This is a genomic window from Coleofasciculus sp. G2-EDA-02 (assembly GCF_040226375.1).
Classification (GTDB): domain Bacteria; phylum Cyanobacteriota; class Cyanobacteriia; order Cyanobacteriales; family Coleofasciculaceae; genus Coleofasciculus.
Genome location: NZ_JAVKEW010000234.1, coordinates 1 through 57671 on the forward strand (window position 1 = coordinate 1; position 57671 = coordinate 57671).

Consider the following 57671-nt stretch of genomic DNA (forward strand, 5'->3'; position numbering starts at 1 on the left):
ATCCAGGGTTTTTCTCTGGAACTCTAAGAAGACGAGCAAAACGAAGGGACGCGGCTTTAGTTCGTCCCGTAGTATCCTCTTAGAATCCCCCGCGTCCCTTCACTTCGTTCGAGGGCAAGTTTAACCGGGGGAGAAGTCAAATCGATACTCTGTACAATATCCGTTGCCTTAATACTACTCGGATAAGCTCTAATTTACAGCATATTTGGTGGTTGATGAAATACAGTACATCCAAGCAAGATCCCCGACTTCTCTAAGAAGGGGATCTCGGATATCCCAGCTATAGTTTCTTCTCCCCCGGCTTCCCCGAAAAAGGGCGGGTTTAGTCCAGTTAGGGGTGGTTGGCAAAATGTTATCTGTCAAACCCGCCCCTACAACCGGGCTTCCCTATCCCTGTTTATTGCCTAACTTCTTAGGCTAACGCCAAATTTTTCCAACAAGGCGTCTCGAACTTTCTGGTGGGCTGATTCCACTTCTTTGTCCGTCAGCGTGCGATCGCCTGCTCGATAGATCAGCCGGAAAGCCAGACTCCGCTGTCCTTCTGGCACTCGTTCCCCGCGATATTCATCGAATAATTGCACCGATTCCAATAATGTCCCGGCGGCTTTTTGGGTGGTGCGTTGAATGTCAGCGACTGAGACGGTATCGGGGACAAAGAAGGCAATATCTCGATCTGCTGCTGGAAATGTGGAGTAGAGGGAAAATCTCGGTGTCAAGTTTTCATCTTGGGCAAGAGCATTTAACATAACATTCAGATCCAACTCAAACCCATAAACTTGATCAGGTAAGCTCAATTGAGCTCTAAGCTGGGGATGCAGTTGCCCGAATCTGCCCAAGCGATCGCCTTGTATCCATAAGGAAGCTGTGCGCCCTGGATGCAGGCGCGAATCCTGGCGATCGGGTTGATATTCCACGGTTAAACCTAAACGCTCAAAGACGCTTTCGACAATCCCCTTTGCCTCATACCAACTCATCGGTGCATCTTGTCCACCTCTGGTCCATTTCCCCTGACTGGGATCGCCGCCCAAAATTCCCGCCACGCGATCGGTTTCGGCAAATCCATCTTCGTCGCGCCAGAAGACTCGCCCGATTTCAAACCCATTTAATACTCCATTCCCTTGTTCGATGTTGTACTGGGCTACTTCTATCAATCCCGATAGTAAGTTAGTCCGCAGGGCGGAATATTCGACAAATAGGGGATTCGAGAGGCAAATTTGCTCCTCTTTTTCTTCCGGTTTCACCAGGGAATATTGCAGCAATTCCGTTAATCCAGCCGCGCGGAAGGCTTCCCGAACCTTGCGGGTTAAAACCTGGTCAATCGATAGATAACCGGGTTCAGTTTTTGGGGGTAAATCCTCACAAAACTGATCATAGCCGTAGAGACGGGCAATTTCTTCAATCAGGTCAATTTCCCGTTCTAAGTCTCGGTAGCGATAGGGGGGAACCGTGACTGTCCATTTCACCGCTTCGTCGGATTCCACCGGCTGAAGTTGACATCCCAACGCCGTGAGAATGCGTTCAACGTCATCGGGCTGAATGTCACCAATATCATCACCCAAATCCACCGGACCTAATACCTGATTTACACGTTCTAGGCGTAATTCAATCGAGCGCACCCAACTCTCTGGATCAGGGCGGGTATCGGCTACTTCTTGCACAATCGGCTTACCCTGGGCGAGTTCCTGAATTAACGCGATCGCTCGTTTAGCTGCGATACCCAATTCTGCTTGATTGACACCCCTTTCGTAACGGGTGGATGCCTCAGTGCGTAAGCCTTGAGAGCGAGCTGAGCGACGAATGGCAACGGGTTCAAAGAGGGCGGCTTCTAGAACCAGATTCTCTGTGCCATCATGGACTTCGGTTTCCTCACCACCCATCACTCCCCCTAGCGCCACGGGGCGATCATTGGCGGTAATTAAAAGCGTTTGGGATTGAAGGGTGCGGGATTGAGAATCTAGAGTGGTTAAAGATGCGTCTTTATGAGCGAAGCGAACGCCGATGGTTAAGGATTTGCCGCCTGCTACTTGTTGTAAGCGATCGCGATCAAAAGCGTGGAGAGGCTGACCCCATTCCAACAGGATATAGTTGGTAATATCCACAACATTATTAATCGGTCGCACGCCTGCGGCTTGTAAACGCTGTTTTAACCACGTCGGCGACGGTTGAATTTTCACCCCTTCAATAACCGTACCGATGTAAGCGGGACAGGCTTTAGGGTCAGCAATTTTCAACGTCAACCCACCGGTTCCTTGAGGAATTGTCAGCTCTGGCGTTGTTGGCAGGTTCAAGGAAGCCCCTGTCAGGGCGGCAACTTCCCGGGCAACCCCAACCATACTCAAAGCATCAGCCCGATTCGCCGTTGCCGTCAAATCCAGGATCACATCCGTAAGTCCGAGGAGGGGACGAGCATCACTCCCCACAGGTAAAGTCTGTGCCTCAAAGATGTGAATTCCTTCCGACTCTTTTTCTAAGCCAACTTCTGCCAAGGAACAAATCATGCCCTCGGAACGTACCCCCCGCAGTTTTGAGGAGCGAATTTTCAAATCAACCGTTGGCAGGTAAGTGCCTACCGTTGCTACAGGGACATAAGCCTCTGCCCGAACATTAGCCGCGCCACAGACAATGGTGACAGGACCATTGGCGTCTCCAATATCGACTTGAGTAACACTGAGCTTATCGGCATTGGGGTGGGGCTGCACATCCAGAACCTTCCCCACAACTACGCCATCGGCTAACTGTCGCTGATCCTCAATATCCTCAACCTCAAATCCAGCATTGGTGAGAATTTCCGCAATTTCTTGGGGAGCTAGGGTCACATCCACCAGTTCCCGCAGCCAATTTAAAGAGATACGCATTAATTTCTTGCTTTTACCGACCTCAGCTTATCTGCAGTTCCGTTACTGTTGATCTCACTATACCCGATTTGTTATTCGTCATTTGTCATACTAGCTTTCATCGAGAAGCAAGCTACGTCTTATGTCCTTTGTTGAAGGTGACTTGCACTCTAATCGGGGCGGGCGCGAGTGATATCAGGGTGACAACCTTCCCGTTAATGGTAAAACCCGCCCCTACATGCTCCCTCTGCTTCCCCTGCTCCCCCTGCTCCCTCTGCTCCCTCTGCTCCCCCTGCTCCCTCTGCTCCCCCTGCTCCCTCTGCTCCCTCTGCTTGCTAAACTTTACCGATTCTTCACAAACACAGGAGAATCTTTATCAAGACTTTACCCAAAAACGACTCAAATCAATGCGTTATTGCGGTATCTATGTCTAAACGGTAGGGAAAATTAAGATATCCTGTAGATAGACAAGATTGCTTGCCAAGGCTTACCAAAGCGAGGTTGCATTCGGCGGTGCGTTTCCCACTAATGTCCACTATAGATCTTATAGATAAGCCGGGTGCTTCGATCACAATTGAGAAAGCTTTCGTCCTAACCCGGACAAACGCCCTATTGGTGATGCTGAATGAGCTACTGCCTAAATCCTGACTGTCCTCAGCCCAAAAATCCGCTGCACGCCACTACCTGTCAGGCGTGTGGTCATTCTATTATGTTGCGAAATCGCTATCGTGTGCTAAAGGCCCTCGGTCAAGGCGGATTTGGCGCTACGTTTTTAGCCAGAGATGAGTCTCTTCCTGGCAATCCCAGTTGCGTCATTAAACAACTTCGTCCCGCAACCACTACATCGCAGGTTCTGGAAATGGCTCAGAAGCTATTTGAGCGAGAAGCCAGAACCCTGGGTAAGATTGGCAATCATCCTCAAGTTCCCCGACTGTTGGATTATTTTCAAGACAATCACCAGTTTTATTTGGTACAGGAGTATATTAGTGGACTCACGTTGCAGCAGGAAATTAAACAGTGGGGTCCACTCTCAGAAGTTGGGGCTAAGCAATTTTTGAGTGAAATTCTCCCCCTGATTAAATATATCCACAGCCAAGAGGTGATCCACCGGGATATCAAACCGGCTAATTTAATTCGACGAGAGCAAGACCGGAAACTAGTCTTGATTGACTTTGGCGCGGTTAAAGATGAAGTCAACCAAGCCGCCGTTGCTAATACTTCTGATCAAACCGCCTTGACAAATTTTGCTATTGGTACTCCCGGTTTTGCACCGCCGGAACAAATGGCACTGCGACCTGTTTATGCTAGTGACATTTATGCCCTCGGCGTGACTAGTGTGTATTTGCTCACCGGGAAATCACCAAAAGATTTAGATTACAACCCCTCAACCGGTGAAATGGTCTGGCGCAAATATGTGCAAGTCAGTGATCATTTTGCTAATGTTTTGAAAAAAATGCTGGAGGCTTCTGTTCGCCATCGTTATCAAACAGCAGAAGAGATTCTCAGAGCCCTAGATTTAGAACCTTATTTTGATAGTTTGGCTCAAGGCTTGGCAACGCCAACCTCTGGGCTATCGAATCCAAATGACAATACCCCTGAATCTAAAGAGGTAGACTCGCCCAGTTCTCCTTCATCTCCTTCATCGGCAACCCAGAAGTTAGCGGCGGCGATTCGCAAGCGTCGTGAACGACGGGAACGCAGCCGTCCGGGTTCTCCCCACACCATTGGTAATGGCAATCCCCACAGTAACTTTGTATCTGGGTCAGTGACAGCCATTTATAAGGGGGATATCCCATCGAGCCAAAGTTTTGCCGCCAGTAAACCCAAAAAGCTTGATGCTAATGGTGTTTTAACGGCATATATGAAAGGTCGGAGAGATTTTGCTGCTCATGATTTAAGTGGGTTAGATTTGCAAAAATCTGATTTATCGGGCGGAATTTTTTACCAGTCAAAGTTAACTCGGATTAATTTACAAGGCGCTGATTTATCCAGTGCTGATTTTGGTCAGGCAAGTTTAAATCGAGCGAATTTGCGAGATGCCAATTTAGGACGGGCTTATTTGAGCAATTCGGATTTAGAGGGGGCAGATTTACGCGGGGCAGATTTAAGTTTTGCTTATCTGAATCATGCCAATCTTAAGGGGGCGAATCTCTGTGGTGCGAATCTTGCCAATGCCAAAATTACGGAGGAACAGTTAGCCTTAGCTAAAACTAATTGGGCAACAATTATGCCGAATGGCAAGCGAGGTCTTTGGTCTTGACACTTATCCCCCTTTCTTTTTTCAGGTTTGTGGTGCCAATCCCCTCGTTATCGCATCGGTTCTAGAGCGCTTAACCGACTGTGGAAAAGTCCCCGAAGCCTTGCGTTTAGCTCATTTAATTGGTGCTGCTGTGGTTAAGGGCGAAAGTAGCAGTTCCGCTTAGAATTTATTGGGTAAGTTTTGAGTGTTGAGTTTTAAGTGTAGAGACGTGCCATGTCTTCCCCCGCTCGCCATACTTCCACGCCTTACGCCTCTACAAGCTCCCCACGCTTCCCCTGCTTCCCCCCATCCCCATACTCCTTGTCTGGAAAAAAGTAGTGACAATCCTCTGGGGATCTGATAACAAATATTGGTGGCGGTTATAGGTAAAACTGGGCGATGTGAGACATCCTTGTGGAGAATGCTCACAACTCCCATAATCAAAACCTTCCTCCCCTGTTTCTGATATCCCCTACCTATCTTCTGATTAGGGTGGGGAGTTAGGACTGTTCTTTTCAAGTGTTGCTGACTTAACAGGTAGTATCTTGGTGGATAATCGTTATTTTATTTATGAAGTCGTCGGTTTGCGTCAGAGTACAGCCACCGACACCCTCAGCTATCCGATTCGTCGGAGTAGTTCTGTCTTTATCAGAGTTCCGTACAGCCGCATGAACCAAACGATGCGGCGAATTTCTCAATTAGGGGGCAAGATTGTTAGCATACAAACCCTAACTCCTGACACAGAGCCAGAGAGTTCCTTCGCTTGGTGGGTAGAAATTGTCACCGCAGAACCTGCGGTCACTTACTACTTTGGACCATTTGATAGCCCTGAAGAATCCGCGTCTTATGAAGCAGGTTACATTCAGGATCTAGAACTTGAGGGCGCTCAAGGGATCGCCGTGACGATTAAATGGTGCAAGCCCGAAAATTTAACAATTTTTTAAGCTTTCTGGGTTAGATCCCGTCAATTTTCACCAGAATCACGGTGATATTGTCCCGTCCGCCTTTTTCTTTGGCGGCGGTAATTAGGTTAGCCGCGATATCTTCGCCATCCCCATTGGACTGGAGATGGGACGCGATCGCAGTGTCAGAGAGTTCCTCAGTCAGCCCGTCGGTACAAAGGAGCAGCAAATCTCCTGAGTGAATCTCCATAGACTCTACATCAACGGACTGTAAGTCCTTGCGACCTAGACACTGAGACAAAACATGACGCCAGGGATGCATTCGCGCCTGTTCTGGAGTCAGATCCCCAGCTTTCATGGCGCGTGCTACCCAGGTATGGTCGTCAGTCATTTGCTCGAGTTTTAATTGTCGCCATCGATAGAGGCGAGAATCACCCACATGAGCCAGCCAAGGCTGACCTTTACGGAACATGACGACGACAGCCGTCGTGCCCATGTCTGCCCGTTCGGGATGCTTTTTTTGATCCTCTAAGATTGCCTGATTGGCGTCGTAGAGGGCTTGTTCCAGTAATGATTCCGAAGGGACTGAATCTAGCCATTGCTGCTCTAAACGAGCCTGAATGACCTCAGTAGCCAGTTGGCTGGCTTCTTGTCCCCCGGCATGACCGCCCATGCCGTCGGCGACAATGAAAAAGCGTCCCTTCGGATCGATGTAGTAATAGTCCTGGTTTACGGTACGAATTAAGCCCGGATCAGTGAGACCCGTGAAGCAACATTTCATAAAGTTTGTGCTGGCGTCAAGAACCTTATGGGATTTATAACATGCGATCGAATCGGTCGAGCCTTCGGAGTAAACGAATTAGGGCAGTTGCGATCGCGGCGGCGACTAACGCCACAACTAATGCCAGCCCGGCTTGACCATTAACAAATAAGATCGTAGCTGACAATGTGAATGCACTGAGTAGTAACGCATAGTTTGTTCCTATCTGAATGCTACTCATGCGGCGCAAGATCCGATCAGATTCAATAGAACGAACCCGTAGGCGTATATCTCCTCGTTCTAATTTTTCAATCGTATCCTCAATACGCCGAGGTAATCCCAACGCCGTACTACTCACTTGAGCCGCTTGGCGTCCCAGTTCATTTAAGAAGCTATTGCCCTCAGGGCTATTACCGTTAGTCATGATTTGCACAGCAAAAGGTTTTGCCACTTCCATAAAGTTAAATTCTGGGTCTAAGCCCTTGCCCACCCCTTCCAAGGTGGAGAAGGCTCGCATCACAAACGTGAAGGTTGCCGGAAAGCGAAAGGGTTGACCGTAGGCAATTTCATAGAGATCATCGCTAATTTCACTCACCGACTGTTGTTCAAAGGGCTTATCCATGAAGTGATCCAGCATATACTGAATCGAACGCCGCACTGGACCGATATCATCAACGGGAGACAGGGCACCCAAGGCGACTAGAGACTCGACCACTCGAGTAGCATCTTTTTGGGCAACGCCAAAAAGCGTCTGCATCAACTCTTCCCGGACATTTGCCTTAATCCGCCCCATCATGCCGAAATCATAGAAGATCAGTGATCCTTCCGGACTAACCGCAATATTACCGGGATGGGGATCGGCATGAAAGAAACCGTCATTGAGCAACTGCTGAAGATAAGCTCTTGCCCCAAGTTGAGCCAGAAGTTTTCGATCCAATCCAGCGGCTTCTAATGCCTCGTAGTGACTAATCTTAATTCCTGGAGCATACTCTAGGGTTAAGACTCGATTTGAGGTATACCGCCAATAGACACGAGGAACTTTTACCCAATTATAGGTGCGGAAATTGCGGCGGAAGGTATCGGCATTGCGACCTTCACTAAGATAATCAATCTCTTCCCAGAGAATACGACAGCATTCTTCATAAATGCCCATCCAGTCTCGACCTCGACCCCAATCGGGGTGATTTTGGAAGTAACGGGCAATCCCCTTGAGAATTTGTAGGTCTATCGTAAACAGTTTCTGCAAGCCCGGTCGTTGTACCTTGACCACGACCTCTTCTCCACTCTGGAGTTGAGCTTTGTGGACTTGTCCTAAACTGGCTGCTGCTAGAGGAATCGGATCAAAATTGCCAAAGAGTTCATTTACAGATTTCCCTAAATCTTTCTTGACAATTGCCTCAACTTGATCGTAGTTAAAAGCGGGGACGCGATCCTGTAGTTTAGACAATTCCTCTACATATTCACCAGGGAATAAGTCAGACCGGGTTGAGAATAGCTGTCCCACCTTGATGAAGGTCGGACCTAACTCTAAAAATGTATCTCTAATCCAGATTGCCTGTGTCTTACGACGAGCCGCCTGTTTTGCCTCGGTTATGCCCCCTGGATAGCTCCAAGGTTTGCCGTTGAGCCACAACTGGAAGAGTAGGGTTAAAACAAATGCCCAAATATCAATGAATCGCCGTTGTCGGGAATAGTTTTCCCGATTCCAACGATATGCCTTGTCTTGGTTTATCCCTCTTAGGGAACGTTGGCTAGACACCTGGCGTTCCTTATATTGCTTGAGGTTGACAGAGTTATCAGAAACAGCAGACACCTAGATTCCTGAATGATGGTCTCCTCTTAATCTTAATAAAAATTCAAAATCTTTGAAAGCTAAGAATACGCTAAGCGAACAGATGTTACCTGTGAACCAACGGCTGAAGGCAGCAGGGAACAGGTTACAGCCAACAGAAGACATCACAGATTGCTATGGGATTAACAGACTGACGCTAAGCGTGCAGCATGACTCTAAATACTAACCAGCTAAAATATCCTGGAACTCCTGTGATCCTCAGTTTCCCGGCTTACATGGAGATGGTCAATTTGCTTGCTCAACCTGAAAACACCTCCAGCATCTGTCAAATTAGGTCACTGATTTATTGCGGTAGAGCTGTAATTCAGTCCGCAAGCGAGCAATTTCAGCTCGCAACTCGTCAATAGTCGCTTGTAGATCAACGGATTGAGAGCCAGTCGATACGGTAGTATTTGAATACTGATCGCCCATGGCGATTTCCATTTCCTGTTGCGCCCTTTCCATGACTTGCTCAGTAAACTGTTGCAAATGCTCGCGCTGTTCAGCATCAAATTTGCCAAGTTCGCTCAGAGCATTGGTTAAGGCATCTTCTACGCGATCGCCCAGAGTTTGAGCTAGCGATCGTCCGACAAAAAAAGCATGAATGACTCGATTGCTCATGGGGAAGATGTTTTGGGTATCCGTAACAAATTATAACGTGATTATCAACAGTGACACAGAAGCCGCAGAGCAGGGGAAGTAGAGACGTAAGGCGTGGAACTATGGCAAGCAGGGGTGCGGGGGTTAGAAGCTGCCACTAAATATCTGGACACTTCTGTACATTTCTTCCTGATTGGGTAAGAATAGTCAGGTACTCTATATCAGTAACGATATGGAAGCACCAGAAGTGACACTTAGTATAGGAGATGCAGCAAAAGAGTTAGGCATCTCAATCAAGACACTAAGGAGGTGGGCAGACTCCGGAAAAATCCGTTCAGAGCGCTCACCTTCAGGACAAAGGCGGTTTTTCTTGGCTGACGTTAAACGGATTGTACCAAGAGAGCTTAACCAGTTAGATGACCGAATCACAATCAATTATGCCCGTGTTTCAAGTCATGACCAAAAGGAAGATTTAGCTAGACAGGCTCAAGTTTTAGAGGCGTTTAGTGCTGCTAATGGTTGGCAATACGAAACCATCCAAGACCTTGGTAGTGGACTTAACTACAACAAAAAAGGACTTCAGAAATTGATTAAACGCATTATGAGAGGCGATGTTGGGCGATTAGTTTTGACTCACAAAGACCGATTATTGCGGTTTGGCTCGGAGCTTGTTTTTGCCATGTGTGAAGAGTTTGAAACTGAGGTTGTAATCGTTAATAAATCCTCTAAAGAGTTGAGTTTTGAGCAAGAGCTAGTAACTGACATGATTGAGCTTATCACTGTTTTTGAAGCCCGTCTTTATGGTTCGCGTTCTAGAAAAAACAAAAAGCTGCTCGACGGTATGACGCAAGTCGTAAAGGATGTCCAGTAATGCTTATCTGTCCTTGGTATTATGAGGTGAGCAAATGCGCTCCCCCCGTCAAAGATGAAATGCCTTTATCTGAGCGGGTTTTCCGGTGCGATAACTGCGGACTGGAAATTGACCGAGATTTTAACGCCTCCATTAATTTGGAGCAAGCCGCCAGTTAGGTGGGGGAGAGCCTGTGGACTGGTTGAGTGCCGACACCGAAGCGAGTGAAGCAGGAAGTAAGTGCCAAAGATGTCCATTTATGGGTAGCTTTGGGTAGATCTTATGTAACGGAGACAAGAGAGGATTTTCCCAGTCACCTTTCCCCAATTCACCAATTACTAATCACCAATCACCCATTCATCAGAAACAGGCCAATCGCTACGGGGAGGAAAGGTTTGTTGGGTATGCAAAATCGTTGCTCCGGGTTCACCCGGTTGGTTGAGTCGTACAGCATAGCCGAATCCAATCCCTGCTGACGCCGCGATCGCTCCTGTCATGAACAAAGCTTGTAACGGTATTGAGGCTTTCGTTTTGGGAGTTTTGAGTTTTGAGTTTTGAGTTTTAACCTTTGGCTTCATTCGAGGAGATGGTTTTGACTTTGGCTGGTTTTTGACGGGCTGAGTGATTATCGGTTCAGGGACAGCAACAGACTCCTGAAGGGGAAGCTGCTTTAGCCAAGTGTCTATGGTTTGGGGACGGTTGTTAGGGATGAGTTCTAGACCGTACCTTAGTGTTTGTTTAATGGTGGGACTCCATTTAGACAAGTGGGTTTTTGAGGGTGAGGAAAATAGGCAATCGTCTCCCTTTTCTAGCAACGCCTGTCGCACAGGTGCGGGTAAGGGGGGATATCCTGTGAGTAAGCAGTAGAATGTTGCGGTTAAAGCATAGATATCCGTTTGCTGCGTTGCTTTATTTGTCAAGGTACTCTCTTCTGGAGGCGCATAGCCAGCACAGAGGAGACTAGCGTAGGTTTGTTGGACGCCTGGAGTGAACTCATAGAGCATCCCCACCTCACATAACACAACGCGATCGCTATCCTGACACCGAATAATGTTTTTTGGTTGGATATCTCGGTGGAGTAATTCGACTTGGTGTAGAACCTTTACCGCGTCGCTGATTTGACGGATATAGTTAATCGCCTCCGCCTCTGACAAGGAACCAGCTTGCACAACGTCTGCCAATGTCTGCCCGGGGATATATTCCATAACCAGGTAGGGATATCCCGTTTCCTCAAAATAGTCAATGACGCGCACCAGATGAGGATGCTGGCAGTAATTCAATCGTTTGGCGATGTCTAAAAATTGCTGCTTGAATTGATTAACGTTGGCATGATGGCGCAGTGCTTCACCTAAGGTTTTAATCACAACCAATTGACCTGACTCTGTATCGGTTGCTTTGTAGGTGAGATTGAAAACACCGGCGCCGAGTTGGGTATTGAGGACGTATTTTCCTTGGTTTAAGCTCTGTTCTGCCGTCAAGTTCATAAAAATTCACTCCCCACAAGCACAAATAATGCTATTGCCTAGATGGAGTATATCTAATAGAAGTGTAGAAGGGTAATACTCCCTGACAAATGACCAATGACCAAGGACGAATGACCAATGACATCCTAGTTGAAATGTTGCTCGATAAATACTTTGGCATCTGCCTGATTTTGAATCACACCATCTAAGGTAGCAGCTAATAACGCATTCAACATTTCTTTATAGTGGGGTCCGGGCTTATACCCCAAACCTTTGAGATCATTCCCATTAAGAGGAGCTTGCACGGTTGCCAAGTTGGTGAAATAGTGCCACAACTTGCGCCGAATTGCTCTAGAACTGTGTACAGCAATCAAAACCAATAGGGGTAATTTATACTGACGTAGCAGCCAAACCACTTCACTGGGACGCTGACATTGGGGTAGAGACGCCACCACATCGGTTTGGGCTGGTTCTAGATGCTCAAGTCGCTCAATACTATCAATAGGCAGTTGTAAATTTTTTGCCACCTTGCTGCGTTCTTGAGGTTCTAGATGAGCAATTAACACCTCAAGACGCATCTGCCAATGTTTTAAGGTTTGATCAGGGTCAAAGCGTCGTAACCAACGGTCAATCAGACGGACACGCCACCATAACGACGGGTCAAGCTTGAGGTTGGGATGAAGACAGCGCAATGCTCCGAGTGAGCCGATGAGTTGTAATGCCCGTTGCCAATAGGGAGCTTCTAGGATGTACTTTAATTCGGCTTTCAAGCGGGTTTCTAGGGCAGGCGCTCTGGTATTCGCACCAAGCGATCGCTCATAAACGCCACTGTCTAGGGCATACTGGATATAGTCTTGGGTTTGGGATTCCAGTTCAAAGCCTAAGCGCACCGCAAACCGCACCGCTCGATAAATGCGAGTCGGATCTTCAATAAAACTATTGGCATGCAAGACTCGAATCAGACGCGATCGCAAATCCAAAGTGCCACCAAAAAAATCCAGTAGGGGCAACGCTTCACCCCGCCTTCCCGTAAGTCGGGCTGCCATGGCGTTAATAGTAAAATCTCGCCGATAGAGATCCTGGCGAATCGAACTGGCTTCCACTTCCGGATTCGCCGCCGGATAGGGATAAAACTCAGTCCGGGCAGTGGCAATATCAATCCACAGGGAATCCAGCACCGGGTCATTATGCCACAGCAGCGCTGCTGTTTGAAACGCCCCATGAACTTCTAAGCGAGCATTCGGATACCGTTCGCGAAAGGCTTTGGCTAAGGTTACTCCCGCGCCCACATCAGCCGCCCGATGAAAGCCATCAACCACCAAATCCACATCTTCTAGGAGCAGCGGTTGGCTCTCATCTGCCAGCAAAATATCCCGAACTGCTCCCCCCACCAAATAAAGATGCCAACCCCGTTCCTGGGCTTCCTGGGCGGCTTGAGTGAGCAATTCCCAAAGGGCAGGAGCAAGGCGTTCTCGCACATTCAGGAGGCGGGATGAGGGATAGGTCATCTGGATTGGGCAAGTCTCTCCCCAGCGCTCTTGATCTTGGCGAATATGTCGCAGGACATCGGTACGAGTCACAATACCGACTAACTGCCCATCCTCTAAAACAGGTAAGCGTCCAATATCGTAGGTTACCATCAGCGACTCAATTTCTGGCAGCAAGGTTTGGGGGGTAATCGTTTTTAGGTTTCGGGTCATGTACCCTTTAACTGGGGCATGACCTAAACCATGATGCAGTGCCAGATCAATATCTCGCCGTGAAATAATCCCGATTAACTGATCCTGTTCATCGACAACCGAAAGCCCAGAATGCCCATAACGCAGCAAAATCCGCTGTGCTTCGCCAACGGTGGTGTCGGGGCGAATGGTTCGCACCGGGGATGACATTAATTCTAGGGCGCTTAGGGGTTGAGGAATTTGCTCCTTGAATTGATCAACCAGTTGGGGCAAAACTTCTGGGGGATTTTCATGGCGTAGGGTTACGGCGGCGGCTTGAGAATGCCCACCTCCACCCAGAGGTTGCAAGAGCGCATTCAAATTAGTGCCAGGAATTCGCGATCGCCCGATAATTGTTAGACGGGATGATTTTGAGTGTTGAGTGTTGGATTCAGAATGCCTCCCTGCTCCCTCTGCTCCCTCTACTCCCTCTGCTCCCTCTGCTCCCCCTGCTCCCCCTGCTCCCCCTGCTCCCCCTGCTCCCCCTGCTCCCCCTGCTCCCTCTGCTCCCCCTGCTCCCCCTGCTCCCCCATACATAGCCGCCAGCAGTAGGGCGTCACTTTCAGTCAGGTCAACTAATCGGGAGGCTAAACTGGATAATCCTGGTACATAGTCTGGGGTTTTCAGGAACACCCAGGAAAGGGTATAACCTTGGTGATTTTGGGATTGTAACTGCTCTAGGGCTGTAGTGAGCAGTTGTTGCAACTGGGGCGAAAGTCCTGGATCAACATAGTCGGCAATCTGACGTATATTTGCTCCTTGTGTCATTAACCAAGCCAGAGCCATGGCATCCCGTGGGGTGGTTTGGTCAAAGGTTAAGGAACCTGTATCTACATGGATACCAAGTGCCATCACTGTGGCTTCGGCTGTGGTTAATTGGATTGGGGTTTGTTGTAATTTCTCGACGATGAGCGTTGTGGTGGCACCGACGGGTTCAACCTGTCGGAATGTGACAGGAATATCACTAGGAGTGTTACCGTGATGGTCGTAAAGTTCAATGGCACTAAGATGGGGTAAGTCTAACCATTGAGCAGCTTTACCCAAGCGATCGCGCTTTTGGGTATCCACTACGATCAGGGAGTGAATTTGGTCTACTTTAACCGAACGCCGTTCAATTAAAGCATACTCATCCCGATGCAGCGCCAAAAAATCCCGAACCGCCGGGTGAGCGCCCCCCGTTAAGACGAGTTTCGCTCCGGGTTTCAGGCGCGTCAGCCCTACTGCTGCTCCGAGGGCGTCAAAGTCGCTAATCGTGTGACACAAGATTAAGTCCATGATTGGTCATTTGTCATTCGTCATTCGTGATTCGTCATTTGTCTCCTTGTGCCATCTACCTTTTTGTTGATTTTCAGTTTTTTCAAAAAAGCGGGTCAATTTTTGGTAGCTTACTAATCAGAAGGGTTTAACGTCAAAAGGCACAACAGGAAATGTCTATCTTATTTCAAATATCACTGGCAGCTTTGGTTATTTTGTCATTCGTCATGGTTGTGGGCGTCCCCGTCGCCTACGCTACCCCCCAAAACTGGGAGCAATCAAAAAATTTGATTTGGCTAGGTTCAGGGCTTTGGCTCGCTCTGGTCATTGTGGTTGGCATCCTGAACTATTTTGTGGTAGCCTGACTTTCTCCCCGTCTGAATTCGATGATTCAGGCGGGGCTTATTCACCAACCGATTCAGATGCTCATGACGCGAGAGGGCAAAGATAGCCATGGCAGTTTTTGAGGGAAATTTTACATCAGCCAGCTCCCTGCGCTTGGCTATTGTTATCGGTCGATTTAATGACCTAGTGACAGAGAAGCTATTAGCCGGGTGTCAAGATTGCCTGAAACGCCACGGTGTCGATCCCAATCCTCATGGCTCCCAAGTCGATTATATTTGGGTGCCGGGTAGTTTTGAAGTCCCTCTCATGGCTCGTCAAGCCGCCCTTAGCCATCGCTATGATGCGGTAATTTGCTTGGGCGCAGTTATTCGCGGTCAAACCCCTCATTTTGATTATGTGGCGGCTGAAGTTTCCAAGGGTATTGCCGCCGCTAGCTTTCAAACTGGCATACCCGTAGTCTTTGGTATTCTAACGGCTGATACGATGCAGCAAGCCTTAGAAAGGGCAGGAATTAAGAGTAATAAGGGTTGGGAATATGCCATGAGTGCCTTAGAAATGGCGAGTTTAATGCAACAGTTTAAGGGGCAAAATGGATCAACGCCTTATAATGCTTATGATTCGGCAGTAACACCTCCGTCGTTGCCTGTTTCATCAGGGCGCTCTCTTCCTTCAGAGTCAGCTTCAGAATACAGTAAGCAACCCCGGTCTAAAGACGCGGAGCTTTAGCAAGCAAGTTGAAGCTGTGCTTACCAGCCTAAGTCTTAACTGACTACGTTATCGGCAAGTGTTTAAGAGATGGTGCGTAGATGCTCCCGCTAGTCTGCTGCTCTAGAACCGAAAAGTTAAACAGTTTTAAGGTCACTGAAACAATGCTTTTTGGATAGTTACCGACCGATAACATTGGCGAAGCTAACTTTACCCGAAAGGAGATTGAGGCAACCATACCTCATTGGAGGGGCAACCATACCCCTCCACCCCGAAAGGGGAATTCAATATTAGAGGCGGTTAAAACCGCTACCGCGCCTTCATCGCCGGTCTGAAGCTTGCCCGATAAGCGAAGCGAAGGGACACGGGATTTCCCACAACGGAGGCGTTCTGATGAGTCAGGGAATTCATGAGCCAGCCAGAATCATGCAGATATATGCCATGGCATGTCTCGGACTAGGAAAGCAATGGCAAATCACAAATAACTTGACAAATCTGGATTATTCTGAGAAAATGTAAAAAGCAAAATAAGTGCGGGTATAGCTCAGTGGTAGAGCGTCACCTTGCCAAGGTGAATGTCGCGCGTTCGAATCGCGTTACCCGCTTAAGGACAAAGCGAAGCTGCAAAGGCTTCGCTTATTGTATATATTGTGTTGTATGTAGTTTATCGATGCCAAGTCAAAAACTGGTTAAGGGAAAGGAAAGCGCTAATATTAGAGCATGGGCGTCTCCAAGAAAATCTCTTTCGGGAATTTATGGGGATAAGTTTAAGCTATAGTGATTCACTATGCAACTTTATAAAGATTGCCGGGGAAACCCCATCTCAAAAGTGGGTGGGGATGAGAGGCAAGGCAGGCGACGGGGTTCAATACCCCTGAGCCTGCCAGCAATCTATCGGGATGACAGTTAGCCTCTGTGCTTCTGAGTCTCAATGTATCGCTTCACGGCTTCCTCCCAGACGTGCCCCACACTGCCATAGTAAGTGCCGTCTGACCATATCCCAGAACCCCAAAACTTACGACTGTCAAGCTAATCTAAACGTTCAAGCTGTTATCGCCAATCAGTAATCAGTAATTCATGAAACGTACCGTTTCTATCCCCGTCAATTTACCCCGTGAGAGGTTTTTGCCCCTCATGGGGTTTTGTGCTGAAATTTTCAATCAGCACGTTGACTGGGCACTGAAGGAACAGACGTACAACAAGAACAAGGCTCACAAAGCTTTGTACGCTGATCTGAGATTGCGATATCCCGATGTACCATCAGCACTACTACAAACGATTCGGGATAACGCGATGGAGGCGGTTAAAGCAACCAAATTCAAGCGGCATCCCCAGAAGAAGCCAACATCGGGGTTGAGGTACGACAAACGCACCATGACATTGAGAGGGTATCAGTTAACCCTTTCGTGTATTGGTAAGCGTGAAAAGCTCATCCTGAATGTGCCGGAACACTTCAAGGAAATATTTGAAACCTGGGAATTCTGCGCGGCTACACTGACTTACTCGAAACACAGCAAGCAGTTTTGGGTGAGATTGGTGTTTGAGGCTGAAACACCGCAGATAGTAGCTCAGGGTAAAGTCTTGGGAATTGACCGAGGGTTGTATCACATGGTTGTGACATCCGATGGTCAATTCTTTTCAAGTAGTCAGGTTCGTGCAACACAGCGACGGTACTTACACAACCGAAAAACGTTGCAGCAAAAAGGCACTCGCTCTGCTAAACGTCGCCTTAGAGCGATGAGTGGACGCGAGAAGCGGTTCATGCTTTCCGTGAATCACTGTGTCACGAAGAAACTGGCAAACCTTCCAGATGTGGCAGTTTTCGTGTTAGAAGACTTGTCTGGAATCCGCAAAAATAGGCGCGGAAAGAAGATGAACTTGTGGCTTGGTAGTTGGTCGTTCTACCAGCAAGATTTGTTTTTGGCGTACAAAGCAGAGGCATTAGGGAAGCGTGTAGCATTCGCAGAGACGAGATACACCTCTCAAAAGTGCAACGTCTGCAAGCACATCAGAAAAACGAATCGCACGAAGTCTCGTTTCAGATGTCGCAACTGTGGCAACCGTGACCATTCCGATTGGAATGCCGCGAAGAATCACAAAGACGACTACATTCTTTCCACTACCCTACTATGGACGGTGGAACAGGCAGCAGTCAATCTGCCGTATGCTTCAGGGCTTAAGCTCTAGAGGCAAGCCGCATCCCAAAAGTGGGTGCGGTCGTTGACTGTGTAATCAGGAACACTCAATCATAATATTGGTTTTGAATAGCGCTTGTGCCACCTCAGAAAGCTCAAAAGATTGATTTAAGTCAGGAATATCCCTGCCCTTGTCGGCGGCGGGGAGGGTTAGTACCGATTATCCTGACGGAAGCCTTTGGCTGTAATCGCTGCCAACAAATTTTTGTCGTTGAAGAAAGTGGGTATACAATCGAGCAATTATCGACGACTTATCCCTACAAAAAAACCTGGCGTTGGACAGGTCATCGCTGGGTGAGTACCCAGGGGAATCTTGGGGAAAGTTATCTACCTGTAGCCCTCTTAATCGTGCTGGTTTTGCTGATTGTCTGGTTACCCCTAGCCCTGCGTTCTCCCACAGGTCCTTCTATCATTCTATGGGCATTACTAGCAGTTATTTTAGCAGTGCTGCCAGCCCTAATGGTTTGGTTAGCTTATCGGCGTTCGTAAATGATGGATATGGAAGCCTCTGACCCTACACCTCAGGTCAACAGTGTAATGATCCGGGCTTACCGGGCATCTGTGGCGTTGGCAACCACAAAAGGAGTTGATCGCTCCGGTGGTGTTCACGCCATGGTAAAAGCCCTGCAAAGCGCTTTTGATGATATTTTGGATGCCAATACCATGGACTTGGAAGCCAGTCGAGAAATGGCAGTTCCTGACTTGGTATTAGACTGGCTGAAGCTGACCCCAGAACGACTACAAATTGCGATTGGGATTTTGCAGCGGATTGGGGAATTATCTGATCCCATCCGTCGGGTGATGAATGCATCTTATCAACTTGACCATTCCCAAACCTATTGCCAAATGATGCCGTTGGGTGTGATTGCTTTAATTTATGAAGCATTCCCTGAGTTAGGTGCGATCGCGGCGGGTTTTTGTATTAAAACGGGGAATAGTCTGATATTAAAAGGAAGTAGCGAAGCCAGTCAATCGAATCAAGTCATTGCCCAAGCCTTACAAAATGCCTTGGACGAGGCGGGTTTACCCTCAGGTTGTTTGGAATTATTTCCCTCGGAACAGGGGGCTTCGATTCGAGATTTAGTCACACAAGATGACTATTTAAACTTGGTGATTCCCTACGGACGCCCGACGCTAGTGCAGCAAGTCTTGCAACAATCAACTGCACCGGTTTTAAGGTCAGCGATGGGGAACTGCTATCTGTATTGGTCAGCATCTGGAAGTTGGGATGTGGTACGGTCGATTATTTTAGACAGCCACGCCAGTATCCCTGATCCGGTGAATGCGATTGAAAAAGTCTTAATCCATCGCAATCAAAAGCCATCCTCTTTAATGAATGTATGTAAGAGTTTGAGCGAAAAGGGCTTTAAACTCAAAGCGGATGCTGAGTTGGCGGCAAAATTCCCGGAACAGCTAACTTTAGCATCCGAATCGGAATGGAGTCAACCTTATCTGGATAAGGTTGTAGCATTTAAATTAGTCGATAACACCGAAGATGCGATCGCGTGGATTAATCAATACAGTAGTCGCCACGCTGACTGCTTAGTTACCGACTCTTACCTGGAAAGTCGTCAATTTTCCTTGAAAGTTGATAGTGCTTCGGTTTATCTCAATTCCTCACCCCAATTTTCCCGCAACCCCAAACGTGGAGACTCGGTGTTTCTGGGGATGTCTAATCAGAAAGGCTATCGTCGCGGGATGATTACTCTGGAGACGTTAACCACCCTGAAACAGGTGGTTCAGGGGAATGGAGAGTTTTAGTTGGTAACAAAAACCCCTAAGGATTGCGTCGCCGAAATTCAGCCGGGGTCAAGCGTAGGGGTTGTTCCGGGTTCCAGATACCATATCCCATAATCCTGGCGTATTCCTGAGCGCGGAGCAGACGTTCATCATATTTATTATTCGGCGATCGCGGCGTCGCGAGGACATATCCTTCTTTAACCAGTTGTTCATTGATCATGACTCCATCATGCCAAACGTAGGCTAACCAGCGACCAAAACTATCTTTGGTTTGCACATCGGGTTCTAAGAAAACAGGTTGCAGTATCAATTGCTGACCCCTCGTTTCACCGATAAGTTGCTCAATACGAGTTTTAGCCGCCGTTCCCCAAGGCTGTTGTCTCAAATCTGGTGCTTCTATACCAATTAACCGCACTCGTACAATTAAGGCGGGTTGTTGGGTGGTATCTAGTACCTCAATGGTTTGTCCACTGACAACCTGTTGGACTTGTACAGGGATACTAGGAGGAACTTTTTTAGATTGACATCCCCCCAGTAAAAAGAGAAAGCTAAAGCCTATCAGGAGGGCGATGAGACGCCTCTTATAAGCAGTTAAGACTGTATTGCTGTTAACGTTAGCTGTTGGACGTTTCGATCCCCCCCAACCCCCCGGAGAAATCGAAGCGAAGCATCCGCTGGTTTCCCCCTTTTGAAGGGGGACGGAAGGGGGATCTATCAGGGGGGAGTGACTGAAATAGAGGGGGCGAGTGTGCTGTTTAATCCTCATCTAAGGGCAATCCAAACCGAATCTTGCCTTTACCAAAATAGCGCCCAAACTGGAGTTCGTAGACTTCATCTTCGTCTTGGGTTTCGACTTCTAAGTCGGAACGGGGATAACCCACACATAAAAGCGCATAACCTTGTTGGCGCAGCGATGGAGACAGTCCCATGGCTTCGGGTTGATAGATTTCACCGGAGAGAACACGCACCGCACAGGTGGTGCAAGCGCCATTGCGACAAGAAAACGGAAGTTCTACCCCTTGGTCTTCTGCGGCTTGTAGAATGTAGCGATCGCTGGGAACTTCTAGGGTCTGTTGGGTGTTGGTTTGGCGATGGTGAATGGTAATTTTATAGAATCGAGTCATTCCTTTCGTGTATAATTACAGATTGTGTGCTAAGTTTGATACTGTTAAGTCTCGCACAAATCATAATAAACTTCCTGGAGAGGTGGCCGAGCGGTTTAAGGCGCAGCACTGGAAATGCTGTTTAGGGGAAACTCTAACGAGGGTTCGAATCCCTCCCTCTCCGTTGAAAAGATAGTTCAATCATTCTAAGCCTGAGGTGTCTGGTGTAGCCGGAACAGTTCGAGGTCTCTGAGTGGCAATGCGGATAGAAATCAGGTAAAGCCCCCCCGCAATCAGCACGGCAAAGGCGAGGATCAGGCTTCTCACCCAGGTCTTTTGATGCCAATTTTTCGGCTCTGGCTCATGCATTAGTTTTTTGCCACCCCTGATTAGCGTATTGCTTCAGATGAATTAATTGTAGCGAGACAGGTGAATCATCCCCCTACAGGGGATGCTACCCTAAGGTTAACTGGGGAGTATTGATTCCACCCTCGGAACAGACCCCAGTGAATGTTCCATCATTGATAGGATAGTCTTGTGGTTGCCACTCCTGAAAAAGTCCAATCAATACCCACTTCTAACCCAGAAGGCGACGATCGCGTTGCTGTCTTACTCATGGGTTACGGGGAAGTCGAAAGTTACGAAGACTTTGCCAACTATAATGAGCAAGCCTTAAACTTACTAACCGCTAAGTTTGCGCCTGTACCCACCTGGGTGTATCCCCCCTTAGCCAAACTGCTAGCCATTTTTGATTTCCATGAGTGGGGACATCAGCACAACAACTTCATCTCCCCCCACAACCAGATTTTTGAGGATCAACGGGCGGGGATTGAAAAACGCCTGCAAGAAAAATGGGGCGATCGCGTACAAGTCTTTAAGGCGTTTAACTTCTGCGCTCCGTTTTTACCGGAACAGGTGCTAGAGCAGATTAAAGCCCAAGGCTTTGATAAACTGCTGATCTATCCTCTCCTCGTCGTTGATTCTATCTTCACCAGTGGGATTGCTGTCGAACAGGTGAATAATGCCTTAGTTCATTTGACCGAGGGCGACGAACATTGGATCAAAGGACAACGTTATATCCCCTCGTTTTACAACGAACCCGCCTACATTAACTTGATGGCGCAAATGGTAGAAGAAAAAATCGCGGCTGATTTAGCCAGCGCCTACTTACCCTCTCAAATTGGCATTGTCCTGATGAACCACGGCTGTCCCCACGAGGCAAAGGGGTTTACCTCGGGCATCATGGAAAGTGAGGCGCTTTATGAACGGGTACGGGAGAAGCTGATTTATAAGTATCCCCTCATTTCCGTAGGTTGGCTGAATCACCAAACCCCTTTGATTAAGTGGACACAGCCCAATGCTGAGTTAGCGGCGAAGAATCTGATTGATTTAGGGGCAAAAGCGATCGTATTTATGCCGATTGGCTTTGCCACAGAAAATCATGAAACCTTGCTGGATGTTCATCATATCATCCACGCTTTAGAGCATCGTAGCCCTAATGTGACTTATGTACAGATGCCCTGTGTCAATGATCATCCTGACTTTTTAGCCATGGTGGCAGATTGGGCAAATCCTCAGATTGAAGCGCTTTTAAGCGAAAGTGCGATCGCGGTTAATCCGGAATTGGCATCGAGTCATCATCATCATCATCATCATCACCACTAAACCCAGATCCCCGACTTCTTCAAAAAGTCGGGGATATAATTAGGGCTTGCTGCATGAGTGTGGAAAGTAGACAAGATAAGGATTGTAAGCCACTCACGATATTTATGATGACTTCAACAACAAATGAAAGTTTCATAACCAGCGTTGAGAGGCGAGCTATTTACCCTAGCGCAAAGATTTGTAGCAAAGTCGAATTCTCGTCCACGAGTAACTCAGTTCTGACGGCTTCCTCAGCGCAACTCTCTTAACCGTCGCTGAATTCGAGCATGTTCCTCAACGCCCTCATAAGAGTATCGGTTATAGCCATTGCGCTGGATCAGGGCTTGGATGTATTGCAGACGATTCTGCGGGGCAGGATGAGTGGAAAGATATTCGGGTGGATTAGAGCCAGACGACTGTTTATTGAGTGTCGCAAACAGATTGTAAAGTCCGTCAGCCGCATAGCCATATCCGGCGAGGGCGCGAGTTGCCAGGATGTCAGCTTGCCGTTCTTGGTTCCGACTGAAATTTAAAGTGACCAAATTAGCGATGCTTCCTAGAGAGGTGACTTCACCAATAGTGGCAAGTAGGTTACTCCGAGCGATTTGTTGATAGCCATGGGATAAAACAGCATGAGCCACTTCATGAGCCATTAGTCCCGCTAACTCTGCTTCAGAATTGGCTGCCAAAATTGCTCCTGTATTCACGAACACCTTGCCACCTGGCAGGGCGAAGGCGTTGAGGGAATTGTCTTGGATGACGTAGAATTCATAGTCAAATTCATCCCGACCCATGAGATTGGCAACATCTTCGCCGATTTTCTTGACGTAGTCCACAATAACTGGGTCTTCAACCAGGGTATGATTTTCAATTTGTGCTTCAGCTAACTGAGACCCCATTTTTTCTTCGCCCGCTGTGAGAAGTCTCACAAATTGTGCAGTTTCTAACCCTCTGGATAGGAGATTTCCACCGCCAAAGACTAGGTTTAAAGCGGCTCCAATCCCTCCTGTAATGCCAAACTCTCGGCGAGTACTCCGACGAAATGATTTAAAGTCCTCCTCTGCCATTTCTTTAAACTCATTGGCTTCTGGATGATCAGGGTTGATGATGGCAAAGAGCCGTGCGGCAATGGATGCCTCTAGCCGTTCACCTGCCTCCCGCAGAGCCATGACCCTAGCTTTAGCAATATCTGCATTAAATGGGAATAATGTTGCTGCTTGCTCGAGTGGTTCTAATGCTTCCTCACTCCGATCATATTTCTCTAGCGCTTGGGACAATAAATTATAAGCTGGAACAAATCCTGGATACTTCTCAATAAGTTGGTTGAGAGGTACGAACAATTTAGATTCAAGGTTCTGCTCATACCCGGCTTGTGCTTCAGTCCACCAGACTTGTCCATCGGGTGGTAGTTGGGTTGGGTTGGTGATGGGTTCGGGGAAGAAGGTAATGAGGCTTTGTTCAGAGATGGAGGGTTTGCACTGGCGATAGAGTTGCTCGGCTGCGGTTCTTTCTCCATCTAGGTAGAGCCGATCAGCATTAGCTAAAGTTTGGAAACACCCACCAGAACTATTAGAGGTTTGTGCAAGAGTAGTCTGAGAAGTTAAAAGTGTAAGCGTAGCAAGGCAAATAGAGCTTGATACTACCGGGATTAATTTGCTGAGTACTTTCATCATTTTTACGCTAGTATTTGTTTGTCAAATTTAGTTTTAGTTAATGTTAACTCAATGAACGATTCAAGAACTGTCTTAATTGTTGCGGAAAAACGATAAGATGTCACTTCCTCTCAAGTTTCCAACTGTCTCGATAAATCCTTTACCAGGATTCGCATCAGAAGAATCATCAAAGAAATCTAAAAGCGTTAAGTCTTCTGCGTATCGCACTTGTCCATCTTGGCTAATATCTATGATTAAGGCTGTCCCATCTCTATAGAGACCGATCTGATTTTTTACTAGCCCAGATAGAGATATGATGTGATTGACTGGCGCACGAATCGGCGAATCATAGTCCTCTAGAATTAAGCTATCGTTGTCACCTCCTGTATCTTCAATGAAGCTGCCATTAATATCCTCACCCAAACCATCTTCCAATTTATAGATGTCGTTACCATCTCCACCTCTGAGAATACTTCTCTTCTCGTCTGCTATGAGAGTGTTATTTCCTTCATTTCCTAGAACAATAAATTGATCGATTGTACTCCAATCATTTATACCTGGAGTTAGCTCCTTTAAATATCTTTGTGCCCATCCCCACGGATTAAACCATCTTACTCCTAATCCTTCATCCTTTCTAATATCAAAGTCATATGTATTGGAATCTAAAAAGAGCGGTCCTCTAGGAGCGCTACCATCATTGCCCCACAGACCAGGAAATAATAACCAAGCGTATTTCTGATAATCTTGACTATCTGGAGTTGAACTGAACCTTCCTACATGAGACAAGACTTCAACATTTGCAGAAATACCGCTCCCGCAAACTTTTAGATCGCCTTTATGAAACTCTCTATTAGCAGATCCTGCGATGTAGGGATATCTCCAACCTGTGATTCCTTGAAAAGGATAGCTAGCATGACCACCTAACCCCACATACACATTAAATTTCTTTTCATCAGATTTTGGACGATCAAGCAAATCCAGAGGCACTATCATTCCACCATAACTACCTGATGTGCTTACATGTTGGGAAAACGCGACTTTCTCTTCATTTCCGTTTATAAAAACAGTGACTCCTTCCCAATCACCTTGATGAGTATTAAATCCATCATAATATTTCCAGTTACTCCGTGGATAGTGGAAGTAATAATTAATAGCTATGTTTCCACTATCATCACTAGATACTAAAGCATATATTTCATTAATCTGGGTTGCACAATAAGTTGGACTATCTCCGTAGCTTGAGAGATCGATAGATTGTGTTGAATCTCCTTTTGGAGAAGGTTTATTTTCAGTTCTTCCCCATGTTTCATTAATGCTAGAAGAAGTTGGATAGCCTTCTGGTTTATTTTCACCAATCTCACCCTTATCGAAGTAAAGAATAGGAGCATACTTTTCTGCAAGTGTTTTAGCATCAGAGCCTTTGTATGGCTCTCGATCAGCGATAAAAAGTGCTGTTAATTCTGGATGTGGCTCTGCATTTCCATCTAGTTTAAATCTAACTTCCTCAATAGTTGGCTCATCCGGTACTTTAAACCCATCTATCTTAATAATGTGATAACCTGGTTTGAGATTACCTATATCGACTGAGCCTAACCACTCTTTCCATCCTCCGAGAAGAATTGGTGCGCCCTGATCAACGGTAACTGTGGAGCCATCAGTTAGATTCCATGAATTTCTTCCCGTAACATGAACTTCTAACTGATACTCACCTTCTGCATTCTGTGGAATTTCTACAGTCCAGTTCACTATCATTGGTTCACTATCTCCGGCTGTTGCCCACCATCGATCAATTCCAAGTTCCTGGGGTTTCTCACCAGCACACGAGATTGTGTACCACCATTTTGTGTTTGAATTGTCGTTTCCAATCAGCCTGATTCCTACATATCCTGCTCCATCTGGCAAACTAGAAATAGTCTGTGTGCTACGACCTGAAGCTGGACCAACATCAAAAATAATTTCTCCCTCATAAGAAAGCTCTAGCCGATCTGGAATCTGATAAAACTGATACTCTAGGCTAACTTGACGGTTTGTTCCCACAGGCAATTGGAAAAGGTCAGTTCTGATCTCACTACCCCCTTCATACATTTGGGGTTGATTGCATTGTACAGGAGGTTGACAGGCTACTTCTTCCAACTTGACATTGCGATCGCTAATCGACTCCTTCATCGCTCGCGCACCAAATGTCAAAACCCAAGTCATCAGCATCGCTTCATCAGAATTAGCAGCGGCTTTGATCGTTTCCCCCTTACCCGTCATGTCGTCAGCTAACCGTGCCAACTTATTGCGAATATTACCCTGACATCCCGACTGATTCGATTGAGCCAGCAACAATGAATCCGCTTCGCCAACTTTGGCATAAGACTTTGCGGCGATATTCCTATCCGTTGGGAACCCCGCACTTGAAATCGGAACCGTTTCTACCACCTGCCCATTCGGTGAGCGAATTACTGCCTCTGTGTTGGTAAACTCTGCTTTCGTTCCATCTGCCAGAACCACCTCAGCAGGTAAGTTATCGTTGTTGAACGTAATTTTGAAACTCTTCAACTTTGCCTGAATTTGAGCCGCACTCAATTGAGAAGTACCCCCCTCAACCACCTGGCTAGGGTTGTTGATAGACACATTACTAAATGCTGCCTCATACAGCTGAAAATCTCCCGTCCCCGGCAAATTAATCTGATAACGCTGCTCTGTTCCCGTTGAAGGTGACGTAACCAGAATCTCATTCCGCCCCGATCTGTAAGGTGTCTGCCGAGAAATCACAAAATCCTCTGCCAGCGAATCCTGTAAATCTATGGGAGCTTGCCGAATAATTGGCGGGATGGCAATCTCTTGAGGCGTTTCAGGTGGGGCTGCTTCCTCAATAGTCGGGATCGCTGCACTGACTCTGCCTGGATCACTCCATCGGTAACAAGCCGTCGAGTTAAAGAACAGCAAACTACAAAGAGTCACCGAGAAGGCTTTCTTCAAAAACGATGCCCCTGTCACCAGCCCAAAAGTTAGCAGAGCAACCAAGACCAGCCGAAAACGCCGCATACCTTATGCATTCCATTCGCTACACTAAAATACCACAACAATGTAAAAAGTTCAAACGCCTCAGAAAGTGTAAAAAGGGAGCCAAGCTCTCTATTCAAGGAAATATTACTGCCTGTGCAGGGGTGTTTGACCAGACATGATATGAAACAATTTATTGATGATTTGTCATTTTCTCATAGGTCCTCCTAGTTCGGGTAAGTCTACCCTAGCTACCAAACTGACTCAACTTGAACCCAAAGCCGTGATTGTGTCCACAGACGCGATCCGGGCGCAGCTATTTGGTGATGAGAATATCCAAGGGGATTGGTTGTTGATTGAGACGCAAGTGTTGCGCCAAATTCATCGATCAATTGCCAATGGTAACCCGGTGATTTACGATGCAACCAATGCCAAACCCGAATGGCGGCGATCGCTGTTGCCCAATATATCTGGTGAAACCGTGCGCTGGCTAGCCTGGTATCTCAGCACTCCCCTGGAAACCTGCAAAGCTTGGAACCGACAGCGCCAGCGCCAAGTCCCTGATCAGGTGATTGAGGATTTTTATCGCACATTGCGAGATCACCCGCCTCATACCAGCGAGGGATTTTTAGGGGTGAATTCGGTTAATCTAGCGGATACAGAATCGGATATCGGGACCCATGTTCAACCAATCAATCGGTAGAGACGCGCCATGGCACGTCTCTACTTGTAATCTTAGATTGAAGGGATTCCTCGTTTTATTTAGGATGAGTGACAAACGTAAGACTGACGTGCCATCGACTGATTCTCAGCAGGTGCAGGAACCGAGGGAAGGGACAACCCCAAAATCGGTTGATAATTCCTGGACGAATCGCATGGCTGGGATTTGGAGTACAGCAACTGATCGCTTACAGAAACTCCTTCCCACAGAACAAGTGACACAAACCGTTATTGACTGGTTTAGTGTTAATGAAACTCAAGTCGCTAAGATTTTGGCGTCGGTGCGGGAAGAACTACCGACAACCCAAGCGTTGCTGATTGGCAAACCCCAATCGGGGAAAAGTTCCATCGTGCGGGGATTGACAGGGGTTTCGGCGGAGATTGTGGGTCAGGGATTTCGTCCCCATACACAATATACTGAGCGTTATGCCTATCCGTCGAATGACCTACCGTTGCTGATTTTTACCGATACTGTGGGTTTGGGTGATGTTAACCGAGAAACACCGATCATTATTCAGGAATTGGCGGGTGAATTGGAACAGGATACTCATCGTGCCAGAATCCTGATTTTGACGGTGAAAATTAATGACTTTGCTACGGATACGCTGCGACAGGTGGCTGAACAGTTACAAGAGGAATATCCCCAGATTCCCTGTTTGCTGGCTGTAACTTGTTTACATGAACTTTATCCGGCTGATGTCGTTGATCATCCTGCTTATCCGCCGGAGTATGAAGAGGTCAATCGTGCATTTGCGGCGATTCAGGACACCTTTAAGGGACTTTATAATCGGGCGGTGATGATTGATTTTACCTTAGAAGAAGATGAGTATAATCCTGTATTTTATGGCTTAGAGGCAGTCAGCGACGCCTTAGCTGAGTTATTACCGGAAGCCGAATCTCGTGCCATTTCTCAATTATTGGCACAGGGAGACGCCAGTCAGCAACTTGGTAATCTCTACCGGGATGTCGGGCGACGTTATATTTTGTCATTTTCGATTATGGCAGCAACATTGGCGGCTGTACCTTTACCTTTTGCTACAATGCCCGTTTTAACTGCGCTACAAGTCTCGCTGGTTGGGTTGTTGGGGAAATTATATGGGCAGACGCTGACGCCTTCTCAAGCTGGGGGAGTCGTGAGTGCGATCGCGGGGGGTTTTGTGGCGCAAGCCGTGGGACGAGAGTTAATCAAATTTTTACCCGGTTTAGGGAGTGCGATCGCGGCGTCTTGGGCGGCGGCTTATACTTGGGCGTTGGGTGAGGGGGCTTGTGTTTATTTTGGGGATTTAATGGGTGGGAAAAAACCAGATCCCCAGAAGATTCAATCGGTGATGCAAGAAGCGTTTCAGTCGGCGAAAGAACGATTTAAAGGTATAAAGTAAATCTGAAAACCAGCCCGGAGTTCAAACTCCGGGCTAATAGCCTAAGTCCATTAAAATGGACTAACATTCTTATCTAGTCGTCTAAAGACGAATGCAAGCTTTCAGCCTTGGGTTTCAACCCTAGGCGGTTGGTGAGACTATTGTCAAATAAAAATTTAGTTACTGTTTTTGAGCGCGTTTTTGAGCAAGGATGCGCCATACTGTTGTAAGAATTCATTGGCTTTATAGATGCCACCTGTAACTTTTAAAGGAGTCGGATTCTCGGTTTTCCGTAACTTTTCTGAGGGATAAGCAATAGGGTAGGAAAGTTGAGTGATATTATTATTGCCTTGGTAAGGACGAGTGATCATATACCACCATTGCCCTTGTTTGATTTCCCGATGTAGAACGTAGCAACCCGGATGCCATTGATATCCTTGCTCTTGCCCTAGCCAGACACCACGCACATCAACAGGATCGTAAACTTCAAATACAGGTTCATTCTTCTTCTGTTGGGGTGTTTGGAGTCTCTGTTCCTTCTGTTGCTTTGCTGTAATTTGGGTAGGCTTGTTTGTAGAAGTCATCAGCTTCTTGTTCCCCCTCTCTGTGTGCTGCTTCTCGAATTTTGGGATCAGGATCGGATACTCGTTCTCACCAAGAACGTTTGTCTGAATTCATTGTCTTTTACTGTTAATTATCAATGCTATCACACAAGACGCGATCGGACATCATTTTGAACTCCCCCATGCTATCATTTTCCGCTTCTCTCAATATTGTCGCCGACTGTGCGATCGCTCTCACTCACATTTGGGTTAGTCTTGAGATAGTCTCGCAGCCAATTACAACCGCGTAGCAGTAAACTTTCTAGAGTTAAATCCCACAGTTCCACTGTACCATCCTTACTAGCCGAAGCAAACATTTGACCGTCAGGACTGAATCTCACACTCTTAATAATCCGAGTTGTTGCTGCTGACGAATAAATGCGGCTAGATAATCATGAACTAATTGATAGCGATCAGAGGGCATCTCTGGCAATAGAAACACTAAACCTGATTCAACAAAAATCCTGAGTACCAAATCTAATTTACTCGCATCTATCGTTAAATCATCAACTAATTCCTTTAAATTCCGTTCTAATTCAGTGCGAGTCTTTAGCGGACGAGTTCCCTTTTCATCCGTCAGCAAATACAACATTAATTCCGCTGCTTGCCGATTCTCAACACCACAATCCTCAATCACGGCTTCGACATAGTGCTTAACTAACTCCTCTTTCGTACCTACCTCTCGATATTCAGCCAAGGTTTTAATATTTTCTGCTTGCAGTTGCGCTCCGACAATCTGTAACTCAATGGGTAATATTTCCCCCGTTTGATCGGCTAAATCTTTGACCAGTTGCTCAATTAAGGCAGGTTCTAGATAAAAGCGCGATCGCGTGGTTAAATCTTCTATAATTGAGCGAGCATCTGCTGGTGAAAAATTCCCTAACCCATACAGCACATTTTTGCCTAAAATATCATGACTAATGACACTCAGGCTATCTAGGCGATTGCACTCTAAAAGATAATGCAGGTAATCCTCCCGTAGCGATAAAATTACCTTGACTGATAAAATATTCAGACATTCTCCTAAAAAGTCCCAAAAGGGTCGCCGTTGCGCTAAATTGGGATAAACAAAGAAGAATTCTTCAAACTGGTCAAAAATTAGCACTGTCCTAATATTGTGCTGTTCATTTTGCTTTAACTGTTCCAGGATTTTGGTGTAGGGCGGGGTTTGTTGAAAGGTTGGTGGTTTTCTGGAAAGGTTATCTCCTAAACCCGCCCCTACAGAAGAATCGGGCGGGTTTTGTTGAGAGGTTAGTGGTTTTCTGGAAAGGTTATCGTCTAAACCCGCCCCTACAGAAGAATCGGGCGGGTTTTGTTGAAAGGTTGGTGGTTTTCTGGAAACGCTATCGTCTAAACCCGCCCCTACAGAAGAATCGGGCGGGTTTTGTTGAAAGGTTGGTGGTTTTCTGGAAACGCTATCGTCTAAACCCGCCCCTACAGAAGAATCGGGCGGGTTTTGTTGAGAGGTTAGTGGTTTTCTGGAAAGGTTATCGTCTAAACCCGCCCCTACAGAAGAATCGGGCGGGTTTTGTTGAAAGGTTGGTGGTTTTCTAGAAACGCTATCGTCTAAACCCGCCCCTACAGGATTTTTTGCCGTTTTTTCCTCCTCTAACTCATCCGTGACTAACTGCTTGCTCAAGTCATCTACCCAATTGGTATAAACTCGGATTAAAAGAGGTAAATTATTTTGAATACCAATAACTCTGTGCTTCAACGCTGGCATTAATCCCGCATTCACTAGGGAACTTTTGCCGACTCCAGATAGCCCATGAATCACGATTAACTTACTATCATTTCTGCCAATCCGCTCCAATAATCGCTCTAAATCTCGCTGTCGCCCTGATGCGATAATTTCCGGCGCAACTGTTTCTTGATTATCGGTTTTGGCTGATGCTTCTTGTCGATGGGGTTGGAGTCTTCCCGCACCAATAAAAGCTCGAATACTATATTGTTGTTCAATAGAGAGCCGCAGTTGCTTTGTGGCAAATGCTGCTAAATAATGCTTTTCTTCAAAATAAAGGTCGCGTAATTCGGTTAAAATTCGGATATATACTAAAGGATGTCCTCGATCGCCTAAATCTTTGGCTTGCACCAAATGCGCGATCGCGTCGTGTTTATTCCCTAAATGGCGTTCGGCTTGGGCTAAAAATAGCAAGTTTAATCCCTGAACCCATCGCTTCTGTTCCGGGAGTTGCGCTAAAATATCCTCAGCTTGTTGTGCTGCTTGGCGACTATCTTCCCAGCGTTGTTGCTGTAAGGCAACTTCGGCTAAAAAGCTATAATCTTGGGCTAATTTATTGGTAATTCCATACCGTTGATGCAAGGATACCGCCTTTCGCGCTATTTCTTCTAATTCATCCCAGGATTGCATCCGTTGCAAGACTCGTTCGAGTTGGGTAATGGATTTTGCCGCTAAATCGGGGCGGTTTTCTTGTTCAAAGATGTCCAAACTTTGCTGTAAAGCAATCTTGGCGGGTTGCCAATTTACTTCGCGGTGTTTTGTTCGATCAACGGCGTAATAGTGGTAGAGTCCAATGTGAAATAATACTAACCCGATTTTTAATTTGGGGGTAATCGTTTCTCTGGGTTCTTCAATAAGGGTTGGTTGATTTAGATTATCGGTTTGATTGGAACGAGTATCGGTAAAATCGACATCGACGGCTGGAAACGGGGCGGGTTGATTTAGATTATCGGTTTGATTAGAACGAGTATCGGTAAAATTGACATCGATGGTTGAAAAGGGGGCGGGTTTAGTTACGTTATTAGTTTCAACCGAAGGGTTAGCTGTAAAACCCGCCCCTACGTGGGTTTGTTGTTGCCAAAATTCTAGGCTTTTCTGGAAATAATCTAAGGCTTCTAGACTATCCCCGGCATTTAATCCGCGTAGAAATGCTAAATCTGCCTCAAACTGGGGGGTTAAGTCTAGTTCCCGCTGGGATAATTCTTTTAAGGCTACCTCGAATTCTGAACGAGTTAAGTAATTTAGGTCTAAAATGTTGGCTAATTTATATAAAGATTGAGGGGAATTTACGGCTAAGGCTTTGGTGAATAGGGACTTGACAGCTTGCTGGAGACTATTAATTAAGTCATCTGTTGGTATCGCAAAGGCGGTTGTTGTTGCCCAACTCTCGAAATCGGGGGCAATTCTCAACAGTCGAATGTAAACCCGATCATTCATCCATAAGATGAAAGGAAAAGGAAAATTCTTGGGAAACTCTTCCCGCACCTGATTCATAGCCGCGAACATTTCGTCCACATTTTCTAAAGCGGCAAAGCCAGATATCATAAGGGCAGAAGGCATGTCTTGTGCCAGTTGCGATCGCACGGTGCTAAATAGGGTTCTGTCTTCTGGCTGCAGGTGAATGACTCGGATGTCAAAGGTACATTCCTCTTGCAGTTGCTGGATTAGGCGTTGTCGCAAATACCCATAGTTACAACGCGCCAACATCAGGCAAAACTGTCCCTGAGAGGCTTCCATTGCCCAGGCTAATTCATCTAAAGATTCCTGATTGGCTAGAGTAAAATCGTTCAAGTCTTCACTCCTACATCATTCATTTATTGTAGTGAGTTGAGGGAAAAAGGAACAAAAGATATGACAACTTATTCTGATTGAGGCTAACTATCCCTGAATTAGCCGATGTGGACATTATGAATACTCAACTCACAACTTCCGAACTTAATTCATTTGAAAATATATTACCCCCTGATGACCCCGCCAGGACGCGATCGCACTTCTCAAAGACCATAATGGGGATATTGAGGCGTCGTTTGAGGAACTGTATCGCCAGAAATATGGTGGAATACCTGATTTTCCGGCATTTAAACCTTAATGTTAATAATAGCGAAATCCCTGTAGTGCGAGCATCTTGCTCGCTACTAATACCCAATTTAAATGCATGACAACTTAAGGTAAAGCTCTCTTAGAGCGGGGGGTGTAGGGGCGGGTTTAGTGACTTAGAGTTGCAACCGCAAAGATACTGGTGAAACCCGCCCCTACATCAAACTCTGTTGGGTTTCTCAGAGGCTGTACCCAACCTACCATAACTCCTCCACCACGCTCGGAGCGTCCCCTCACCACGTTCAGAGTGTCTCCCGCGAGGCTCTGAGCGTCCTCTCACCACGCTCAGAGCGTCCTGCCATCACGCTCAGAGCGTCCTCTCACCACGCTCAGAGTGTATCTTGCAAGGCTCAGAGTGTACTATCACTACGCTCAGAGCGTCTCCCGCCACGCTTGGAGCGTTCCTTCACCACGTTCAGAGTGTCTCCCGCCACGCTCAGAGCGTCCCATCACCACGCTCAGAGTGTTACCCCACCACGCTCAGAGCGTCTCCCGCGAGGGGTAGAGACGCGCCATGGCGCGTCTCTACATTGGGATATCGGGGAATTCATCGGATTAGGGTACGGCAATGCCGTACCCCTACGACACCCAGGCCTAATTGATGGCGTAGGGGCACGATATCATCGTGCCCTTCTCAATCTGGGAGTTGTGCTAAGGCTTCCCGTGCAACATTAGCCCAATAATCATCCTGATATTCTAGATATATCTCTAAGGCTGTCTGTAAATTCACCCTGGCTTCGGCGTAGTTTTCCAGGGCTTGTGCCAGTAATCCTAAATTGTGATAGATGGTAGCTTGAGAATAGCGATCGCTAAATTCAATCTTATATTGCCGTTCTTGCGCCTGCTTCGATTTCATCAATTGCTGATAATCACCCGCCAACCCCAAATAATTACGTTTAAACCCCTCACGCAACGCTTCCCGCATCGCCCCATCCTGTTGATTCAGCTTCATCCGCAAGAAATAAGGAAAAACCGGCTGAATCCGCAACAGACTCTCATTAGCCCCCCTTTCAAAGGGGGGTTGGGGGGATTGAGAGGGGCTGGGGCATTTTCTCCCCCCTTTTGAAGGGGGGTTGGGGGGGATACTTCCCCACCACCTAATCCCGCCTTACTATCTAAAGACTCTGGCGACGCATTAGTTTTATCCCCCCCCGTCCCCCCCTTTGAAAGGGGGGGAGTAAGAGTAAGAGAAGAAGAAATCTGTTTCCCCGCTCGATTTGAATCTGACTTAAATTCCCCCGGATTTGCCGATACTCGCTATAGGCGTCAATATTGGTTCTAAATACCTGCTCAAATAATTGTTCCCCGTAAGACTTGACAGATTCCTTTGCCTGTGCTGCCTTCACCGTTCCCAATTGGGGAAACACCAACCATTGTTCAAAATACCATTCCAGACTCTGTTCTTGTTTCGGGGTGAAAGGATCAGTAATCGCGATGGGATAATTCACCCGCCCATCAAAACTGAGAGTCGCCGTAAATCCGCTATCGGTTGATTCCTGTTCGCGAATGGTGATGGTTGTCATTTGTCATTCGTCATTTATGTTCATCGTTGCGCTGTCTTCGCCGTAAACAGTGCGATCGCTCCCCCCGCTCTCTCTGCTTCCTCAGAAGGGCGGGTTTATTGAAGTTATCAGTTGTTGCTATAAGTTATCTGTAAAACCCGCCCCTACATCCCCGGCTTCAAGAGCTTCAAGAGCGGCGCCCTTCGCCCTACATTGGCTGCCATTTCATTTAGGATAGCTATAACGGAGGCTTTTCTGTGGCAGGGATTAGACAATGGTGCGATTAAAAACGTGGCAATGGATCGTATTGGCAATGCCGATCGCGTCCATCATTATATTCTTACTCCTATCGGCAGGTTGGCAAATCCACGAATGGGGGATTAATTGGATCTGGGCTATCTTTATCCTGATCTTCGCGGGTTGGCGTTGGCTGCTGGTGAAATGGACCGGATCAACCCTCGATCAAGTAGAAGCCGCCGTGGCGGAGGTTAGGGATCAACTTGACGCCACCACAGAGGAAACAACCACCTTAAGAGCCACCGATGAGGCGACTCAAACCGCCGAAACCGCCCTGCAAACGGTGCTGAAAAAGGCACAGGATGATCCGCCGATGTGGGAAGATTGGCAAAGGTTTTGGCAACGATGTCAGGAACTTGTTATCGCCATCGCCCATATCTATCAGCCAGAGGCGAAATATCCCTTACTCAATATCTACATTCCCCAAGCTTACGGGTTAATTCGGGGAACGGTGGATGACTTGGATCAGTGGATGCAGAAATTATCGCCGGCGCTGAATCAAGTAACCGTGGGACAGGGATTACAAGCCTATAAAGTGTACCAGAAATTGGAACCCTCCGCCCGCAAACTTTGGCAAGCCTGGAGTTGGGCGCAGTGGGTAATGAATCCAGTGGCGGCGCTAGCAAGACTTGCGAGTCAGCGTTCGAGTAATCAAGCCACCCAGCAACTGTTGGTAAATTTAGGACAAATGCTGCGAGAAGCGGCGTTAAAGAACTTATCTCGACAAGCGATCGCGCTTTATAGTGGAAGTAACCCACCGGGTTCAGCTACCATCTCCCCACCCAAACCCCAACTCCCCCAGGTAAAAACCAAAACCCTGCGGGATATCCTCGAACAAGCCCAACCCGTGGAAGCGGTTGCACAAAAGCCGGTGAGTATATTACTGGTAGGGCGTACTGGATCAGGTAAAAGTAGCCTAATTAATACATTATTCCAGGCAGACCGTGCCGAAGTCGATGTCTTACCCAGTACCGAAACGATACAGAATTACCACTGGCAAACCCCAACCGGAGAAACCCTGACGCTGTGGGATACGCCGGGATATGAACAAGTCAACCGATCCGATTTACGGGACTTGGTACTCGATTATGCCACGAACGCCGATTTACTGCTACTGGTAACCCCCGCCCTCGATCCGGCGCTACAAATGGATGCGGAGTTTCTCCAGGAAATCGAAGCCGATATTGAAGACTTACCGGCGATTACCATTGTCACCCAAGTTGATCGCCTGCGCCCGATCCGAGAATGGCAACCCCCTTATGATTGGCAATGGGGTGAAGGTAGCAAAGAAAAAGCGATTCGGGAAGCGACAGAGTATCGCGCCCAGAGTTTAGGGAAATGGTGCGATCGCGTGTTACCTGTGGTGACGGCTGATGTGAAAACCGGGCGCACCCCTTGGAATATCGAGGCGCTATCGTTAGGATTAGTTGACGCGATCGCACCTGCTAAACAACTGCGTCTAGCCCGCTTTTTGCGAAACCGAGAAGCCCGCTTGGTAGAAGCGGCTAAAATCATTGACCATTATACATTTCAGATGGCAACGACTCAGGGGTTAGCGGCGTTTCTCAAAAGTCCGGTGCTACAGTTTGTCTCCACATTAACAACCGGATCTCCCACATTAGCCTTTGCCCTAGCTGAACAAATTCCCGTCGAACAGTTACCTGTGGTGATTGGTAAATTACAGATGGCGTATGACTTATTCGCCTTACTGAATGAGGGAGATACGCCGAACAAATTTGATTTGCGATCGCTTTGGTCATTATTATTAGATAATTCCTCTTCTCCCGATCGCAATGCCTGGGCATTTGGTCACGCCTTGGTAGAATATTGGACACAGCATTTAAGTATTGAACAATTACGAGAAAAGTTTAAATTCTATCTCAACCAACAAGAAAACTCCCAGTAGGTGAACAAGGGGAAAAAATGACGGTTCAAGATGATCGTCGAGAATGACGACCGGCTACAGAAAAGGGTTGACAGGGTGGACCACCATGAATAATATCAACTAAGCCTCGATAGTTTCGCCAGTTTACCAGGGTAACATCCCCGGATTCACCGGCAAACACCTTCCATTCGGGTCGAACGTTCTTCAGAGTAACACTCGATTCAGGTAAAATATCGTAAGATGCAACATGGGTAAATCCAGCGCGATCAAAGCCCAGATCTAGACCGCCACCACCACTGAATAAAGAGAGCGATCGCAAACCGTTCTTAGCTAATTGTGGCATTAGATAGTCAGGATTGAGCCGAGGTACGTTAATCGGATGAATTGGAGTTCGTCCCTCACCCCGAACAGCTTTGGCTTTGGCTCGACTCGACGCCTGAGAACGTTTCCGGTAAACCTCTCGTTCCTCGTCAGTGATGTCCCAACCTTGATGCCAAGATGATGCTGCCATAAATGGGTCTTGAATATCTAGTCAATCGATTATAAACGTTTATTTTCTGAGCAAAAATACCTGCTAAAACAATGAAAGCGGCAATATCATCCAGATGGCTCCTGGTGACAGGTTGGCTAGTTTACAGGATAAGCGATGGTGCAGGCTCCCTCGGATAAATCGCGAGGGATGAAACTGAGCGAGGCGTTTAGCTCGCTCGCCACTTGAGTTGCGAGTTTTTCCCACTATGCTATGCTGATAATAGCGGTAAAGTAACTTGTATGACACGCTACATTATTCCTTACTAGGCAGAGTGAGCGATCGCGAAAGTTTTCGGTCTACTGAATGTCAGAATAGTCTGATAAGCTATCTAGGAAGCTGACTTAGGGTCAGCCCTAAAGTTGTCACGGCTCAAAAATCGGGTTGGCATTGAGAGACACCATGGAATGGCACGGAACAGATGCTCAAAGTTTGGCAATTATCGATCGCGAAATTGGCGCTCATACCTTTTCACCCGCCGAGTACGAAATTGTGCGCCGGGTGATTTATGCCACAGCCGACTTTGAGTATCAAAAGCTAATTCGCTTTTCCGAACGTGCCTTACAAGCCGGTGCAGCGGCGCTAGCGGCTCGTACTACCATTGTGGTTGATGTGCCGATGGTACAGGTGGGAATTACGCCTCACATCCAAGAAACCTTTGCCAATCCCGTCTATTGCAGCATGGAAGCCATCACGCGCCCCCAAAAAGAAAAGACAAAAGCGGCTTGGGGAATTCAAACCCTAGCCAGACGCTACCCAGAGGGGATTTTTGTGGTAGGGCAAGCGCAAACGGCGCTAACGGCTTTGGTGGAATTGATTGAAGCAGAAGAAATCCGCCCCGCACTTGTTATTGGTACGCCTTCAGGATTTGTTGAGGTGGATGTTGCTAAATCCCGACTCGAAGACTCCTTAGTGCCTAATATTCGCATAGAAGGGCGCAAAGGTTCATCGGTTGTGGGGGCGGCTATTGTTAATGGACTGGTAGACTTAGCATGGCAGGCGTATGGGCAGGATAGTGCCGGTGTCAGTTGAATTCTGGTGCGTGAGCGTGGGGAAGTTTTGACCCTTCACTCCGCTCATCTGGTATGGCGCCTCTCGTGTGTAGGGGCGGGTTTTACTGCTATCGTTTCTTTCCTTACCCAGATGTAACTCGCGCCCGCCCTGACTAATGCAGCGTACTTCCCCAGCTAAGAGACGTAGCATGCTACGTCTCTACAGGCTCCCCCGGCTTACCCATCCCCTCAACGTCGGCGACGGCGAGTCTTAACCACACGCTTAGCTGGATAATCATCCTCCTCGGCTTGAGTTAACTTGCGACTAACTTGGTTAAACACATCATGCTGTAAGTAAGGATAGTCACTTACCCAGATATTCAAACGAGGAATATAAATATCACTGCTTTTGGCAATACGGGATAAATCAGGCTGATTAGACATCACCACCATCTGGGCAATTTGACCGGCAACAATGCCTTTGTGAGTGCGGCGTAGAGGGACTTGTAGAAGCGTGGTAAATCCAGTCTCGTCACCGACTTCTAGATTAAGGCATCGCTCCCGATTTTCCACAATCACCAACTCACCCCGATTGTTGACATTTTCTTCAGTACCAATCAATTCTTCGGTGACAAATACATCCAATACTCGACCTTGCCAGAAGCCGCTATATTTATAGCGACGTACCTCCAGATTACGCCGACTTGCCCAGTAGACAGGACTCCAAAACCAGTACAACCCAGTGATAATAACTAAGAGAAAGCGTAAGGGATCAAACCCCTCACCCAAAAAGAGTCCTAAGAGCAATACGACGACTACGGCGACAACCGAAATCAGCAGTCGCCTTAAAAACTCTGGGAACTTACCCCAGTAGTAAGAATACTGGGGAGCTGTCGCAATCAAGGGAATGATTTGCTCAAATGTCTGGCGGGTAAGTGGTACTAGCATGGGTTTTAGTCATGAGTTTTGGTCATTGGTCATTGGTCATTGGTCATTGGTCAGTCAAACAACTTGTCACATTGAATACTTGGAAAAAACAAAAGACGTAGCTTGCTTCTTTTCGAGAGCAAGTATGACAAAGGGTGAATGACGAATAACATTACAATATTTTATCTAATCCGTAGATGAGAGATTTGAGCTGAGTTACCTTGCGAATGGCAAGCAAGACTCCTGGCATATAACAAGAGCGATCGCTGGTATCATGACGCAGGGTGTAGATTTGACCAGTAGCACCAAAGATAACTTCTTGGTGAGCGATTAAACCGGGTAAGCGGACACTGTGAATGCGAATGTTGTCATTGGCGACACTCCCCCTAGCCCCGGCTAGTTTTTCCGTTTCTTCTACCGTAGCTGGATTATAGGTTTTGCCCAATCCGGCTAATTGTTGAGCAGTTTGAATCGCTGTACCGCTTGGGGCGTCAGCTTTTTGATTGTGGTGGAGTTCGATAATTTCAACGTGGTCAAAGTAGTGGGAGGCTTGGATGGCGGCTTGTTGCAATAAGACCATACCAATGGAAAAATTGGGAATAATTAAGGCACCTGTGGTGGCTTTTTCGGCAAACTCACCCAAGTCTTGGATTTGATCACTCGTGAGTCCAGTTGTGCCGACAACCGGACGAACCCCATAAGCAATCGCGGTGCGGACATTCTCATAAACGCTGTCAGGGTGGGTAAAATCCACCATCACCCCCTGCACTTTTTCCTGAGTCGCCATGACTAGGGTTGCTTGCAGGTCATTCAGAATGGGAATTTCCAATGCACCACAACCCGCGACTTCCCCAACATCTTGACCCATATAGTGCGGGTTGCTATCGACAGCACCAATTAAGGTCATATCTTCGGCTTGACTGATTGCCTTAATCACTTCACGACCCATTTTACCCGCCGCACCGTTGACAACAACGGGGATGGGAGATGCATTTGACATGGTTTTGCTTTATCCTTGAGACTCGTCAAGGGAATTTTAGCTTCTTTTGGCGATAGGCGGCGTTGTATAACACAATAGTAGGGGCACGGCATTGCCGTGCCCTTACAGGTATTGCCTGCCGTGCCCTTACAGGTATTGCCTGCCATGCCCCTACAGGTATTGCCGTGCCCCTACAGATAACGCCAGCAGCGCCAATAAAACGTAAGTGTTTTCCCTATTCCAGCAAGTGTAAACAAAATTGATGTCCAAGTCCTTATCTATTATCGGCTGGCGAGAACGAGTTGCCTTGCCTAATTTAGGAATTTCCCAGATCAAAGCTAAAATTGATACCGGAGCGCGTTCCTCCGCCTTACACGCTTTTGATGTAGAAACCTTCTCATGGGATGGCAAAACCCGGGTTCGGTTCAAAGTCCATCCCTACCAACGGGATAATCATCGCACTGTCTGTGCTGAAGCTGAACTGATTGACCAGCGACAGGTTCGCAATTCTGGGGGTCACGCCCAGTTACGACCCGTCATCCAAACTATGGTAGAACTAAACGGGGAGCGCTGGTTGATTGAACTCACTCTGACTAACCGAGATGTCATGGGATTCCGGATGCTGCTGGGGCGTCAAGCTATCCGCAAACGTTTTTTAGTCGATGCGGGTCGGTCTTTTGTCCAAAGTTCAACCGGGAAGCGCAAAGTTAAGCAAACGACTCTATAGTTCTGGTATGAAAATAGCTATCTTGTCCCAAGATGCTTCGCTATATTCCACGCGACGCCTCAAGGAAGCGGGGGAAGCGCGGGGTCATGACATGCGGGTGATTAATTACCTGCGCTGTTATATGAATATTACGTCTCATAAGCCAAAAGTTGTGTATCAAGGGCAAGTTTTGGAACAGTTGGATGCGATTATTCCTCGCATCGGTGCGTCTAAGACGTTCTATGGGACGGCTGTGGTGCGCCAATTTGAAGTGATGGGTGTGTTTACGGCGAATGAATCCCAAGCCATTTCTCGTTCCCGCGATAAGTTGCGCTGTCTTCAGATTCTCTCCCGTGAAGGTGTGGGACTTCCGGTGACTGGGTTTGCTCACTCCACTCAAGATATTGATGGGTTAATTGACATCGTTGGCGGTGCGCCTCTGGTGATTAAATTGCTGGAAGGGACTCAAGGGATTGGTGTGGTTTTGGCAGAAACTCATCAAGCGGCGAAGTCGGTGATTGAAGCGTTTCGCGGTTTAGATGCCAATATTTTGGTGCAGGAGTTTATTAAAGAAGCTGGGGGTATGGATATTCGCTGCTTTGTGATTGATAACAAAGTCGTGGCGTCGATGAAGCGACAAGGCGCACCCGGGGAATTTCGTTCTAATCTGCATCGAGGTGGTAATGCTGAAAAAATTAAGTTAACTCCAGAGGAACGCAGTACGGCGGTACGGGCGGCGAAAGCGATGGGATTAAGAGTTGCGGGTGTGGATTTGTTGCGCTCTAATCATGGTCCTGTGGTGATGGAAGTTAACTCATCTCCTGGTTTAGAAGGAATTGAAAACGCTACGGGTGTGGATGTGGCGGGGAAAATTATTGAATTTTTGCAAAAAAATGCAGCATCAGGAAAAACGCGCGATCGCATTCAGTATTAATCTTAGGGAACAGGGAACAGGGAACAGGGAACAGGCAATAGTGAATTCTAGAACTCAAACCTTAGTCAGGGCGGGTTTAGTTAAGTTATGGGTTTTCTCCTAAACGTTATCGGTAAAACCCGCCCCTACACAATCAAAAAGACGCGCCATGGCACGTCTGGAACATTGAACTGTGAATCATGAAACTATAACAATTGGTGGGATTAGTGTTGCACCCGGAGAACGGAAATGCACAGAAATTCCGGTCGCCCGCCTACCGACGCAAACGCTGCTCTCGTTACCGGTTACTGTGATTAATGGCGTTGAGGCTGGACCACGACTGTGGATTAGTGCGGCGATTCATGGCGATGAAATTAATGGGGTGGAAATTATTCGTCAAGTCTTAGAACGGATTAATCCGTCTCAGCTTCAGGGTATCCTGATTGCGGTGCCAATTGTTAATGTTTTTGGCTTTATTGAACAATCGCGTTATTTGCCCGATCGCAGAGATTTAAATCGTTCTTTTCCTGGTTCCCCCCGTGGTTCTTTAGCCTCTCGTTTGGCGGATTTGTTTATGACTGAAGTGGTGAGTCGCTGTACCCATGGGATTGACTTGCACACGGCGGCTCAACATCGCACGAATTTACCGCAAATTCGGGCGAATTTGGATGACCCTGATACTTATTACTGTGCTAAAGCTTTTGCTGCACCCCTGCTGATGCATTCAACAATGCGTGATGGCTCTTTGCGCCAAGCGGCGACGCAGCGAGGTATCCCGATCCTTGTGTATGAGGGGGGTGAGGCGTTGCGATTTGACCCGGATGCGATCGCAATCGGTGTAGACGGTATCCTACGGATGATGGTGGGGTTAAATATGATTGAGTTGGCGCTTCCTCATTCTTTGCACCCATCATTAGAAGTTAAGGAAAGTAAGTGGGTACGAGCGCCCCGTAGTGGGATTTTGCGTCTTAATGTTCGATTAGGTCAGCGAGTTGACAAAAAGCAAGTTTTATGTATTGTTTCTGATGCCTTTGGTGAGAATAGCACTAAAGCCTATGCGCCCTTTGATGGCTTAGTTATTGGTCACACGCAGAATCCATTGGTGAATCAGGGCGATGGGATTTTGCATTTAGCGGTTTTGAGTGATTAGGGAACAGGCAGCAGGGACTAAAAGATTAAACAAATCATTGTAAACTGTTACATTATAAATTGTTTTAGCGTTTTTTAGAGTTTTGTTGCTAGAGGAAAAATAATGAATAAAAATGGGATAAAATTCAGTCTGTTTGTGCCAGGGAATTAACCTGATGAAAGCGGCTCAGTGGTGCTTAATCTACCTGTTGACTCTTTTTGCTGGAACGGTAAGACTGGTAACGGTTGATCCAGTTTTAGCTCAATCGATTACTCAAGCCAATGATGGTACAGGAACAACGGTCACTCCAAATGACAACCAGTGGGATATTGAAGGTGGCAGTTTGTCGAGTGATGGGAGGAATTTATTCCACAGTTTCCAAGAGTTTGGCATTGATTCGGGTCAAATTGCTAACTTTCTGGCAAGTCCGAATCTGAGAAATATTCTGGGACGAGTTATGGGGGGAAATCCCTCCATTATTAACGGGTTGATTCAGGTAACCGGGGGAACGGCAAACTTATATTTAATGAATCCGGCGGGAATTGTTTTTGGGGCTGATGCTCAACTCAATGTTCCGGCTGATTTTACGGTAACGACGGCGACAGGAATTGGGTTTGGCAATCACTGGTTTAATGCCTTTGGTGATAATAATAATTATCCAGACTTGGTAGGAAATCCCAATCAATTTGCCTTTGACTTATCCCAAGGGGGAATAATTATTAATGCGGGTGAATTGGCGGTTGAACCCGGACGGGATTTAGCGCTACTGGGTGGACAAGTCGTGAATACGGGAGAGCTGACAGCATCCGGGGGAACGATTACAATCATGGCTGTGCCAAATTCTAGTTTGGTGAAAATCTCCCAACCGGGACAAGTTTTAAGTTTCGAGGTGGAGTTACCAAGGAATAATGGGGGGTTAGCGTTACCCAAAAATCCTCTGGATTTAGCCGCGTTGTTAACGGGTTCAGGCAATAGGGTGGAAACTGGGGTAGAGGTAACTGCATCGGGAGAGATACAGACGGATTCTGGGGGGATTATACCAACTCAGGTTGGGGTTGCGATCGCGTCAGGAAAAGTTGAGTCAGGTACAGGTAATATTTCGATGTTGGGAATTGGCGGAACTGAAGAGAATACTATCTTAGGTATTCCCGGTATTCAAATTAGTCAGGGTAGCCGCTTAGAAGCCATCGGACAAGGCACAATTACCCTCAACGGTACAGGGGGAAGTGGCGGCAATTTTAGCGAAGGTAATAATCGAGGTAATCGGGGAATCTCGATTGAAAACGCTACAGTATCTTCCCAAGATGGCACTATTCATCTCATCGGTACTGGGGGTTCTGGAGACAATGGCTTACATTATGGGGTGACGATTGGGAATCAGGGGGGAAGTGTTCAATCAACAGGAACGGGAATGATTAGGGTTGAGGGGATTGGAGGAAATGGAGGAGAAGGAACGTTACATGGTAGCCAAGGAATAAAACTTGACCAAGAGGGTTTAGTTAGTACCCGAGATGGGGATATTCAGTTTGTTGGTAAGGGAGGAACTGGGGCGAATCAGTATCAACATGGTGTTGAACTGTTTCGGAATTCTCGGATTGAAGTGACGGGAACAGGAAATATTACGATTGAGGGAATAGCTGGTACAGGAATAACAGAAAATCATGGGATTCGGGTTCAGGAAATAGATCCTAACGTGAGTAACCCGTCTCGGATTATCGCTAGAGATGGTGCGATTATTCTAACTGGTGTGGGGAATGGAACAGGAGACAGTAACTATGGCATTGATTTAAGAGGCGGTGGTATAGAGAAAACTGGTGGAGGACGTATAACCTTAGAGGGAATCGGTGCTAATAATGCAGCCGGGATTAATGTGCAAGATGGTTTTATTCAAGCCAGGGGAACGGGAGAGAGTACAACAACCTTGATTGCGGCTCAGATTCGGGTCGTTGGTGCTCCAAATATCCCGCAAACGCCACAAATTCAAGGGACAGGAACGGTGGTGTTATCCCCCCTTGACCCGACTGTAAATATAACAATTGGAGATACAACCAATAGTAATAGTAATACCTGGAATCTGGATATCGATAAACTGAATCTATTCCAAGAGGGATTTGAGCAACTTGTGATTGGTGGGGAAGATCATCAGGGTACAATTACATTGACAGATGATATCATGTTTAAAGTCCCCGTAATTTTGCGATCGCTAGTTGGTGCAGGGGCAATTGATACCACAGGTTTTACCCTGACTGGCACTCAGGATGCCACGATTACCCTACAAGCTAATCAAAGCATCACCACGGGTACTATTATCAATCCAGGTCGTGGGATTACCCTAACAAGTAATGGTTCGATTGATACCCGTGCTGGAATCCTTGATAGTCATGATCAAACCAGCAATGGGGGAGCGATTACTCTAACTTCTGTTAGGGATATTACCACAGGAGATATTGATACCAGTTCCGGTGGAAATGGTCAAGGTGCAACCATCACTTTAACCAGTCGTGATGGAGAAATTATCACGAATGATCTCAACAGTTCTGGATTCAGTGGTGGTGATATTTTAATTAACGCGGCGACGGCAATTACAACGGGAAAAATTAATAGCAGTGGTACTATCAGCGATGGTGGTAATGTTACTTTAGACCCCATTGGCGATATTCAAGTTACATTTATCAACGCCCAAGGGGGAAATAATGGTCAAGGGGGTCAAGTTGATAGTACGGCTGGTCAATTTTTCCGCGCCACGGGAACATTTATTGACCGGAATGGGATTAACGCTAGCATCTCTACGGCTGGGGGATTGGGTGGAGATTCTATCACGCTCAGACATGGTGGAAATGGTGTCATTCCCTTTATCGTGAGTGATGAGATAACCAATGGAACCAGGGGAACAATTACCAGTGGCGATTTCACGATTTCCCCAACTCAATCCTTTCTGTTTACTCAGAAGGTAGGTAATATTCAGATTATCAGCGTTGATTCTCCATCCATTCCAGCGATGCCGCCGACTTCGGATATAGAGTCTCCCATTCCGGTAACTCCACCAATTTTGATTTTGGAGTCTCCCATTCCAGTAACTCCACCAATTTTGATTCCGGAGACTCCCACTTCACAAACCAATCCTGCTATCAATCCGGTTAATTTACTCAAACCTCTGACTGAACCCACGTTACCTCCCGACAAAAACGAACCGCCGGAAATCGAAATTGACACCCAGGTTGCCAAATGGGAAGAATCATTAACCCGTGACTATGAAACCTATTTAGGACTCAATGATACTTCCATTCTAACTCTGGCAGATGCCCGGGCAACTTTACATCGTATCGAACAAGCTACAGGGGCGAAACCTGCGCTTATCTACGCTATTTTTGTACCCACCACAATTACCAGTCAAGATAGTCAATCCTCAACTGATGAATCTCCCTCACGAAATAGTGATCAATTAGAAATTATCCTCGTCACTGCGAATGGGCAACTCATACGCCGCCCTATACCCGGTGCAACCCGCGAAAAAGTAATGGATACCGCCAACAAATTACGTCGCGCCGTTACCGATACTCACATCCCTCATCCCTATGAAAGTTATGCCCAACAGCTTTATCAGTGGTTAATTGCCCCCTTAGAAACAGAATTAAAGACGCAAGAAATTAATAATCTAGCCTTCATTATGGATCAGGGATTGCGTTCCCTACCCTTGGCGGTTTTGCATGATGGGGAAAAATTTATAATTGAACAATATAGTATTGGTTTCATGCCTAGCCTTTCTCTCACCGATACCCGCTATCGAGATGTGAGAAATTTGCAGGTTTTAGCCATGGGTGCGTCCCAATTTACAGATCAAAACCCATTACCGGCTGTACCTACTGAATTATCCGCGATCGCGACTCAATTATGGCAGGGGAAATCGTTCCTCAATGAAACCTTTACCGCCGCCAATTTGAAAACAGTGCGGGCATCCCATCCCTTTGGTATCATCCATTTAGCTACCCATGGCGAATTTAAACCCGGTAAGCCAAATTCTTCCTATATTCAGTTTTGGGATAGTAAACTTAAACTGAGTGATATCCGCCAGTTGGGATTACATGATCCCACCGTTGAACTGATGGTATTAAGTGCCTGTCGGACGGCTTTAGGGGATGAAGAGGCGGAGTTAGGATTTACAGGGTTAGCGGTACAAGCTGGGGTTAAATCCGCCCTGGGAAGTTTATGGTATGTCAGTGATGAAGGTACCTTAGGGTTAATGACTAACTTCTATGAACAATTACAGCAAGCGTCTCTGAAATCAGAGGCATTGCGACAGGCACAATTAGCCATGATTCGGGGACAAGTGCGATTGGAAGGGGGTTACTTGATCACACCAAATCGTCGCATTGCCTTACCGCCAGAATTAGCTAATTTGCCAGATAAGGAATTAACTCATCCGTATTATTGGAGTGCTTTTACCTTAGTGGGAAGTCCATGGTAATAAAGTTTTGAGTCTTATAGCAATTTCCGGTTTGATGCGATACATCATTAAGGGCGCAAGCTTTGCGCCCCTACATTGCCCCTACATTTAGGTGTACCTCACACGTTGGCAAAGCGCTATAACCCTTCACGTCAGAAAGAGGGCATTTTTTTAGGGGCTCTTTTCACTACTATCGTTTCTTCCTTTACCCAGATGTAACTCGCGCCCGCCCTGACTGAGGAATGCGATCGCCTATCTTGTAAGTTGGATTCCGTTCCTGGTATCATTGACTTATTTGCCAAAGTCTTTAGCCGTCAGGGAAAGTCCAGGACTCAAATCATTAAACAACTTAGCTAGAGACTCAGCTTGAGATTTGCTAATTTCCCTTTCACCATTAACAATCTCCCTGACAAGCTCAAGAGAACCAAAAATCTCCACCAAAGTAGCAGGTTGCACGTCAAACTCGTGCATTAGGGACTCCATTGTAGCGACAAGAGTAGACTTACCCATCGGATAATGTTGAGCCTCGTAAGTTTCAATGAGAAAAACCAACAAATCAAAAAGCATCGTTTCCGCTTCTGTCAACTCACCCGACATCATCCCCTCTACTATACTCAAGGCTCTCTGATACTCCGCCTCGGTTTTAATGAGCTTAGGCTGATACTGAATTAGTAAGTCAGCATAGTTTTTTTCACTAGAAGTAGGGATCATTTTTCCACCTTTCCTTATCGTATTCAGCATGAGTCATAATATATTTAATAAAAATTGTCTGCCGGGAATATCTAATATCCACAATCAGTTATCGTTCCTAGATCAGTCGGCATAATTATAGGTCGTCATTTGTCTTGAGTAGAGACGTTGCATGCAACGTCTCTACATAAATATGCGACGTCTCTACATAAATAATCTGTCCTAACAGTGTTGGCGGATCTAACGCCGCTTCAATGCCAAAGTCAGTCCATCAGCAATAGGGACTAAACTCAAGATAACCCCTTCATCTTGACTGATGGCTTGGTTAAATGCCCGAATCGCGGCTGTATTTTTATCTTGAACCTGAGAATCAGCCACTCGCCCCCCCCACAAGACATTATCAATGGCAATTAAACCACCCGGACGAATTAATTGCCGCGATCGCTCATAATATGCCAGATAATTTACTTTATCGGCATCAATAAAAGCAAAATCAAAACTTCCAGCTTGCCCTGCTGCCAATAAGTCGTCTAATGTCTCTAAAGCAGGCGCTAATCGCAAATCTATTTTATCCGATACTCCGGCTGCGTCCCAATATCGGCGGGCAATAGCGGTATAGCCTTCACTCACATCACAGGCGACAATTTTGCCATCCTCTGGTAGCGCTAATGCTACGGCTAAAGCACTATAGCCCGTAAATACGCCAATTTCTAAGGCTTTCTTGGCACCCATAAGCTGAACCAACAATGCCATAAACTGCCCTTGTTCCGGGGCTATTTGCATTGTGCTATCTGGATGGGTGGCAGTTTCTTGCCGTAATTTTTGCAGGATATCGGGTTCTCGCAATGAAACCGATAACAAATATTTGTAGAGTTGGGTATCTAAACCCAGGGTTTTATTAGACATAGGCAACAATGACATAAGACATAAGACATAAGACAAATTATTTAACACAATTGAGCATTCGCACCGTAGCCGCCGCCGCATAATTCCGTTGGGCTTGGCTATTTGGAGAAAAAGCATTCCCCCTTTCATTCAAAGGAGACGCAACTCGGCAATAGGCAGACATTTGGGTAATTAGCGCATCTGCCCAATGACCTTGAGTATCGCTAAACTGTAAAGCAGACTGATTCCCCGTAAGCGTCGGTTGCTGACCTTGAAGGCTTAAAGCAAACTCCGCCGCCCGCCGTTCCATTGCCATCAGTTCAGCACGAGTCACGGGTTGTGTGGGTCGAAATCGCCCATCGGCATAGCCACTGATGATATTATTATCCCGCGCCCATTGAATCTTTGCTGCACTCCACCGGGATGGATCAACATCGGGATAAGGGCGAGATAAGACTTGAGTCGGAAGTTGTAGATTGGCGTTGGGGAGTTGATTCAGGGCTTCAAAAATAATCGAAACCAATTGTTCACGGGTTAAAACCGCTTGCGGTCTGAACGTGTTATCCTCTCTAAATCCAGCGATAAATCCCATTGCCACGGCTTGCTGAATTTCATTGGCATAAATATCATTGGCAATATCTGGAAATGTCACCATTGTACCGCCGCCTGTACCGGAACCGGAACCTGGATTAGAACCTGTACCGGAACCGGAACCTGGGTTAGAACCTGTACCGGAACCGGAACCTGTACCAATACTACTTAAGGGTTGACTATTTGCCAGATAAATATGACCCAAAGGTTTACCTTGATAGGAACGGCGGGCAAATTCCCAACCGGGTTCTAAGAGTATTTTGACAAACCCATTGGCTAACCCTTGGGTTCTACCCACCACAATATCTGGTGCATTGCGATCGCGGCTATTCGTCCCCACCAGTACCAATTCGCCATCGCGTCTGACGATTCTTAGTAGATAATCTAATCCCAAATCTTGACCCGCCACGCGGATCGAATACCCATTACTATCCGTGCTACGTCCGCAAATTCCAGTAAAGTCAAAGTTCAATAATAGTGGATCGACGATAACCGGATTACTCCCACTTTCACTCCAACAATCCCGCGCATTAGTTTTTTGTTCAATAATCAGCAGTTGATGGGAACTCTCGCCAAAGGGTGCTGCAATAGCAATAAATTTATTTTGTTCAACCGGAATTTGCTCAAATGTCGCCGCGACTGATTTATTGGCGATTAGGCTAGATAGGGCGATCGTGGCTAGGGTGGCTACTTGTGTGAAAAATGCACGCTTTCTCATCTGTTCCGCTTCAATCCTTTTAGGTGTGTAGTCCTTCAACCAGTTTTTAATGCACAACGTCTGTGATGACTCTGCTATGTAAAAGTTTCCCAGATTCCCCAAAATTTTGCGTATCCTTAATATCTCTTAACAATGAACCTCACAGTTCAACGGTTGTGAAACAACAGAAACTATCACAAGCTCAACCCCTGTTCCTGGAATCCCTAAGCATGATCGGGGAAAAGGTTTCACATTTGCAGGTTATAGGTATGTTCTTTAACTTTATCGGATGGAGTGCCGCCTTGGGAATCATCACCCTACTCCTATTTGGCATACTGCAATGGTTGCATATCAGTGCGGGTCATTTTCTGGATTGGGTGATTGGAGTGGCTAGCTTTTGGTGGCTTTTGGTGGTTGTGACAGTTCCCTGGAATGTCTACTTTGAAGCCAAGTCTGTTTTGGTAGATGGGGAGCAATCGGCGGAAAAAGGGATTCAGATTGACGCCAAACAAGTTAATTATGCCAAAGTTGTGGCAACGCGATCGCTCACTGTTGCCATTGCTTTACATATTCTATCTACTCTCGGACTTTACACCCTAGCGGCTACGGGAATTAGTGCGGTGGGTTATATTAGTTCTGGTGCGGCATTGTTGTTAACCGTCTTACGTCCAACGATCCGACTCTACGAATATTTAGCCACCCGTTTAGCGATGATTCGCCAAGAATTTAAGTATCCCCGTGAGGATGTTTATCAATTGCGCGATCGCGTGATGATTTTAGAACAGAATATTGACCAGATACAACCCCAACTCGATCCAGAAAATGAGCATTCTTGGGTGGCGAAGCAGAATCGTAACTGGGAACAAACGCGCAAAGATGTCGCCCGTCTGGGTGCTTCTTTAGATCAACTCGAAGCCCAGAATGAGGCTGAACACAAGCGTTTAGCGCGGGAAGCCCAACAAGCGATCGCTCAATTAACCACAGACAGTCAATTCCTGGATCACGTTCGGGAAATTATCCGGTTTTTCAAGACAGCCTAATTTGTGGTCATTTGTCATTTGTCATTTGTTAAACTTAGGGGAATCTCTATAAAAAACTCTGTTCCTTTCCCCAGTTTACTATTCACCTGTAATTGACCCTTATGCCTTTCCACAATAATCTGATAGCTAATGGCTAAACCTAAACCTGTTCCAGAACCCACAGGCTTTGTTGTAAAAAAGGGATCAAAGAGTCGGCGTTTTACCTCATCATCCATCCCCGAACCATTATCAGCGATTCTAATCAGCACACTGGTGTTGTTTTTCACTTGCGTACAAATCCGAATCACTGGTTTTGGAGGATTGATTGCCAAACCATCATTAACTACTTTCCATCTCTTTTTTTCCTGATCAATGGCTTCAATGGCATTAGTGAGAATATTCGTAAATACTTGGTTGAGCTGACCGCCATAACACCAAACTTTAGGCAAATTGCTATAGTCCTTAATCACTCGAATGGCGGGTCGTTCTGACTGAGGCTTAAAATTGTGCTGCAATAAAAATAGTGTATTATTGATTCCTTGATTAATATCCGTTAACTTGAAATCAGATTCATCCAAATGGGAAAAGCTTCGCAATAAAAGAATAATCTGACAAATGCGTTCAGCTCCCACCTGCATTGAATTGAGGATTTTGGGTAAGTCTGACTCCAAAAAATCCAGGTCAATGGCTTCAGTTTCTGCGATGATTTCGGCATTCGGCTTACTGTAGTTGCGTTGATAGGAATGAATTAAGTGGAAGAGGTCTTTAATATAATCTTTGGTAATCGAAATATTGCTGTAGATAAAATTTAAAGGATTATTGATTTCATGAGCAATCCCAGCAACCATCCGACCCAAGCTTGACATCTTTTCGGACTGAATGAGTTGGAGTTGGGTGTGTTGTAGTTTTTTTAATGTCTGTTCAAGTTCTAATGCCCTTTGTTGTTCTTTCTCTTTTAACTGGAATAATGCTTTATTTTGTGCCATCAGTTGCTTTTGCAGATTTCTCAACGTGAGGTGGGTTTGGACTCGACACAACACTTCTTCCGGTTGTAAGGGTTTCGTAATATAATCAACCGCACCAATTTTAAAGCCTTGGACTTTATCGACTGTATCGGAAAGAGCGGTCATAAAAATTAGGGGAATATCTTGGGTTGATGGATCAGCTTTGAGGCGTTTGCAGGTTGTAAATCCATCGACTCCTGGCATCATGACGTCCAACAAAATCAGATCGGGCTGGGCATATTTCACTTGTTCAATCGCACTTTCCCCATCCAACGCCACTAATACTTTGAAGCCAGATTTGGTTAAATACTCGAAGAGGAACCCTAAATTGGTTGGGTTATCATCGACAATAAGTAGTTTACTTTGATCCGGAACTGGAACGGTCATAATAAATGATGATTATGAATCAGGGAACCAATAGATTAATAAATATGGCAATGGATAAGTCATCAGAATGGAACGGATGAATCTAGGAGTAATCCGGGATGGGTTGAACAATCTAACTGGATTGGAGGAGAAGGAGTACAATCACTTTGCCAATAAACAATCAACAATCAACGAGATAATCTTGAATCAGTTGGCGAAGTTGTTTTAATTTAAACTCCCGCGCTAACTGACAAAGTTGGGTTGTCAATGGTTCAAATTGTGAATTTTGTTGGGCAAGAGATTCAGCGCGTTCGATAATGCCTTGGATATCTCCCATTTTAACCAAATCAGCTAACGCCGTTATTTCTGAAGGGGGTAGGCAAATAATCGGCATCTGGGTGAAGTTAGCTGACTCAGTGAGGGAGGGGGATTGCCCTTGAGCATAAATCCATTCGATCCCTAAATGTAACGCGATCGCATCGAGAAGTTGCTGGGTTTCCACAGGCTTGGGGAGGAAACCCCGACAGCCGGCGGCGAGACTCTCCTGCTGAATCTGGGGATAGACACTCGCAGAAAGCGCGATCGCGACGATATCCCTATCCTGAAGTTGAGGTAACTTTAGCATTCGCCGTGTGGTTTCCAATCCATCCATCCCTGGCATCACTAAGTCAATTAAAATCAGATCAGGATAAAACTCGACAACCTTGTGCAAACAATCTGGACCATCAACCGCCTCTAAGATTTCAAACCCTACGGGCTTTAGCATCGCCCGCAAGAGGGCACGATTGACTTTATTATCATCCACAATCATTAATTTGCGTTTGTCCCCTTTGAAGCCTGTAATCCGGCGTTTGCTAGATGGATTGGGTTCCTGCGATCCTGAGACTAAGGGTAAATTAATATCAAACCAGAATACACTTCCTTGACCGGGAATACTCTTCACTTTAATTTCACTCCCCATCAGTTGAATTAATTTCTGGCTAATAGCCAATCCTAATCCTGTTCCTTCAGTCGCATGGCTATGAGCGCTGACTTGATGGAAGGGTAAAAAGATTTGGGCTAATTGACTTGGCTCAATACCCACACCCGTATCTTTGATTTGAAAACGAATTTTTGCTGATGGTTGATGGTTGATTATTGATGGTTGATTCTTGATGGTTGACCCTTCGATTGGATCAAGATCATGGTTTGTCGGGGCGGGTTTCACCTCTATCGTTTTGTGACTCGCCCGGATGTGACTAAACCCGCCCTGAGTGAGTGTTAACGCTTCGCTTGGCGAAGGGTAAATCTGATTTGTAGAAGCAGATTTTACATCAAAACGGTTAACAACACTCACCGTAAATGTTACCTCACCCCGCTCCGTAAACTTAATCGCATTACTGAGTAAATTACACAGAACCTGTCGCAGTCGTTTGTTATCTGCCATAATCCCGTTAGGGAGTGACGAAAGAACTTGATAAGTAAAGATAATATTTTTTTGTTGGGCACGTAACTGAAATAAATCAGCAAGACTATTGAGAAAGTTCGGTAAGTGAAACTCTGTGGGATAGAGTTCCATCTTTTGGGCTTCAATTTTAGCTAAGTCGAGAATGTCATTAATTAAAGTGAGCAGGTGTTCACCACATTGGTGAATTATGGTCAAATTATGGTGCTGTTGGTTACTTAAGGTTGTGTCTTGCCTGAGAAGTTGAGCATATCCTAAAATCCCATTCAGAGGCGTGCGGAGTTCATGACTCATATTAGTCAAAAATTCGCTTTTTGCCCGGTTAGCAATTTCGCTGCGTGCTGCTTCTCGAACGGCTAATTCTGTCGCTTTCTGGAGGGCTTCTTCGGCTTGCTTGCGTTCTGTAATATCTAAATAGGCAATAACGACACCAGAATCGCGTAACGGAATGGGTGAAGCTGTGGAACTGATCCAGGTGATTTTTCCATCTGGCTTAACGATTCCTGATTCATGGTTTTTGATAACTTTGTTTTCGGTTAACGCTCTAACATTGGCAAATTCTGCTCGTGGCATTACGGTACCATCGGGTCGGATAACTTTCAAGTTTGGCGAAACATATTTAGCCTTGATTTGGTCAGAAACGGATAGTGCCAAAATTTTCTCACTCGCCGCATTCGCTTCAATAAGATTTCCCTGTTTATCGGTGATCGCAATGCCAATGGGTAAGATTTGGAATAGGGTTTTATATTTTTGTTGGCTTTCCCGTAATGCCTTTTCCATGCGCTTGCGATCGCTAATGTCAATGTAGGCTATGGCGACGCCGTAATCCTTCAGTGGAATCGGCGCGGCTGTGACATTAATCCAAGTAATTTTATCCTTGGCTTTGACGATTCCCATTTCCACGTTTCCCACGACTCGGTTTTCGGTTAAAGCGCGAACACTGGCAAATTCGGATGCTGGCATGGGAGTGCCATCTAGTCGAATAATTTGCCAACTGGGAGCATCATAAGTACGACTGGTGTGTTCTTGACGGGATAGTCCTAAAATTTCCTCACTGGCACAATTGGCTTCAACCACATTACCGGCTTCATCAGTAATGGAAATACCGATGGGAAAGATTTTAAATAGGGTTTGATATTTCTGCTGACTTTCCCGCAATACCTCTTCCATTTGTTTGCGATCATTAATATCTTCACAAACGACGGCGATATATCGCGGGGAACCATCGTCGTTTTTAATCACAGATACTGTTAATCGACCCCAAACACAGGCACCATCTTGGCGAAGATAGCGTTTATCAATAGTGTAGTTTTTGCGTTTTCCGCGCACCAGTGAATTAAATAAATCGGTATCCCGGCACAAATCTTCGGGGTGCGTCAACCGAGAAGAATGAATCCCTAGGATTTCATCCGGGGAGTAGCCTAAAAAACGACAATTGGCTTCATTCGCTGTCAGAATATACCCGTCGAGATCCAGCAGGACAATTCCCACCGATACATTCTCAAAAATAGAACGGAATCGTTCTTCACTCTCTCGGAGGGTTTTTTCAATCTGTTGGCGATCGCGAATTTCCCGTTTGAGTTCTTCATTGGCTTGCTCTAAGGCTTCGGTTCGTTCTTTCACCCGTTGTTCCAATTCAGCATTTAATCTTAATATTTTGGCTTCGGCTAATTTTATCGTGGTGATATCGGTGGCGATGCCTAAAATTTGTTGGGGTTTGCCATCGGGGGTTTGGGTAAATACTGTATCTCGGCTATAAAGCCAGCACCATTTCCCATTTGCACGACGCATTCGGTATTCGGTTTCAATAATTTCTCGATCTGAAGCTGTCGCAAAGCGTTCCATTCGTGCTGATACCTTGGCTAAATCGTCCGGGTGCATCAGTTGATGGAATAGTGTTTCTCCCATGGCTTGGACTGCTTCAGGAGAATACCCCAAAATATCGGTGATGGTTCGATTACTATAGATATTACGCTGTTCAATGACGTCGTAGATATAAACAATGGCGGAAATGGATTGACTAATTTGTTCAATGACATACTGCGATTGCCGCAATGCCTTTTCCGCTTGCTGACGTTCGGTTACATCTCGAAAAATTAATAGATGATGATCTGGCAACATATTGGCGATGCCTTCTAATTCTACATCTCGTTGAGTCCCATCGGAACGCCACAGACAAAAGTTATGGGTGATTCGCCCTTGGGCGAGAAAGGGGCGCCAGTGATGAATACTAATTGGGGTAGTCTCCTTGAGATGGCGATGCAGCAGTTGATCGTGAGATAATTTAAATAACTCACAAGCTGCCCGATTTGCCCTGAGGACTTTTCCCCGACTATCAGCAATAACCATGGCATCGAGGGAGTCATTGAAGATTGCCAGAAATGCACAAGCATGAGAATCCCCCTTTTGTTCCTGAAACGGGCATGAAGTCGGGTTTGTGGGTTGGGTTTGACTGGGGTTGCTAGCAGAGTAATGGATAACCATACTATATTATTGCTTTCGCGTGACTTTCGCCCCAACCCGATGTTCCGCCATTTATGCGGTATATCACGGGTTTGGGCTTATTACTATCTACAATGCGATCGCGCTCAAATCCCTATTTTGGTAACCTAGTTTGATACGGTGACCCTTTATCCGCCTGATTCCATATCACAGCAATAAATTGAATGCCTTAGATTTAATGTTTTCTTTATAGTTTTGCCCGGTTAGCTTTTAGGGGAAAATGTAAAGTTTTAATACAGATATCATTCCTCAGAATTTCCTCAGAATTTCCTCAGATTTCAGTTTTACTCTAGAGATAAAGCTGAATAGTTGTTAATTATATCACACCAGACCTACTCGTCAACCCCAACCGGGAACAGTATCTTACTGGAATTTAGCTCTACTGGAAATAGGAAGGAAAAAGATGTTAAATCATAGCTGTATTTGTTGTTCACATACCTTACTTAGGCACATTCGCTCTCACCAAGTATACTGGTTCTGTCCCCATTGTTACCAAGCCATGCCTGAATCGGTTGAACCCTACTCACGGTTCAATGCATCCAAGCTTTTAGAGCTTTCTGTTGTCAGATCTTATACTGTTGGCAGTAGCCAACGCGAAAAAGTTACCACAGCCCCTCAATTGCATCCTGTCGCCTAGAGTATCGATTTGTCGTTAATTAAATCCCTTTCTAAAAAAAAATTAAATCGGGCTGACTTACTGACGACTTTTTCGATAAATCTTGATTTCAGGATTGATTTTGTCAAAGTTGGAGTAAACGTACATACGATTGATATGTCGATAACCTAATTCTTCATGATTGAGTAAATCCCACTGCGGTTTAGCTTT

Annotated in this window: 45 protein-coding genes, 2 tRNA genes and 4 pseudogenes (1 of these 51 running past the window's edge); 23 read left to right on the plus strand and 28 right to left on the minus strand. The window is 46.4% G+C overall.

Features of this window, described 5'->3' with window-relative positions; all coding sequences use genetic code 11:
* Window positions 1-404: 404 nt before the first annotated feature.
* Window positions 405-2855, minus strand: a complete 2451-nt coding sequence (pheT, locus tag RLO19_RS26930) for a phenylalanine--tRNA ligase subunit beta (RefSeq protein WP_446360455.1) — start codon at window positions 2853-2855, stop codon at window positions 405-407.
* A gap of 604 nt (window positions 2856-3459) precedes the next feature.
* Here pheT and RLO19_RS26935 point away from each other — a divergent pair.
* The 3 genes and pseudogenes from RLO19_RS26935 to RLO19_RS26945 all read left to right on the plus strand — a co-directional run bounded on the left by RLO19_RS26935 (window position 3460) and on the right by RLO19_RS26945 (window position 6017).
* A complete protein-coding gene (locus RLO19_RS26935) occupies window positions 3460-5094 on the plus strand; it encodes a protein kinase domain-containing protein (protein ID WP_446360456.1) in 1635 nt (544 codons plus the stop codon).
* Between the two features lies 1 nt (window position 5095).
* Window positions 5096-5257: pseudogene (locus RLO19_RS26940) on the plus strand (endonuclease dU); the annotation flags it as partial.
* Window positions 5258-5621: 364 nt separating this feature from the next.
* Window positions 5622-6017 (plus strand): DUF1816 domain-containing protein, encoded by a 396-nt coding sequence (locus RLO19_RS26945; RefSeq protein ID WP_446360495.1) that lies wholly within the window; start codon window positions 5622-5624, stop codon window positions 6015-6017.
* 10 nt (window positions 6018-6027) lie between these two features.
* Here the strand turns inward: RLO19_RS26945 and RLO19_RS26950 are convergent, their stop codons facing one another.
* The 3 genes from RLO19_RS26950 to RLO19_RS26960 all read right to left on the minus strand — a co-directional run bounded on the left by RLO19_RS26950 (window position 6028) and on the right by RLO19_RS26960 (window position 9187).
* Window positions 6028-6756, minus strand: a complete 729-nt coding sequence (locus RLO19_RS26950) for a Stp1/IreP family PP2C-type Ser/Thr phosphatase (protein WP_446360457.1) — start codon at window positions 6754-6756, stop codon at window positions 6028-6030.
* 34 nt (window positions 6757-6790) lie between these two features.
* Window positions 6791-8494: an ABC1 kinase family protein gene (locus tag RLO19_RS26955; protein ID WP_446360496.1), complete on the minus strand. Its 1704-nt coding sequence runs from the start codon at window positions 8492-8494 to the stop codon at window positions 6791-6793.
* A 363-nt stretch (window positions 8495-8857) separates the two neighbouring features.
* Window positions 8858-9187: a DUF6825 family protein gene (locus RLO19_RS26960; protein ID WP_446360458.1), complete on the minus strand. Its 330-nt coding sequence runs from the start codon at window positions 9185-9187 to the stop codon at window positions 8858-8860.
* A 211-nt stretch (window positions 9188-9398) separates the two neighbouring features.
* Here RLO19_RS26960 and RLO19_RS26965 point away from each other — a divergent pair, with 211 nt between their 5' ends.
* On the plus strand, window positions 9399-10037 hold the full coding sequence (locus RLO19_RS26965; RefSeq protein WP_446360459.1) for an IS607 family transposase: 639 nt from the start codon (window positions 9399-9401) through the stop codon (window positions 10035-10037).
* Complete coding sequence (locus RLO19_RS26970; RefSeq protein WP_446360460.1) at window positions 10037-10195, plus strand: zinc ribbon domain-containing protein; 159 nt, start codon at window positions 10037-10039, stop codon at window positions 10193-10195. The genes RLO19_RS26965 and RLO19_RS26970 overlap by 1 nt, the downstream gene beginning before the upstream one ends.
* Window positions 10196-10354: 159 nt before the next feature.
* Here RLO19_RS26970 and RLO19_RS26975 read toward each other — a convergent pair whose 3' ends face one another.
* Both RLO19_RS26975 and RLO19_RS26980 read right to left on the minus strand, forming a co-directional pair.
* Complete coding sequence (locus tag RLO19_RS26975) at window positions 10355-11500, minus strand: serine/threonine protein kinase (protein ID WP_446360461.1); 1146 nt, start codon at window positions 11498-11500, stop codon at window positions 10355-10357.
* Window positions 11501-11625: 125 nt separating this feature from the next.
* Window positions 11626-14472, minus strand: coding sequence for a CBS domain-containing protein (locus RLO19_RS26980; RefSeq protein ID WP_446360462.1), 2847 nt, complete (start codon window positions 14470-14472; stop codon window positions 11626-11628).
* Window positions 14473-14624: 152 nt separating this feature from the next.
* On the opposite strand from RLO19_RS26980, the gene psbZ reads away from it, so the two are divergent.
* The 4 genes from psbZ to RLO19_RS27000 all read left to right on the plus strand — a co-directional run bounded on the left by psbZ (window position 14625) and on the right by RLO19_RS27000 (window position 16106).
* The gene (psbZ, locus tag RLO19_RS26985; RefSeq protein ID WP_006102213.1) at window positions 14625-14816 is read left to right on the plus strand and encodes a photosystem II reaction center protein PsbZ; all 192 of its coding nucleotides are present in this window, start codon (window positions 14625-14627) and stop codon (window positions 14814-14816) included.
* 88 nt (window positions 14817-14904) lie between these two features.
* On the plus strand, window positions 14905-15522 hold the full coding sequence (ribH, locus tag RLO19_RS26990) for a 6,7-dimethyl-8-ribityllumazine synthase (RefSeq protein WP_446360463.1): 618 nt from the start codon (window positions 14905-14907) through the stop codon (window positions 15520-15522).
* Between the two features lie 372 nt (window positions 15523-15894).
* On the plus strand, window positions 15895-16020 hold the full coding sequence (locus RLO19_RS26995; RefSeq protein WP_446360464.1) for a hypothetical protein: 126 nt from the start codon (window positions 15895-15897) through the stop codon (window positions 16018-16020).
* Window positions 16021-16034: 14 nt separating this feature from the next.
* A tRNA-Gly gene (locus RLO19_RS27000) sits at window positions 16035-16106 on the plus strand.
* 301 nt (window positions 16107-16407) lie between these two features.
* Here RLO19_RS27000 and RLO19_RS27005 read toward each other — a convergent pair.
* Window positions 16408-16509, minus strand: a pseudogene (locus RLO19_RS27005) (IS200/IS605 family transposase); the annotation flags it as partial.
* Window positions 16510-16578: 69 nt separating this feature from the next.
* Here RLO19_RS27005 and RLO19_RS27010 point away from each other — a divergent pair.
* The 3 genes from RLO19_RS27010 (at window position 16579) to RLO19_RS27020 (ending at window position 19457) form a co-directional block, all read left to right on the plus strand.
* Complete coding sequence (locus RLO19_RS27010) at window positions 16579-17688, plus strand: RNA-guided endonuclease InsQ/TnpB family protein (protein WP_446360465.1); 1110 nt, start codon at window positions 16579-16581, stop codon at window positions 17686-17688.
* An 86-nt stretch (window positions 17689-17774) separates the two neighbouring features.
* The gene (locus RLO19_RS27015; RefSeq protein ID WP_446360466.1) at window positions 17775-18185 is read left to right on the plus strand and encodes a hypothetical protein; all 411 of its coding nucleotides are present in this window, start codon (window positions 17775-17777) and stop codon (window positions 18183-18185) included.
* Between the two features lie 9 nt (window positions 18186-18194).
* Window positions 18195-19457, plus strand: coding sequence for a glutamate-5-semialdehyde dehydrogenase (locus RLO19_RS27020; protein WP_446360497.1), 1263 nt, complete (start codon window positions 18195-18197; stop codon window positions 19455-19457).
* Between the two features lie 16 nt (window positions 19458-19473).
* On the opposite strand, the gene RLO19_RS27025 is transcribed toward RLO19_RS27020, so the two are convergent.
* Both RLO19_RS27025 and RLO19_RS27030 read right to left on the minus strand, forming a co-directional pair.
* Entirely contained in the window at window positions 19474-20007 is a 534-nt protein-coding gene (locus RLO19_RS27025) for a thermonuclease family protein (protein WP_446360498.1), read from the minus strand.
* Between the two features lie 184 nt (window positions 20008-20191).
* The gene (locus RLO19_RS27030; RefSeq protein WP_446360467.1) at window positions 20192-20560 is read right to left on the minus strand and encodes a 2Fe-2S iron-sulfur cluster-binding protein; all 369 of its coding nucleotides are present in this window, start codon (window positions 20558-20560) and stop codon (window positions 20192-20194) included.
* Between the two features lie 76 nt (window positions 20561-20636).
* Between RLO19_RS27030 and RLO19_RS27035 the strand changes: the two genes are divergently transcribed.
* Window positions 20637-20723: transfer RNA gene (locus tag RLO19_RS27035), tRNA-Ser, on the plus strand.
* 17 nt (window positions 20724-20740) lie between these two features.
* Here the strand turns inward: RLO19_RS27035 and RLO19_RS27040 are convergent.
* Complete coding sequence (locus RLO19_RS27040; RefSeq protein ID WP_446360468.1) at window positions 20741-20908, minus strand: hypothetical protein; 168 nt, start codon at window positions 20906-20908, stop codon at window positions 20741-20743.
* A 168-nt stretch (window positions 20909-21076) separates the two neighbouring features.
* Here RLO19_RS27040 and RLO19_RS27045 point away from each other — a divergent pair, with 168 nt between their 5' ends.
* Entirely contained in the window at window positions 21077-22204 is a 1128-nt protein-coding gene (locus tag RLO19_RS27045) for a ferrochelatase (RefSeq protein WP_446360469.1), read from the plus strand.
* 230 nt (window positions 22205-22434) lie between these two features.
* On the opposite strand, the gene RLO19_RS27050 is transcribed toward RLO19_RS27045, so the two are convergent.
* Together RLO19_RS27050 and RLO19_RS27055 are read right to left on the minus strand one after the other, a co-directional pair.
* Complete coding sequence (locus tag RLO19_RS27050; protein WP_446360470.1) at window positions 22435-23856, minus strand: M48 family metalloprotease; 1422 nt, start codon at window positions 23854-23856, stop codon at window positions 22435-22437.
* A gap of 72 nt (window positions 23857-23928) precedes the next feature.
* A complete protein-coding gene (locus RLO19_RS27055; protein WP_446360471.1) occupies window positions 23929-26868 on the minus strand; it encodes a hypothetical protein in 2940 nt (979 codons plus the stop codon).
* A gap of 157 nt (window positions 26869-27025) precedes the next feature.
* Between RLO19_RS27055 and RLO19_RS27060 the strand changes: the two genes are divergently transcribed.
* Window positions 27026-27529: an AAA family ATPase gene (locus tag RLO19_RS27060; RefSeq protein ID WP_446360472.1), complete on the plus strand. Its 504-nt coding sequence runs from the start codon at window positions 27026-27028 to the stop codon at window positions 27527-27529.
* A 64-nt stretch (window positions 27530-27593) separates the two neighbouring features.
* Window positions 27594-28925, plus strand: coding sequence for a YcjF family protein (locus tag RLO19_RS27065; protein ID WP_446360473.1), 1332 nt, complete (start codon window positions 27594-27596; stop codon window positions 28923-28925).
* Window positions 28926-29080: 155 nt separating this feature from the next.
* On the opposite strand, the gene RLO19_RS27070 is transcribed toward RLO19_RS27065, so the two are convergent.
* From RLO19_RS27070 to RLO19_RS27090, 5 genes and pseudogenes are all read right to left on the minus strand, one after another.
* Window positions 29081-29488 (minus strand): hypothetical protein, encoded by a 408-nt coding sequence (locus RLO19_RS27070; protein WP_446360474.1) that lies wholly within the window; start codon window positions 29486-29488, stop codon window positions 29081-29083.
* Between the two features lie 167 nt (window positions 29489-29655).
* The gene (locus tag RLO19_RS27075) at window positions 29656-29847 is read right to left on the minus strand and encodes a hypothetical protein (protein WP_446360475.1); all 192 of its coding nucleotides are present in this window, start codon (window positions 29845-29847) and stop codon (window positions 29656-29658) included.
* Between the two features lie 5 nt (window positions 29848-29852).
* Window positions 29853-33038 (minus strand): annotated as a pseudogene (locus RLO19_RS27080) (nSTAND1 domain-containing NTPase); the annotation flags it as partial.
* Between the two features lie 940 nt (window positions 33039-33978).
* Window positions 33979-34332, minus strand: coding sequence for a tetratricopeptide repeat protein (locus RLO19_RS27085; RefSeq protein ID WP_446360476.1), 354 nt, complete (start codon window positions 34330-34332; stop codon window positions 33979-33981).
* A 127-nt stretch (window positions 34333-34459) separates the two neighbouring features.
* Window positions 34460-34867 (minus strand): hypothetical protein, encoded by a 408-nt coding sequence (locus tag RLO19_RS27090; RefSeq protein WP_446360477.1) that lies wholly within the window; start codon window positions 34865-34867, stop codon window positions 34460-34462.
* A 253-nt stretch (window positions 34868-35120) separates the two neighbouring features.
* Here RLO19_RS27090 and RLO19_RS27095 point away from each other — a divergent pair, with 253 nt between their 5' ends.
* Entirely contained in the window at window positions 35121-37049 is a 1929-nt protein-coding gene (locus RLO19_RS27095; RefSeq protein WP_446360478.1) for a GTPase family protein, read from the plus strand.
* Between the two features lie 25 nt (window positions 37050-37074).
* On the opposite strand, the gene RLO19_RS27100 is transcribed toward RLO19_RS27095, so the two are convergent.
* Window positions 37075-37539 carry a DNA cytosine methyltransferase gene (locus tag RLO19_RS27100; RefSeq protein ID WP_446360479.1) on the minus strand — a complete coding sequence of 155 codons (465 nt, stop codon included), beginning with the start codon at window positions 37537-37539 and terminating at the stop codon, window positions 37075-37077.
* A 63-nt stretch (window positions 37540-37602) separates the two neighbouring features.
* Window positions 37603-37806 (minus strand): hypothetical protein, encoded by a 204-nt coding sequence (locus RLO19_RS27105; protein ID WP_446360480.1) that lies wholly within the window; start codon window positions 37804-37806, stop codon window positions 37603-37605.
* Window positions 37807-37959: 153 nt separating this feature from the next.
* On the opposite strand from RLO19_RS27105, the gene RLO19_RS27110 reads away from it, so the two are divergent.
* Window positions 37960-38589 carry a precorrin-8X methylmutase gene (locus RLO19_RS27110; protein ID WP_446360481.1) on the plus strand — a complete coding sequence of 210 codons (630 nt, stop codon included), beginning with the start codon at window positions 37960-37962 and terminating at the stop codon, window positions 38587-38589.
* A 209-nt stretch (window positions 38590-38798) separates the two neighbouring features.
* On the opposite strand, the gene RLO19_RS27115 is transcribed toward RLO19_RS27110, so the two are convergent.
* Window positions 38799-39497 carry a phosphate ABC transporter permease gene (locus tag RLO19_RS27115; protein WP_446360482.1) on the minus strand — a complete coding sequence of 233 codons (699 nt, stop codon included), beginning with the start codon at window positions 39495-39497 and terminating at the stop codon, window positions 38799-38801.
* A 151-nt stretch (window positions 39498-39648) separates the two neighbouring features.
* Window positions 39649-40476, minus strand: coding sequence for a 4-hydroxy-tetrahydrodipicolinate reductase (gene dapB / locus RLO19_RS27120; protein ID WP_446340029.1), 828 nt, complete (start codon window positions 40474-40476; stop codon window positions 39649-39651).
* 241 nt (window positions 40477-40717) lie between these two features.
* Between dapB and RLO19_RS27125 the strand changes: the two genes are divergently transcribed.
* The 4 genes from RLO19_RS27125 (at window position 40718) to RLO19_RS27140 (ending at window position 47668) form a co-directional block, all read left to right on the plus strand.
* Entirely contained in the window at window positions 40718-41182 is a 465-nt protein-coding gene (locus RLO19_RS27125) for an ATP-dependent zinc protease family protein (RefSeq protein WP_446360483.1), read from the plus strand.
* A 7-nt stretch (window positions 41183-41189) separates the two neighbouring features.
* Complete coding sequence (gene rimK, locus RLO19_RS27130) at window positions 41190-42095, plus strand: 30S ribosomal protein S6--L-glutamate ligase (RefSeq protein WP_446340034.1); 906 nt, start codon at window positions 41190-41192, stop codon at window positions 42093-42095.
* Between the two features lie 172 nt (window positions 42096-42267).
* Entirely contained in the window at window positions 42268-43224 is a 957-nt protein-coding gene (locus RLO19_RS27135; RefSeq protein ID WP_446360484.1) for a succinylglutamate desuccinylase/aspartoacylase family protein, read from the plus strand.
* A 154-nt stretch (window positions 43225-43378) separates the two neighbouring features.
* Window positions 43379-47668, plus strand: coding sequence for a CHAT domain-containing protein (locus RLO19_RS27140; RefSeq protein ID WP_446360485.1), 4290 nt, complete (start codon window positions 43379-43381; stop codon window positions 47666-47668).
* 270 nt (window positions 47669-47938) lie between these two features.
* Here the strand turns inward: RLO19_RS27140 and RLO19_RS27145 are convergent, their stop codons facing one another.
* The 4 genes and pseudogenes from RLO19_RS27145 to RLO19_RS27160 form a co-directional block, all read right to left on the minus strand.
* Entirely contained in the window at window positions 47939-48388 is a 450-nt protein-coding gene (locus RLO19_RS27145; protein ID WP_446360486.1) for a helix-turn-helix domain-containing protein, read from the minus strand.
* Window positions 48342-48446, minus strand: a pseudogene (locus RLO19_RS27150) (type II toxin-antitoxin system HigB family toxin); the annotation flags it as partial. The gene RLO19_RS27145 and the pseudogene RLO19_RS27150, both read right to left, overlap by 47 nt.
* A 131-nt stretch (window positions 48447-48577) precedes the next feature.
* A complete protein-coding gene (locus RLO19_RS27155) occupies window positions 48578-49243 on the minus strand; it encodes a class I SAM-dependent methyltransferase (protein ID WP_446360487.1) in 666 nt (221 codons plus the stop codon).
* 37 nt (window positions 49244-49280) lie between these two features.
* A complete protein-coding gene (locus RLO19_RS27160) occupies window positions 49281-50531 on the minus strand; it encodes a DUF3747 domain-containing protein (protein ID WP_446360488.1) in 1251 nt (416 codons plus the stop codon).
* Between the two features lie 248 nt (window positions 50532-50779).
* Between RLO19_RS27160 and RLO19_RS27165 the strand changes: the two genes are divergently transcribed.
* Window positions 50780-51550, plus strand: a complete 771-nt coding sequence (locus RLO19_RS27165) for a hypothetical protein (protein WP_446360499.1) — start codon at window positions 50780-50782, stop codon at window positions 51548-51550.
* Between the two features lie 14 nt (window positions 51551-51564).
* On the opposite strand, the gene RLO19_RS27170 is transcribed toward RLO19_RS27165, so the two are convergent.
* From RLO19_RS27170 to RLO19_RS27180, 3 genes are all read right to left on the minus strand, one after another.
* Complete coding sequence (locus tag RLO19_RS27170; RefSeq protein WP_446360489.1) at window positions 51565-52920, minus strand: hybrid sensor histidine kinase/response regulator; 1356 nt, start codon at window positions 52918-52920, stop codon at window positions 51565-51567.
* Window positions 52921-53080: 160 nt separating this feature from the next.
* A complete protein-coding gene (locus RLO19_RS27175) occupies window positions 53081-56827 on the minus strand; it encodes a PAS domain S-box protein (RefSeq protein WP_446360490.1) in 3747 nt (1248 codons plus the stop codon).
* 712 nt (window positions 56828-57539) lie between these two features.
* On the minus strand, window positions 57540-57671 hold the end of the coding sequence (locus RLO19_RS27180) for an ArnT family glycosyltransferase (RefSeq protein WP_446360491.1). 1488 nt of this gene lie beyond the right edge of the window; the window shows 132 of its 1620 coding nt (coding positions 1489-1620); the start codon falls outside the window, past its right edge; it ends in the stop codon at window positions 57540-57542.

Excerpts from the sequence above, each read along its gene's own strand:
- pheT (WP_446360455.1), bottom strand. The coding sequence starts at position 2,855 with ATGCGTATCTCTTTAAATTGGCTGCGGGAACTGGTGGATGTGACCCTA.
- RLO19_RS26935 (WP_446360456.1), top strand. The coding sequence starts at position 3,460 with ATGAGCTACTGCCTAAATCCTGACTGTCCTCAGCCCAAAAATCCGCTG.
- RLO19_RS26950 (WP_446360457.1), bottom strand. The coding sequence starts at position 6,756 with ATGAAATGTTGCTTCACGGGTCTCACTGATCCGGGCTTAATTCGTACC.
- RLO19_RS26960 (WP_446360458.1), bottom strand. The coding sequence starts at position 9,187 with ATGAGCAATCGAGTCATTCATGCTTTTTTTGTCGGACGATCGCTAGCT.
- RLO19_RS26965 (WP_446360459.1), top strand. The coding sequence starts at position 9,399 with ATGGAAGCACCAGAAGTGACACTTAGTATAGGAGATGCAGCAAAAGAG.
- RLO19_RS26970 (WP_446360460.1), top strand. The coding sequence starts at position 10,037 with ATGCTTATCTGTCCTTGGTATTATGAGGTGAGCAAATGCGCTCCCCCC.
- RLO19_RS26975 (WP_446360461.1), bottom strand. The coding sequence starts at position 11,500 with ATGAACTTGACGGCAGAACAGAGCTTAAACCAAGGAAAATACGTCCTC.
- RLO19_RS26980 (WP_446360462.1), bottom strand. The coding sequence starts at position 14,472 with ATGGACTTAATCTTGTGTCACACGATTAGCGACTTTGACGCCCTCGGA.
- psbZ (WP_006102213.1), top strand. The coding sequence starts at position 14,625 with ATGTCTATCTTATTTCAAATATCACTGGCAGCTTTGGTTATTTTGTCA.
- ribH (WP_446360463.1), top strand. The coding sequence starts at position 14,905 with ATGGCAGTTTTTGAGGGAAATTTTACATCAGCCAGCTCCCTGCGCTTG.
- RLO19_RS26995 (WP_446360464.1), top strand. The coding sequence starts at position 15,895 with ATGAGTCAGGGAATTCATGAGCCAGCCAGAATCATGCAGATATATGCC.
- RLO19_RS27010 (WP_446360465.1), top strand. The coding sequence starts at position 16,579 with ATGAAACGTACCGTTTCTATCCCCGTCAATTTACCCCGTGAGAGGTTT.
- RLO19_RS27020 (WP_446360497.1), top strand. The coding sequence starts at position 18,195 with ATGGAAGCCTCTGACCCTACACCTCAGGTCAACAGTGTAATGATCCGG.
- RLO19_RS27030 (WP_446360467.1), bottom strand. The coding sequence starts at position 20,560 with ATGACTCGATTCTATAAAATTACCATTCACCATCGCCAAACCAACACC.
- RLO19_RS27040 (WP_446360468.1), bottom strand. The coding sequence starts at position 20,908 with ATGCATGAGCCAGAGCCGAAAAATTGGCATCAAAAGACCTGGGTGAGA.
- RLO19_RS27050 (WP_446360470.1), bottom strand. The coding sequence starts at position 23,856 with ATGATGAAAGTACTCAGCAAATTAATCCCGGTAGTATCAAGCTCTATT.
- RLO19_RS27055 (WP_446360471.1), bottom strand. The coding sequence starts at position 26,868 with ATGCGGCGTTTTCGGCTGGTCTTGGTTGCTCTGCTAACTTTTGGGCTG.
- RLO19_RS27060 (WP_446360472.1), top strand. The coding sequence starts at position 27,026 with ATGATTTGTCATTTTCTCATAGGTCCTCCTAGTTCGGGTAAGTCTACC.
- RLO19_RS27065 (WP_446360473.1), top strand. The coding sequence starts at position 27,594 with ATGAGTGACAAACGTAAGACTGACGTGCCATCGACTGATTCTCAGCAG.
- RLO19_RS27070 (WP_446360474.1), bottom strand. The coding sequence starts at position 29,488 with ATGACTTCTACAAACAAGCCTACCCAAATTACAGCAAAGCAACAGAAG.
- RLO19_RS27090 (WP_446360477.1), bottom strand. The coding sequence starts at position 34,867 with ATGACAACCATCACCATTCGCGAACAGGAATCAACCGATAGCGGATTT.
- RLO19_RS27095 (WP_446360478.1), top strand. The coding sequence starts at position 35,121 with ATGGTGCGATTAAAAACGTGGCAATGGATCGTATTGGCAATGCCGATC.
- RLO19_RS27100 (WP_446360479.1), bottom strand. The coding sequence starts at position 37,539 with ATGGCAGCATCATCTTGGCATCAAGGTTGGGACATCACTGACGAGGAA.
- RLO19_RS27110 (WP_446360481.1), top strand. The coding sequence starts at position 37,960 with ATGGAATGGCACGGAACAGATGCTCAAAGTTTGGCAATTATCGATCGC.
- RLO19_RS27115 (WP_446360482.1), bottom strand. The coding sequence starts at position 39,497 with ATGCTAGTACCACTTACCCGCCAGACATTTGAGCAAATCATTCCCTTG.
- dapB (WP_446340029.1), bottom strand. The coding sequence starts at position 40,476 with ATGTCAAATGCATCTCCCATCCCCGTTGTTGTCAACGGTGCGGCGGGT.
- RLO19_RS27125 (WP_446360483.1), top strand. The coding sequence starts at position 40,718 with ATGTCCAAGTCCTTATCTATTATCGGCTGGCGAGAACGAGTTGCCTTG.
- rimK (WP_446340034.1), top strand. The coding sequence starts at position 41,190 with ATGAAAATAGCTATCTTGTCCCAAGATGCTTCGCTATATTCCACGCGA.
- RLO19_RS27140 (WP_446360485.1), top strand. The coding sequence starts at position 43,379 with ATGAAAGCGGCTCAGTGGTGCTTAATCTACCTGTTGACTCTTTTTGCT.
- RLO19_RS27145 (WP_446360486.1), bottom strand. The coding sequence starts at position 48,388 with ATGCTGAATACGATAAGGAAAGGTGGAAAAATGATCCCTACTTCTAGT.
- RLO19_RS27155 (WP_446360487.1), bottom strand. The coding sequence starts at position 49,243 with ATGTCTAATAAAACCCTGGGTTTAGATACCCAACTCTACAAATATTTG.
- RLO19_RS27160 (WP_446360488.1), bottom strand. The coding sequence starts at position 50,531 with ATGAGAAAGCGTGCATTTTTCACACAAGTAGCCACCCTAGCCACGATC.
- RLO19_RS27165 (WP_446360499.1), top strand. The coding sequence starts at position 50,780 with ATGTTCTTTAACTTTATCGGATGGAGTGCCGCCTTGGGAATCATCACC.
- RLO19_RS27170 (WP_446360489.1), bottom strand. The coding sequence starts at position 52,920 with ATGACCGTTCCAGTTCCGGATCAAAGTAAACTACTTATTGTCGATGAT.
- RLO19_RS27175 (WP_446360490.1), bottom strand. The coding sequence starts at position 56,827 with ATGGTTATCCATTACTCTGCTAGCAACCCCAGTCAAACCCAACCCACA.